The 56,744-nt window shown below is 61.3% G+C and carries 52 protein-coding genes and 2 tRNA genes; 30 read left to right on the forward strand and 24 right to left on the reverse strand.

The window, feature by feature from the left end; all coding sequences use genetic code 11:
* Positions 1-83: 83 nt before the first annotated feature.
* Together ACMHLQ_RS13300 and ACMHLQ_RS13305 are read left to right on the forward strand one after the other, a co-directional pair.
* The gene (locus ACMHLQ_RS13300) at positions 84-1,052 is read left to right on the forward strand and encodes a threonine dehydratase (RefSeq protein ID WP_415401134.1); all 969 of its coding nucleotides are present in this window, start codon (positions 84-86) and stop codon (positions 1,050-1,052) included.
* Between the two features lie 86 nt (positions 1,053-1,138).
* A complete protein-coding gene (locus ACMHLQ_RS13305; RefSeq protein ID WP_415401135.1) occupies positions 1,139-3,292 on the forward strand; it encodes an esterase-like activity of phytase family protein in 2,154 nt (717 codons plus the stop codon).
* A gap of 236 nt (positions 3,293-3,528) precedes the next feature.
* On the opposite strand, the gene ACMHLQ_RS13310 is transcribed toward ACMHLQ_RS13305, so the two are convergent.
* The 7 genes from ACMHLQ_RS13310 to ACMHLQ_RS13340 form a co-directional block, all read right to left on the reverse strand.
* Positions 3,529-3,993, reverse strand: coding sequence for an Hsp20 family protein (locus ACMHLQ_RS13310; protein WP_415401136.1), 465 nt, complete (start codon positions 3,991-3,993; stop codon positions 3,529-3,531).
* Between the two features lie 130 nt (positions 3,994-4,123).
* Positions 4,124-4,927: a trypsin-like serine peptidase gene (locus ACMHLQ_RS13315; protein WP_415401137.1), complete on the reverse strand. Its 804-nt coding sequence runs from the start codon at positions 4,925-4,927 to the stop codon at positions 4,124-4,126.
* Positions 4,924-5,706 (reverse strand): trypsin-like serine peptidase, encoded by a 783-nt coding sequence (locus ACMHLQ_RS13320; protein WP_415401138.1) that lies wholly within the window; start codon positions 5,704-5,706, stop codon positions 4,924-4,926. Before ACMHLQ_RS13320 ends, ACMHLQ_RS13315 begins: the two co-directional genes overlap by 4 nt.
* Before the next feature lie 90 nt (positions 5,707-5,796).
* Positions 5,797-7,110: a glycolate oxidase subunit GlcF gene (glcF, locus tag ACMHLQ_RS13325; protein ID WP_415401139.1), complete on the reverse strand. Its 1,314-nt coding sequence runs from the start codon at positions 7,108-7,110 to the stop codon at positions 5,797-5,799.
* Between the two features lies 1 nt (position 7,111).
* Positions 7,112-7,465, reverse strand: coding sequence for a hypothetical protein (locus ACMHLQ_RS13330; RefSeq protein WP_415401140.1), 354 nt, complete (start codon positions 7,463-7,465; stop codon positions 7,112-7,114).
* Positions 7,465-8,574 carry a glycolate oxidase subunit GlcE gene (gene glcE / locus ACMHLQ_RS13335; RefSeq protein WP_415401141.1) on the reverse strand — a complete coding sequence of 370 codons (1,110 nt, stop codon included), beginning with the start codon at positions 8,572-8,574 and terminating at the stop codon, positions 7,465-7,467. Before glcE ends, ACMHLQ_RS13330 begins: the two co-directional genes overlap by 1 nt.
* A 57-nt stretch (positions 8,575-8,631) precedes the next feature.
* Positions 8,632-10,080, reverse strand: a complete 1,449-nt coding sequence (locus tag ACMHLQ_RS13340) for an FAD-linked oxidase C-terminal domain-containing protein (protein ID WP_415401142.1) — start codon at positions 10,078-10,080, stop codon at positions 8,632-8,634.
* 85 nt (positions 10,081-10,165) lie between these two features.
* On the opposite strand from ACMHLQ_RS13340, the gene ACMHLQ_RS13345 reads away from it, so the two are divergent.
* On the forward strand, positions 10,166-10,858 hold the full coding sequence (locus ACMHLQ_RS13345) for a DUF599 domain-containing protein (RefSeq protein ID WP_415401143.1): 693 nt from the start codon (positions 10,166-10,168) through the stop codon (positions 10,856-10,858).
* Between the two features lie 43 nt (positions 10,859-10,901).
* Positions 10,902-11,252, forward strand: a complete 351-nt coding sequence (locus ACMHLQ_RS13350) for a hypothetical protein (RefSeq protein ID WP_415401144.1) — start codon at positions 10,902-10,904, stop codon at positions 11,250-11,252.
* Positions 11,253-11,312: 60 nt separating this feature from the next.
* On the opposite strand, the gene rlmH is transcribed toward ACMHLQ_RS13350, so the two are convergent.
* From rlmH to ACMHLQ_RS13365, 3 genes are all read right to left on the reverse strand, one after another.
* Positions 11,313-11,783, reverse strand: a complete 471-nt coding sequence (gene rlmH / locus ACMHLQ_RS13355) for a 23S rRNA (pseudouridine(1915)-N(3))-methyltransferase RlmH (protein WP_415401145.1) — start codon at positions 11,781-11,783, stop codon at positions 11,313-11,315.
* Between the two features lie 10 nt (positions 11,784-11,793).
* Positions 11,794-12,153 (reverse strand): ribosome silencing factor, encoded by a 360-nt coding sequence (gene rsfS / locus ACMHLQ_RS13360; RefSeq protein ID WP_415405280.1) that lies wholly within the window; start codon positions 12,151-12,153, stop codon positions 11,794-11,796.
* A 145-nt stretch (positions 12,154-12,298) separates the two neighbouring features.
* Complete coding sequence (locus ACMHLQ_RS13365) at positions 12,299-12,814, reverse strand: hypothetical protein (RefSeq protein ID WP_415401146.1); 516 nt, start codon at positions 12,812-12,814, stop codon at positions 12,299-12,301.
* Between the two features lie 77 nt (positions 12,815-12,891).
* Between ACMHLQ_RS13365 and ACMHLQ_RS13370 the strand changes: the two genes are divergently transcribed.
* Both ACMHLQ_RS13370 and ACMHLQ_RS13375 read left to right on the forward strand, forming a co-directional pair.
* Positions 12,892-13,419, forward strand: coding sequence for a hypothetical protein (locus ACMHLQ_RS13370; RefSeq protein WP_415401147.1), 528 nt, complete (start codon positions 12,892-12,894; stop codon positions 13,417-13,419).
* A complete protein-coding gene (locus tag ACMHLQ_RS13375) occupies positions 13,416-13,637 on the forward strand; it encodes a helix-turn-helix domain-containing protein (protein ID WP_415401148.1) in 222 nt (73 codons plus the stop codon). Before ACMHLQ_RS13370 ends, ACMHLQ_RS13375 begins: the two co-directional genes overlap by 4 nt.
* On the opposite strand, the gene ACMHLQ_RS13380 is transcribed toward ACMHLQ_RS13375, so the two are convergent.
* Positions 13,592-15,025 carry a mechanosensitive ion channel family protein gene (locus ACMHLQ_RS13380; protein WP_415401149.1) on the reverse strand — a complete coding sequence of 478 codons (1,434 nt, stop codon included), beginning with the start codon at positions 15,023-15,025 and terminating at the stop codon, positions 13,592-13,594. The two genes, ACMHLQ_RS13375 and ACMHLQ_RS13380, sit on opposite strands and share 46 nt — an antisense overlap.
* A gap of 161 nt (positions 15,026-15,186) precedes the next feature.
* Here ACMHLQ_RS13380 and ACMHLQ_RS13385 point away from each other — a divergent pair, with 161 nt between their 5' ends.
* From ACMHLQ_RS13385 to ACMHLQ_RS13425, 9 genes are all read left to right on the forward strand, one after another.
* Positions 15,187-15,429 (forward strand): hypothetical protein, encoded by a 243-nt coding sequence (locus tag ACMHLQ_RS13385; RefSeq protein WP_415401150.1) that lies wholly within the window; start codon positions 15,187-15,189, stop codon positions 15,427-15,429.
* A gap of 5 nt (positions 15,430-15,434) precedes the next feature.
* Positions 15,435-15,560 (forward strand): hypothetical protein, encoded by a 126-nt coding sequence (locus ACMHLQ_RS13390; RefSeq protein WP_415401151.1) that lies wholly within the window; start codon positions 15,435-15,437, stop codon positions 15,558-15,560.
* A 215-nt stretch (positions 15,561-15,775) separates the two neighbouring features.
* Positions 15,776-17,179: a 3-isopropylmalate dehydratase large subunit gene (leuC, locus tag ACMHLQ_RS13395; protein WP_415401152.1), complete on the forward strand. Its 1,404-nt coding sequence runs from the start codon at positions 15,776-15,778 to the stop codon at positions 17,177-17,179.
* Positions 17,179-17,784, forward strand: a complete 606-nt coding sequence (leuD, locus tag ACMHLQ_RS13400) for a 3-isopropylmalate dehydratase small subunit (protein WP_415401153.1) — start codon at positions 17,179-17,181, stop codon at positions 17,782-17,784. The genes leuC and leuD overlap by 1 nt, the downstream gene beginning before the upstream one ends.
* Positions 17,785-18,076: 292 nt before the next feature.
* Entirely contained in the window at positions 18,077-18,913 is an 837-nt protein-coding gene (locus tag ACMHLQ_RS13405; RefSeq protein WP_415401154.1) for a hypothetical protein, read from the forward strand.
* Positions 18,910-19,926, forward strand: a complete 1,017-nt coding sequence (locus tag ACMHLQ_RS13410; RefSeq protein WP_415405281.1) for an endonuclease/exonuclease/phosphatase family protein — start codon at positions 18,910-18,912, stop codon at positions 19,924-19,926. The genes ACMHLQ_RS13405 and ACMHLQ_RS13410 overlap by 4 nt, the downstream gene beginning before the upstream one ends.
* A 69-nt stretch (positions 19,927-19,995) precedes the next feature.
* Positions 19,996-21,099: a 3-isopropylmalate dehydrogenase gene (leuB, locus tag ACMHLQ_RS13415; RefSeq protein WP_415401155.1), complete on the forward strand. Its 1,104-nt coding sequence runs from the start codon at positions 19,996-19,998 to the stop codon at positions 21,097-21,099.
* Between the two features lie 18 nt (positions 21,100-21,117).
* Entirely contained in the window at positions 21,118-22,101 is a 984-nt protein-coding gene (locus ACMHLQ_RS13420; protein ID WP_415401156.1) for a DMT family transporter, read from the forward strand.
* Between the two features lie 17 nt (positions 22,102-22,118).
* Positions 22,119-22,195, forward strand: a tRNA-Pro gene (locus tag ACMHLQ_RS13425).
* A gap of 113 nt (positions 22,196-22,308) precedes the next feature.
* Here ACMHLQ_RS13425 and ACMHLQ_RS13430 read toward each other — a convergent pair.
* Complete coding sequence (locus ACMHLQ_RS13430) at positions 22,309-23,136, reverse strand: LysR family transcriptional regulator (protein ID WP_415401157.1); 828 nt, start codon at positions 23,134-23,136, stop codon at positions 22,309-22,311.
* Positions 23,137-23,218: 82 nt separating this feature from the next.
* Between ACMHLQ_RS13430 and ACMHLQ_RS13435 the strand changes: the two genes are divergently transcribed.
* Complete coding sequence (locus ACMHLQ_RS13435) at positions 23,219-24,205, forward strand: aldo/keto reductase (protein ID WP_415401159.1); 987 nt, start codon at positions 23,219-23,221, stop codon at positions 24,203-24,205.
* A 266-nt stretch (positions 24,206-24,471) separates the two neighbouring features.
* On the opposite strand, the gene ACMHLQ_RS13440 is transcribed toward ACMHLQ_RS13435, so the two are convergent.
* Entirely contained in the window at positions 24,472-25,152 is a 681-nt protein-coding gene (locus ACMHLQ_RS13440) for an N-acetylmuramoyl-L-alanine amidase (protein WP_415401160.1), read from the reverse strand.
* A 168-nt stretch (positions 25,153-25,320) separates the two neighbouring features.
* On the opposite strand from ACMHLQ_RS13440, the gene ACMHLQ_RS13445 reads away from it, so the two are divergent.
* From ACMHLQ_RS13445 to ACMHLQ_RS13465, 5 genes are all read left to right on the forward strand, one after another.
* A complete protein-coding gene (locus ACMHLQ_RS13445) occupies positions 25,321-26,244 on the forward strand; it encodes a hypothetical protein (RefSeq protein ID WP_415401161.1) in 924 nt (307 codons plus the stop codon).
* Between the two features lie 38 nt (positions 26,245-26,282).
* Positions 26,283-28,124: a trypsin-like serine protease gene (locus tag ACMHLQ_RS13450; protein ID WP_415401162.1), complete on the forward strand. Its 1,842-nt coding sequence runs from the start codon at positions 26,283-26,285 to the stop codon at positions 28,122-28,124.
* A gap of 16 nt (positions 28,125-28,140) precedes the next feature.
* Positions 28,141-29,193, forward strand: a complete 1,053-nt coding sequence (locus tag ACMHLQ_RS13455) for a S1 family serine peptidase (RefSeq protein WP_415401163.1) — start codon at positions 28,141-28,143, stop codon at positions 29,191-29,193.
* Between the two features lie 276 nt (positions 29,194-29,469).
* Positions 29,470-30,507 (forward strand): YcaO-like family protein, encoded by a 1,038-nt coding sequence (locus ACMHLQ_RS13460; protein WP_415401164.1) that lies wholly within the window; start codon positions 29,470-29,472, stop codon positions 30,505-30,507.
* A 67-nt stretch (positions 30,508-30,574) separates the two neighbouring features.
* Positions 30,575-32,512, forward strand: coding sequence for a BTAD domain-containing putative transcriptional regulator (locus tag ACMHLQ_RS13465; protein ID WP_415401165.1), 1,938 nt, complete (start codon positions 30,575-30,577; stop codon positions 32,510-32,512).
* 132 nt (positions 32,513-32,644) lie between these two features.
* On the opposite strand, the gene ACMHLQ_RS13470 is transcribed toward ACMHLQ_RS13465, so the two are convergent.
* Both ACMHLQ_RS13470 and ACMHLQ_RS13475 read right to left on the reverse strand, forming a co-directional pair.
* A complete protein-coding gene (locus ACMHLQ_RS13470; protein WP_415401166.1) occupies positions 32,645-33,046 on the reverse strand; it encodes a hypothetical protein in 402 nt (133 codons plus the stop codon).
* A gap of 34 nt (positions 33,047-33,080) precedes the next feature.
* Positions 33,081-34,619, reverse strand: coding sequence for a hypothetical protein (locus ACMHLQ_RS13475; RefSeq protein ID WP_415401167.1), 1,539 nt, complete (start codon positions 34,617-34,619; stop codon positions 33,081-33,083).
* Positions 34,620-35,038: 419 nt separating this feature from the next.
* On the opposite strand from ACMHLQ_RS13475, the gene ACMHLQ_RS13480 reads away from it, so the two are divergent.
* Positions 35,039-35,659, forward strand: coding sequence for a methyl-accepting chemotaxis protein (locus ACMHLQ_RS13480; protein ID WP_415401168.1), 621 nt, complete (start codon positions 35,039-35,041; stop codon positions 35,657-35,659).
* Between the two features lie 230 nt (positions 35,660-35,889).
* On the opposite strand, the gene ACMHLQ_RS13485 is transcribed toward ACMHLQ_RS13480, so the two are convergent.
* A tRNA-Arg gene (locus ACMHLQ_RS13485) sits at positions 35,890-35,966 on the reverse strand.
* A 195-nt stretch (positions 35,967-36,161) separates the two neighbouring features.
* Between ACMHLQ_RS13485 and ACMHLQ_RS13490 the strand changes: the two genes are divergently transcribed.
* From ACMHLQ_RS13490 to ACMHLQ_RS13515, 6 genes are all read left to right on the forward strand, one after another.
* Positions 36,162-37,784 (forward strand): DUF3488 domain-containing protein, encoded by a 1,623-nt coding sequence (locus tag ACMHLQ_RS13490; RefSeq protein ID WP_415401169.1) that lies wholly within the window; start codon positions 36,162-36,164, stop codon positions 37,782-37,784.
* A gap of 98 nt (positions 37,785-37,882) precedes the next feature.
* On the forward strand, positions 37,883-38,911 hold the full coding sequence (locus ACMHLQ_RS13495) for a LacI family DNA-binding transcriptional regulator (RefSeq protein WP_415401170.1): 1,029 nt from the start codon (positions 37,883-37,885) through the stop codon (positions 38,909-38,911).
* Positions 38,908-40,119, forward strand: a complete 1,212-nt coding sequence (locus ACMHLQ_RS13500; protein WP_415401171.1) for a winged helix-turn-helix domain-containing protein — start codon at positions 38,908-38,910, stop codon at positions 40,117-40,119. The genes ACMHLQ_RS13495 and ACMHLQ_RS13500 overlap by 4 nt, the downstream gene beginning before the upstream one ends.
* Before the next feature lie 45 nt (positions 40,120-40,164).
* A complete protein-coding gene (locus tag ACMHLQ_RS13505; RefSeq protein ID WP_415401172.1) occupies positions 40,165-40,911 on the forward strand; it encodes a 5-oxoprolinase subunit B family protein in 747 nt (248 codons plus the stop codon).
* Positions 40,908-41,930: a biotin-dependent carboxyltransferase family protein gene (locus ACMHLQ_RS13510; RefSeq protein ID WP_415401173.1), complete on the forward strand. Its 1,023-nt coding sequence runs from the start codon at positions 40,908-40,910 to the stop codon at positions 41,928-41,930. The genes ACMHLQ_RS13505 and ACMHLQ_RS13510 overlap by 4 nt, the downstream gene beginning before the upstream one ends.
* Positions 41,931-41,934: 4 nt before the next feature.
* On the forward strand, positions 41,935-42,702 hold the full coding sequence (locus tag ACMHLQ_RS13515; RefSeq protein WP_415401174.1) for a LamB/YcsF family protein: 768 nt from the start codon (positions 41,935-41,937) through the stop codon (positions 42,700-42,702).
* Positions 42,703-42,832: 130 nt separating this feature from the next.
* Here ACMHLQ_RS13515 and ACMHLQ_RS13520 read toward each other — a convergent pair whose 3' ends face one another.
* From ACMHLQ_RS13520 to ACMHLQ_RS13530, 3 genes are all read right to left on the reverse strand, one after another.
* Positions 42,833-44,806: a thiamine pyrophosphate-binding protein gene (locus ACMHLQ_RS13520; protein WP_415401175.1), complete on the reverse strand. Its 1,974-nt coding sequence runs from the start codon at positions 44,804-44,806 to the stop codon at positions 42,833-42,835.
* Complete coding sequence (locus tag ACMHLQ_RS13525; protein WP_415401176.1) at positions 44,803-46,413, reverse strand: glutamate synthase-related protein; 1,611 nt, start codon at positions 46,411-46,413, stop codon at positions 44,803-44,805. Before ACMHLQ_RS13525 ends, ACMHLQ_RS13520 begins: the two co-directional genes overlap by 4 nt.
* Before the next feature lie 86 nt (positions 46,414-46,499).
* The gene (locus ACMHLQ_RS13530; protein WP_415401177.1) at positions 46,500-47,066 is read right to left on the reverse strand and encodes a TetR/AcrR family transcriptional regulator; all 567 of its coding nucleotides are present in this window, start codon (positions 47,064-47,066) and stop codon (positions 46,500-46,502) included.
* Positions 47,067-47,183: 117 nt separating this feature from the next.
* On the opposite strand from ACMHLQ_RS13530, the gene ACMHLQ_RS13535 reads away from it, so the two are divergent.
* Both ACMHLQ_RS13535 and ACMHLQ_RS13540 read left to right on the forward strand, forming a co-directional pair.
* Positions 47,184-47,855 (forward strand): cupin domain-containing protein, encoded by a 672-nt coding sequence (locus ACMHLQ_RS13535; RefSeq protein ID WP_415401178.1) that lies wholly within the window; start codon positions 47,184-47,186, stop codon positions 47,853-47,855.
* Positions 47,852-48,907, forward strand: coding sequence for a flavin monoamine oxidase family protein (locus tag ACMHLQ_RS13540; protein WP_415401179.1), 1,056 nt, complete (start codon positions 47,852-47,854; stop codon positions 48,905-48,907). Before ACMHLQ_RS13535 ends, ACMHLQ_RS13540 begins: the two co-directional genes overlap by 4 nt.
* Here the strand turns inward: ACMHLQ_RS13540 and ACMHLQ_RS13545 are convergent.
* From ACMHLQ_RS13545 to ACMHLQ_RS13565, 5 genes are all read right to left on the reverse strand, one after another.
* The gene (locus ACMHLQ_RS13545; RefSeq protein ID WP_415401180.1) at positions 48,902-52,102 is read right to left on the reverse strand and encodes an efflux RND transporter permease subunit; all 3,201 of its coding nucleotides are present in this window, start codon (positions 52,100-52,102) and stop codon (positions 48,902-48,904) included. The two genes, ACMHLQ_RS13540 and ACMHLQ_RS13545, sit on opposite strands and share 6 nt — an antisense overlap.
* Positions 52,103-52,105: 3 nt before the next feature.
* A complete protein-coding gene (locus ACMHLQ_RS13550; RefSeq protein WP_415401181.1) occupies positions 52,106-53,254 on the reverse strand; it encodes an efflux RND transporter periplasmic adaptor subunit in 1,149 nt (382 codons plus the stop codon).
* Positions 53,255-53,445: 191 nt separating this feature from the next.
* On the reverse strand, positions 53,446-54,735 hold the full coding sequence (locus tag ACMHLQ_RS13555) for a nucleotide sugar dehydrogenase (protein WP_415401182.1): 1,290 nt from the start codon (positions 54,733-54,735) through the stop codon (positions 53,446-53,448).
* A gap of 113 nt (positions 54,736-54,848) precedes the next feature.
* Positions 54,849-55,715, reverse strand: coding sequence for a sugar phosphate isomerase/epimerase family protein (locus ACMHLQ_RS13560; protein WP_415401183.1), 867 nt, complete (start codon positions 55,713-55,715; stop codon positions 54,849-54,851).
* Entirely contained in the window at positions 55,712-56,623 is a 912-nt protein-coding gene (locus tag ACMHLQ_RS13565) for an NAD(P)-dependent oxidoreductase (protein WP_415401184.1), read from the reverse strand. Before ACMHLQ_RS13565 ends, ACMHLQ_RS13560 begins: the two co-directional genes overlap by 4 nt.
* Positions 56,624-56,744 lie beyond the last annotated feature (121 nt).

The following is a 56,744-nucleotide window of genomic DNA, read 5'->3' on the forward strand; positions in this document are numbered from 1 at the left end:
GTTCCGCGCGCCCGAGAAAAGCAAATCCGACCAAAGGGCTAGGGGGTGTTGACTTGACCCCGGCGCAGGCTGATGGTCGCGCAATGCTGACCCTTGATACCCTGCGCGACACCGCCGCATTCATCCATGCGCGCATGGCCCCGACGCCCCAACACCACTGGCCGCTGCTGTCCGCCGCGACGGGGGCCGAGGTGTGGGTCAAGCACGAAAACCACACGCCCACGGGGGCGTTCAAGGTGCGCGGCGCGCTGACATTCATGGACTGGCTGGTGCGCACCCACCCGGATGTGCCGGGCATTTGCACGGCCACCCGCGGCAATCACGGCCAAGGGCAGGCCTGGGCCGCAACCAGCGCCGGTCTGACCGCCAAGGTCTATGTGCCGCGCGGCAATTCGGTGGAAAAGAATGCGGCCATGCGCGCCTTTGGTGCCGAGTTGATCGAATTCGGCGATGATTTCGACACCGCGCGGCAAGAGGCCTATCGCGTGGCCGAGGCGGAGGGGCTGTTCATCGTGCCGCCCTATCACCCCGAACTGGTGCGGGGCGTTGCCACCTACGCGTATGAACTGTTCAGCGCGCAACCCGATCTGGATACGGTTTATGTGCCTATCGGCTGCGGGTCGGGCATTTGCGGGACGATCATGGCACGCGATGCGCTGGGCCTCGATACCAAGGTGGTCGGCGTGGTGTCTGATCGCGCCCAGACGGCCAAGCTGTCGGTGGAGGCCGGGCGGCTGATCGAGACAAATTCGGCGGCCACCTTTGCTGACGGAATGGCCGTGCGGGTGCCCGTGCAAGAGGCGTTCGACGTCTATTCCAAAGGGGCGGAGCGCATCATTGCCGTCAGCGATGACGACGTGGCCGAGGCGATCCGCCTGTACTTTACCGCCACGCATAACGTCGCCGAAGGGGCCGGGGCCGCCCCACTTGCGGGCCTGATGCAGGAGCGTGAGCAAATGGCAGGCCGTAAGGTCGGCGTCATCCTGTGCGGCGGCAATATCGACACCGGCTGGTTCCGCACGGTGCTGGAAGGCCAGACGCCGACCGTCTGATTTTACAAAACCGATATGAAAACGTTACGGGCGCGTTAACCAAAACGGCCACTCGGTGCGGGATGTATTTCCCGAAGGAGTGTCTGATGACCAAGCCCCTGATATGCCTGACCTCGGCCCTTGCGCTGAGTGCAGGTGCCGCCGCTGCCGAGATGAATTTCAACCGCATCGCGTCTTTCCCCGTCGTGACCAACATGGCCGAAGGCGCGGACACCAGCCGCGAAACCTCGCCCGAGATCATTGATGCGACGGCGGATGGGATGACGCTGGTCTATACCGACAGCCCGCTCGAGGTGCTGGGCCTTATCGACATCACCGACCCGGCCAACCCGGCGCCTAAGGGCATCCTTGAGGTCGGGGGTGAGCCGACATCTGTCGCCGTCATCGGCACGACCGCCTTTGTCGGGGTGAACACCTCCGAAAGCTACACGGCCCCGTCCGGCAAGATGCTGGCCATCGACACGGGCAACGGGTCGGTTCTGGCCTCCTGTGATCTGGCCGGCCAGCCCGACAGCGTGGCCAAGGCGCCCGATGGGTCGTTTGTGGCCGTCGCCATCGAGAACGAGCGGGATGAAGACCTGAATGACGGCGTGATCCCGCAACTGCCCGCTGGCAGCCTGAAAATGATCAATGTGGTCGACGGATCGCTGGACTGCGACAGCATCGCGACCGCAGACCTGACCGGGCTGGCCGAGGTCGCGCCCAGTGATCCCGAGCCTGAATATGTCTCGATCAACGCCTTGGGCGAAACGGTCGTGAGCCTTCAGGAAAACAACCACATGGTGGTCGTGGCGCGCGATGGGTCCATCGTAAGCCATTTCTCTGCCGGTGCCGTCGACCTGGTGGGCATCGATGCCACGGATGAACGCGCCGCGCTGCTCTTTACCGAAACGCAAGAGGGCCGTTTGCGCGAACCTGATGCGGTCACATGGATCGACGATCAGCACTTTGCCACCGCGAACGAGGGTGATTACCAGGGCGGCTCACGCTCCTGGACGATCTTCAACAAGGACGGCACGGTTGTGTACGAGGCGGGCACGTCGTTCGAGCGTGCGATGATCCAGATCGGCCACTATCCTGACAAGCGGTCGGACGCCAAAGGGGTCGAGCCCGAGTCGGTCACAACCGGCACCTTTGGCGGCACGCCCTACCTGTTCGTCGGGTCCGAGCGCGGGTCCATCGTCGGTGTCTATGACATCACCGACCCCGTCGCGCCTGTGCTGAAGCAAATGCTGCCTTCCGGCATCGGGCCAGAGGGCTATGTCACCATCCCCGAGCGCAACCTGCTGGTGTCTGCCAACGAATATGACGGGCTGGAGGATGGCGCGGCGCGCGCGCATGTGATGCTGTTTGAATATGCCGAGGGTGATGCGGTGTACCCGCACCTGACATCCGCAGGCATGGACACGCTCACAGGCTGGGGCGCGATCTCGGGCATAGCGGCCAAGGACAGTCTGATCTACGCCGTCTCGGACAGCTTTTACGGCTATCAGCCGCGCATCTTCGTGATCGACCCCAGCGAAACACCGGCAAGGATCGTGGACGCCATCGACGTGACCCGCGCAGGCCGCCCGGCGCAAAAGCTGGATATGGAGGGGATCGCCATTGACGGCGACGCGTTTTGGATCGCATCCGAAGGGCGCACGGACCGCGTGATCCCCCACGCGCTTTACAAAGTGGACGCTGACGGCGCGATCGAGGAAGAGATCGGTCTGCCCCCTGCACTCATGGCCGTTGAGAAACGGTTTGGTTTCGAAGGCGTGACCAAGGTGGGCGACACGTTGTGGATGGCTGTCCAACGCGAGTGGGAAGACGACCCCAAGAACCACGTCAAACTGGTGTCCTACAACATCGAGACCGAGGAATGGGGCGCTGTCCATTATCCCAAGGCGGAACCGGCAAAGGGCTGGGTGGGCCTGTCGGAAATCACGGCCTTTGGCGATCATGTCTATATCGTAGAGCGTGACAACCAGCATGGGATCGAGGCGGTGACCAAGAAGGTTTACCGGGTCCCGCTGGCCGAGATGCAGCCCTCACCGTTGGGCGGTGAACTGCCTGTGGTGCGCAAGGAGCCGGTCGCGGACCTGGTCCCGGCGCTGACGTCCACGGGTGGCTACGTGCTCGACAAGGTCGAGGGGCTGGCGATCATGGAAGACGGCACCGCCTGGATCTCGACCGACAACGATGGCGTCGACGATCATTCGGGCGAGACGATGTTCTTTTCCATTGGTCAGATGTGAACATTTTCTTGAAGTAAGAAAATGGCGCCGCCCAGTTTTTCGGGCGGCGTTTCTTGTGGCAAGCCGACCCTCCGGGGGGAGTTTATCCAGCAAAGTGAAGCGCAAAGGGTTCGCTTCTTCTTCATCTTGCCAGGAAAACTCTGGGGAGTCCGAAGGACGGGGGCAACGCCCCCTCAAAAATAAAGTGGCCCGGGGCGCGTAAGCGCTCCGGGCCTCCGTCAAGTTAAGTCTTGGGCTTAGTTGACGGCCTTGGCCTCCACCACATCGGTTTCAATTGCCTTTTGGGTGGCAATCTCGATCCGGCGCGGTTTCAGCGCCTCGGGGACTTCCTTGACCAGGTCGATATGCAGCATGCCATCGACATGGGATGCGCCTGTGACGACCACATGGTCGGCCAGGTGGAACTTGCGGTCAAAGGCCCGTGTTGCGATCCCGCGATGCAGGTAGGTCTTGCCCTCATCCTCGGCCTTCTTGGCCGATACGATCAGGCTCTTTTCCTTGACCTCGACATGCAGATCATTTTCCGAGAACCCGGCAACAGCGATCGAGATGCGATAGGCGTCGTCATCTGTCTTTTCGATATTGTAGGGCGGATAGGTGTTCGTGTTGCCTTCGGTGGCAAGCACCCGGTCCATCAGGTCGGCGATCTGGTCGAAACCAACGGTTGCGCGGTAAAGCGGTGCAAAATCATATGTACGCATTGTTATCCTCATCAGAGCGATTACGAAGCGGGCCTTCCACCATGGACAGACCCGCGGGTTGCTATGGTCGGACCCCGTCCGGGCATCCGATGTACATGATGTGGTGAGGATTTTTGCGCGTTCAAGCCCCTCAGGGTTTGACGAATTTCGCACCGATATTCGTGCGCGTGCCGCCGCCGACGGTGATGCGCCGCACATTGGCGGTGGGTGTGGCCACCTGCATGCGCATTTGCGACTTCAGCTCGGCCACCCGCTCGGGCAGCACCATGCCCACGGATCGCTTATGCCCCTCAAGCTCGATCATGCCCGAGATCACGGCCATGATCCGCCCGCGCCCGTTCTTGTGTGAAAACACGGGGCTGCCGGACGACCCGAATGTGACATCGCAGTCAAACACCATTGCATCGCCGTCCCGGCCCAGCATCTGGCATTCCTTTTGTCGCGACTGCGCGTTTGCGCGGCCCCGCCCATAGGACACGACGCTGACCGGCCCCGGCGCAATGCGGTCTTCGTGCACGTAAAACGGGGCGACCTCGTAGGTCGAGATCGGCTCGGCCAGCCGGATCAGCGCCACATCATGCGCCACGTTCACCGCATTCAGCGGGCGGGTCGGTTTGAATTTCTTGTGCGCTGCTGCGTCAGAGGCTGCGCGCACTGCCACAGCCTTCCCGTCGCGCAGGCCGGCCTGGAACCGAATGCCTTCGGTCGGCCAGAGCCGCGCTGTGCCGGGTTTGTAGAGGCAATGCGCCGCAGTCAGCACGAGGTCGGGCGCGATCAGCGTGCCCGAACAGAACGCATTGCGCCCAAAATCGATCCGCCCCACGGCCTTCCAACTGGCGGCGGCGTAATCGGTATCAAGCGTGCGTAAGGCACTGGTCTGCGCCGTGACGGACGTGGCCATGATCAGGCCGAGAAGGAAGGACAGCGCTCTCATGGTCTCAGGAACTTTGCGCCGGTGTCATTGCGTGCGCCTGCGCGGACGCGGGGCGTGATCGTGTCTTTCTGGGCCACCATTTCGGCCTGTAACTGGGCCAGGGGTGCCCCAAGGGAGGTGCCGAGCGATACGGCCTCGCCTTCGATCTCGGCCTTGGCCGACACCACGGACACGATCTGTGCCTCGCCGTCCTGCACGATGAATATCGGCGCGCCCGAGCTTCCGAAGTCAACGGTGCACGAGGTGACAAGCACGCCTTCCTGCTGTGCAAGAACGCTGCATAATTCTTGCAGCGAGGGCGCTTCGGAGCGGCCCTTGCCATAGCTGACGACACCCACCTGCGCCCCGCGACGGGGCCGTGCGGCAGTGGTGAACGGGCGGATCTTGCCGTCGCGGATCGGGTGATCCAGCTCCAGAAGCGCCAGATCGTTGCGCACCCCGTCTGAACTGACATGACCTGCATAATTGTAGTCGGGATGCACCACCGCGCGCCGCACCGATCGATAGGCCGAGGCGCGTCCATTGCGCCATCCGGCGAGGAATTCGATGTCGGAGTGGTTGATCCGCGCGCCGGTCTTTTTGTCGAACAGGCAGTGCGCCGCCGTCAGAACCATCTTGGGGGCGATCAGCGCACCTGTGCAAAATCCGGTGCCGCCGATGTTCAGCCGCCCGACGGCCTGCCATGCGCGCGCATCGTCGCCAGATGTCAGCCTGCGCAGTCGCGCATCCTGTGCAAACGCCGCCGAGGTCACAACCAGAGCCATAATCGAGAGGGCCATCCAACGACGCATAGTTAACCTGAAACCAATTCCGCGATATGTCTCGGGGTTTAGGAAGGAAACGCGGCAGAATTAGGGCACTGCGAGAATTTAGCGCAAAATTGGAACATCTCCGCCGGTGCGGTCGAGGGCAGGTGGGCGCGGCCCGCCGCTCGCCCAGTCCAGCAACTCGACCGTATGGACGACAGGCACCCCTGCGGCGGATCCGATCTGCATCATGCAGCCGATGTTCCCGGCCGCTATGATGTCGGGGTTTTTGGCCTCGAGCGTGCGCACCTTGCGCTCTTTCAACTGCTTGGAAATCTCGGGCTGCATCAGGTTGTATGTCCCGGCCGAACCGCAGCACAGGTGGCTGTCGGCGGGTTCGACCACGGTGAACCCGGCCTTTTTCAGTAGGTCCTTGGGATAGGTCTTGATCTGTTGCCCGTGTTGGAGCGAACAAGCGGCGTGATAGGCGATGGTCATGTCCTGGGGTGCGCCTTGCGGCAGGTCCAGTTTCATCAGCACTTCGCTCACGTCCATGGCAATGCCTGCCACGCGCGCGGCATCCTCGGCCAGCGGGTCATTGCGGAACATGTGCCCGTAATCTTTGACCGTGGTGCCGCAGCCCGAGGTGTTGATGACAATCGCATCCAGCCCGTCGCCATCCATTTCGCGGGCCCATGCGGTGATGTTTTTGGCCGCTGTTGCGTGGCTTTCCGACGTTTTGCCCATGTGATGGGTCAGCGCGCCGCAGCAGCCTGCACCCTCGGCCACGACCACCTCGCAGCCCAGCCGCGTCAGCAGGCGGATGGTGGCATCGTTGATATCCGTGTTCAGCGCCTTTTGCGCGCAGCCCGTCATCAACGCCACGCGCATCTTTTTCGGCGCTTCGGGCGCAAAACTTTGCGGGTCGTCATTGCGGCTGACGGGCGGGATATGATCGGGGGCCATTTCCAGCATGGCGCGCAGGCGGGCATCGGGCATCGCCCATGCAAAGGGGCGGCCGATCTTGGCCCCCAGCAGGGCCACGCGGAACCGCATCGGGTAAGGCAGGATTTTTGACAGCACCCAGCGGAGGGCGCGATCACTCAGGGGGCGCTTGTAGTTGTCCTCGATGTATTCGCGCGCGTGATCGACCAGATGCATGTAGTGCACGCCCGAGGGGCAGGTCGTCATGCAGGCCAGGCAGCTGAGGCAGCGGTCGATGTGTTTGACCACCTTGGCGTCCGGCTGCCGCTCATTCTCGAGCATGTCCTTGATCAGGTAGATGCGCCCGCGCGGGCTGTCCAGTTCGTCCCCCAACACCTGGTAGGTCGGGCAGGTGGCGGTGCAGAACCCGCAATGCACGCAGTTGCGCAGGATTTCGTTGCTGCGCGCGGTGGCGGGGTCTTTCAACTGCTCTGGGGTAAATGTCGTTTGCATATCATTTCGCCATCATTTGCGCCGTGGCGAAACCGAACCACGGCAGTGTCGTGCCCATTGCGCCCAGCGCCCGGCTCCACCGCCGGGAGGCGCGTGAGGTCAGCGTCCGGCAGGCCGCGCGGTGGACCATCACCAGGACGAGGATCCAGGCCAGCCAGATCAGTAACAGGCTGACAAAGACCGGGCCGGGGTCAGCGGCCAGGGTCAGGCTCGCCTCGTTGCGCAAGGCCAGGCTGAGGACGACCATCACGGACGCGATCAGCGCCAGCGGCCACAGCCGCCCGTCAAAGGCCGCCAGCGCCAGATAGAGCGCGGGGCCGATCACAAAGGCCATCGTGAACAGGATCAAAAGCATCAGGCGGCCATCAATCCGGGATTGAGGATGCCGCGCGGATCGAACCGGGCGCGCAAGGCAGTGCTGAGCGCGGCAACGCCGGGCGCTTCGGGTTGGAAAACGGGCACGGCGGCGCGCAGGGCCTCTGGCCCTTTCATCAGGGTGGCATGACCCGCAATCGCGCTTTGCAAAGTGGTGTGAGTTGCGGCCGCATCCCCACCGCTCTGGCCGACCCAGATCAGGCCGCCGCCCCAGTCCATCATCGCATCGCACCCGTCGGGCAGGGCGGCGATCACCGCTGGGCCGTCGCCGGGTTTGACCGACACGCGCCAGACCGCGTCCGCCCCGTGCAACGGCACCGCATCGCGCACGCGGGTCCAGTCGACACTGTCGCTGCGGGTCATCTCACCATGGCTGCGCAACAGGTCCTGCAACGCGTTTGCGCGGTAGTCCACGGAACTGGAAAAGCCTTCCAGCCGCAGCCACACGGCACCGTCGATCCACGCCGCCCCCGACACCTCGTAGGGCGATCCAAGCGCGGCACTCATCGCGGCCACGGCCTGTGCGGGCGTCAGCCCCTCTATCACCAGAGTGGTCACCGCCTCGACGCTCGGCAGCACTTTCAGGCTGACCTCGGTCAACACACCCAATGTGCCCCACGATCCGCACATCAGCTTGACCAGATCATAACCGGTCACGTTCTTCATCACGCGGCCGCCATTCTTGATGACGTTGCCCGCCCCATCGACAAAACGGACGCCAAGGGCAAAGTCACGCGCCGCACCCGCCTGAATGCGGCGCGGTCCGCTGGCATTGGTGGCGATGACGCCGCCAATGGTGCTTTGCCCGCTGGTGCCCAAAAGGCCGGTCAGGTCATAGGGTTCAAATGCAAGGCGCTGGTTTTCGGCGGCCAATGTCGCCTCGATCTCAGCCAAGGGCGTGCCCGCCTGCGCCACGATGGTCAATGCGCCGGGTTCATATAGGGTCACACCGGACAGGCCCGACACATCCAGCGTCTCACCCACAACCGGACGGCCCACGGAACGCGTCCCACCGGCCCGCACAACCAATGGGCCTTGTGCCGAGGCAACGGCCTCTGCCACCGCGTCTTCTGTCTTCACTTTGCTCATCTTCATCTTGCCCAATAAACTCCGGGGGTGAGGCCAAAGGCCGAGGGGGCTGACCCCCTATTCGGCTGCCAGTTGCACGGACCGGCGTGGTTCGGACACCGCCAGCGGAAACACTTTCGCAGGGTTCAGCAGCCACTTGGCGTCAAACACATCCTTGATCGCCATCTGCGCCTCGAGATCGGCGGGGGCGTATTGATGGGTCATCAGGTCTCGCTTTTCGATGCCCACACCGTGCTCGCCCGTCAGGCAGCCGCCCACTTCGACACAGAGCTTCAGCACTTCGGCGCCGAATTCCTCGCAAATCTCCAGATCGCCGGGCTTGTTCGCGTCATAGCAGATCAGGGGGTGCATGTTGCCGTCACCGGCATGGAACACGTTGCCCACGGGCAGGCCGTACTGTTTGGACATCTCGCCAATGCGGCGCAGAACATAGGGCAGTTCGGACACGGGGATCGTGCCGTCCAGGCACATGTAGTCGCTGACCCGGCCAATGGCGGAAAAGGCGGCCTTGCGCCCGGCCCAGATGCGCGCGCTTTCCTCGGGCGATGCGCTTTCGCGCAAGGCGACGGGGTTATGCCGTTTGGCAATCTCGGTAATCAGGGCAAGCTGGTCGTTGATCTCAGCGTCTGAACCCTCAACCTCGACAATCAGCAGGGCCTCGCACATCGGATAGTCGGCCTTGGCAAAATCCTCGCAGACCTCGATCAGCATCTTGTCCATGAACTCGATCGCGACGGGCAGCACGCCCGCCTTGATGATGTCGGCCACGCAGGCACCCGCAATTTCGGCGCTGTCAAAGCCCATGAGCACCGGGCGCGCGCCCTCGGGCTTGTGCAGGATGCGCAGGGTCGCCTCGGTCACCACACCCAACTGCCCTTCGGACCCGCAGATGACGCCGAGCAGGTCCAGCCCGCCGGAATCGAGATGCGCGCCGCCGATTTCGACCACGGTGCCGTCCATCTGCACCAGCGTGACGCCCATCAGGTTGTTGGTGGTCACCCCGTATTTCAGGCAGTGCGCGCCGCCGGAATTCATCGCGATGTTGCCCGCAATGGCGCAGGCCAGTTGGCTGGAGGGGTCGGGCGCGTAAAAGAAGCCATCCGCCTCGACCGCGCCTGTGACGCTGAGATTGGTGCGCCCGGTCTGCACGCGAATGATGCGGTTGTCATAGTCGGTCTCGAGCACGTCATTCATGCGCGCCACGCCCAGGATCACGCAATCTGCGGTCGGCAGGGCGCCCCCGGCCAGCGATGTGCCTGATCCACGGGGTACAACCGGCACGCCCTCCTGATGGCAGATGCGCAGCACGTCCGATACTTCGGCGGTTGTGGCGGGCAACACGGCGACCATGGGCGGGCAGCGATAGGCGGTGAGCGCGTCGCATTCATAGGCGCGGGTTTCCATGGGGTCGTCGATCACCGCATCGCGGGGCAGCACGTCGCGCAGGCGTTCCACCACGCGGGCCTTGCGGTCGAGGATGGTCGAATCGGGAATCGGCATTTCCATGGCGTATCTCCTTCAGGATTGGTAAAATAATATGACCAATTTGTGCGGGATGCAATCTCAAACTCTGCGGTGTAAGAGCACACCCATGACCTGGCTTGACCGCATTTCCTTTTTCACGCCCTTCGATATGGCCGCACTCGGGCTTCTTATCGCGGGATGGTTGCTGATTGGTTGGCGGATTGAGCATCCGGGGGCCAAGCACCCATCGACATCGCAGATCATGGCCGGGTTTCGCCGCGAATGGATGCGCCAGATGATCACGCGCGAACCGCGGATTTTCGATGCGCAGATTGCGACCAGCCTGCGCCAGGGCACGGCATTTTTTGCCTCAACCTCGGTCATTGCCATCGGGGGTGTGCTGGCGGTGATCGGCAACGCCGAGCGTGTGACCGGCATCGCCAATGACCTCACGCTTATGGAAACGCCCGCCTTCGTGTGGGAGGTCAAGCTGGTGATCATGGCGCTGTTCCTGACCAACGCGTTTCTGAAATTCGTCTGGGCCAACCGGTTGATGGGATATGCGTCTGTCGTCATGGCGGCCGTGCCCAATGATACGAGCGATCCCGTATGTGCGATCCGCGCCGATCAGGCGGCAGAGGTCAACATCACGGCCGCCCGGTCGTTCAACCGCGGCCTGCGTTCGGTCTATTTTGCTCTGACCATCGCTGCGTGGCTGGCCGGGCCGATCCCGCTGTTGGTGGCCACGGTGTTCACGCTCGCCGTCATCTGGCGGCGCGAGTTCGCATCCAATTCGCGCACGATCCTGCTGGGCACATAGACGTGATGGGACAGGGGCGTCGCGCTGCGCTATGCCTGACGTCATGAAATACCTGCTCCCCCTCGTGCTGGCCGCAGCACCCGCCCTTGCCGAAGAACCCGTGATCGAAAACGTTGACATCACGCGCACTGCGCCGGGTATTTATCGGTTTTCCGTCACCATCAGCCACCCCGACACGGGATGGGATCACTATGCCGACGGCTGGCGCGTGCTGGATATGGAGGGGAAAGAGTTGGGCATGCGCGTGCTGTTCCATCCGCATGTGGATGAACAGCCCTTTACCCGCAGCCTGGACGGCGTGAACATCCCTGACGGCACGCGTGAGGTGCAGGTGCAGGCCCGCGATTTGCCTGCCGGATGGAACGACGGGACGATGATCGTTCAACTGCCCTGACGGCAGGGGGGTCGGTCCCCTCGGGATTTTTCTGAAAGATATGAAGAGGGGCGGTGCGCCCTAGTTTCGGTGGTAGGGCGATCCGGCGAGGATGGATGCGGCACGGTAGAGCTGTTCGGTCAGCATCACACGCACCAGCATATGCGGCCAGACCATGGCGCCAAAGGACAGCTTGTGGTCAGCCTCGGCCCGCAAGGCCGGGTCGATCCCGTCCGCCCCGCCGATGACAAAGGCGACATCGCCGCGCCCTGCATCGCGCCACCCGGCAAGGCGCTGGGCAAAGGCGGGTGAGGGTTCAACCTTGCCCCGTTCGTCCAGACAACAGATCAGCGCGCCCTTGGGTACAGCCTTGCGCAGCAATGCGGCCTCGGCGGCCATGCCGCCGCCTTTGCGATCCTCGACCTCGATCACGGATAGCGGGCCGAGGCCCAAAGCCCGGCCCGTTCGGTCAAAACGGGTGGTGTAGTCGGAAATCAAAGCGCTCTCGGGACCGCCACGCAGGCGGCCCACAGCGCAGATGTGCACGCGCATCAGTGCAGGGTCAGTTGGCCGCGGCGGCGCTGGGCTGCCACATCTTCTCCAACTGGTAGAACTCGCGCACTTCGGGGCGGAACACGTGGACAATCACGTCGCCCGTGTCGATCAGCACCCAGTCGCCTGTTTCCTTGCCCTCGAGCCGTGCGGTGCGCCCGAACTCATCCTTGAGCCGCTGTACCAGCTTTTCCGAGATCGAGGCCACCTGACGTGACGAACGGCCCGAGCAGACGACCATGTAGTCACCAATCTCGGTCTTGCCGCGCAGATCGATCTGCACCACGTCTTCGGCTTTGTCATCGGAGAGGGAAGAAAGAACAGCCGCAAGGAGCAATTCGCTTGTGGCTTGCGTTTTGGCTGTGGCCATCATGGCCGCCGCCCCATCAGCGGTCTGGACCGCTTCTGCAGAGATTGACAGGACATCGTCCTCCTTTTCATCGCGCCGATCAGGTCCTCGGCGCCTGGACCCTTTCATCGTAACAATGCGCGCATAACATTTCAATGAAACGGGTTCACGAACATCGCGTCACACCGTCGCCTGCCTGTCCTTTCAGCGCGTCCGCGACGGAGGCCCCCGTGATCAAAGGCAGAAAGGGGCCGCCGGATTTAAGCTGTATGGCCACCGAAAACCGGTCGGTTTCGGGCATCTGATCGCCGGTCAGGCAGGGGGCGATGCCGACGCTCAGGCTGCCTTTCGTGCCGTCGGGGTCGGCCGTGTTCCATGCGCTGATCCTTGCCTGCAATGCCCGCAGTTCCGCATGAGAGGCAGGGGCGACCTGCACCACGTCCCCCACCGCCACAATGGGAAAGCTGCCCGCCAGATTGGATCCATCCCGGTGCTGCGCGCGCAGGTCCAATGTGCCGGCCTGCGGCAACAGCGCGACACTGTCGGGCAGGTCCACCCGCAGCGCGATGTCGGCAGGATCTGCCGAGAGCGGATCAATCGCTTGCATCTCAAGCAATGTGCCTGGCACGACTGTACTGCACGCGCCCAGACCGATAGAAACTGCGAGTATCACATCTTTCACAACTTTCTCCTTTAGAATCATTATTTATTGTTTTACAGTAAAAATATAAAACAAGAGAGGGAAGTAGGAAAATGCAGATGGACCAGATCGCCCGCCGCGCCCGTATTCTGGCGATGATCACTGTCGCACTGATGATTATCATACCGCTCGCCGCCATTTCCGTACTGGCGACGGGTGGTGTCGATCCCGAGACGCTGCGCACGACTTATGGGATTGCGGTGATGCCCGCCGATCCCGGTGCGGGTCCGATCCTTGTCTGGTTCGGGGTCGAGGCCGTGCGCATGGCGCTGGTCCTGTGGGTGTTGTGGAGCGTGCGTGGCTGGCTGGTGGCCTGCGCGCGGGGCGACATCTTTGCCGGGCAGACCGCGCGGCATGTCCAGCGCATCGGGTCCGGCTTGATGGCCCTCGCCGTGGCACATGTGCTGGGCAACACGATCATCATTGCCGCGCTGACGTGGAACAACCCCGCCGGTCAGCGCTCGCTCGCCATTGGGTTTGGCAGTACGGAGGTCTTGCTGCTGTTGGCCGCCGGTCTCATGACGCTGTTTGGCTGGATTCAGGCGGAGGCGGCCCGGCTATCGGCAGAAAACGAGGGTTTCGTATGAGTGTGGAGATCATCGTGCGGCTGGATGTGATGATGGCGCGGCGCAAGATCAGGGGCCGGGACCTGGCCGCGCAAATCGGGATCACCGAACAGAACCTCAGCCTGCTGAAATCCGGCAAGGTCAAGGGTGTGCGCTTTGAAACGCTTGCCCGGCTTTGCGCCGCACTTGACTGTCAGCCCGGTGACTTGCTCGAAGCGGCCTCGTCCAGCCCCGGTTGATCGCCCAGCATGCGCACCTCGCGCTGCGGGAAGGGGATCGAGATGTCGTTTTCCTTGAACGCGTCCCAGAGCGCCAGATAGACGTTGCCGCGGATGTTGGTCAGCCCTCCGGTGGGGTCTGTGATCCAGAAGCGCAGGATGTAGTCCACCGAACTGTCGCCAAAACCGACGATGTGGCAGACGGGTGGGCGGCTCGACAGCACCCGCTCGACCCCTTTGGCGGCTTCGATCGACAGACGGCGCACAAGGTGTGGATCACAGCCATAGGACGTGCCGAAATAGATATCGAGGCGCACAAATTCGTTCGAATGCGACCAGTTCACCACCTGGCTGGTGATCAGATCCTCGTTCGGGATGAGGTATTCCTTGCCATCCCGCGTCACCACGCTGGCATAGCGCGCGCCCAGCGTTTGAATCCATCCAAACGTGTCGCCCAGCGAAATCACGTCGCCCGGCTTGATCGACTTGTCGAGCAGGATGATGACGCCGGACACCAGGTTCGACACGACCTTTTGCAGACCAAAGCCAAGGCCGACACCGATGGCGCCGGACAGCACGGCCAAACCGGTCAGGTCGATGCCAAGCGCGCGCACGCCCACAAAAAAGGCGATGGCGTAGAACACGATCTGCACCACCTTGACGATCAGCACCCGCATCGAGGGCGATATATCCTCGTTTGTCTGGACCCGTGCGGATGTGGTGGTGGTGACAAAGCGCGCCAGCGCCAGTAGCACGCCGATGACCACAACCCCCTGCACCAACAACAGCAGGGAAAACCGCATGTCGCCGATGGAAAATGCGGCGGCGTGCAGGATATCGGCAGCCTCGTCCACGATCCCGAGGACATAGAGCGTCACATAGACCCAGGCCCCCACACGCACGACCCGACGCAACAGCATCGACCGGATGAGGCGGGTGGCGAACACCACCAACAGCCAGGCGGTGGCCAATGTAGCGATCAGCCCAAGCACGTAGGATCGTGAGGGCCAGGTGATTTCGCGCATCACCAGAACAACGCCCCATATCAGCATCACGAAAAAGATCGCGCGCAGCCGTTGGTGGACAACGACCAGCACACGCATGCGCCATTTGGGCCAGCCCTCACGCGTGGCCATCCATTCGCGGATCGGCGGGCCCAGCCAGCGCCGCAGCAGATGTGCCGCCACCAACAGGCCAAGAACCATAAGCAGTTGATAGGCAACCCAGGGGCGCAGCATGGACTGCGCCAGATCCTGCCCCTCGTTCAGCAGTGATTGCCCAAGGCTCAGCGCGGTATCGGCGAGGGACGCGTCGCTTTGCACCTCGACCAGCCCCGTTGCCTCGGCAGCCGAATTCAGCGCCTCGGACAGCGGGGATGTCACGCTTGTCTCGTTTGTGTGGTTGGCCATGTCTGCCCGGCTCCTGCTTTGGGTCAGTCTGGCATGGAAATCGTCAAAACAGCAAGGAAACCGCGTGTGGCGAGGGCGGTGCCAAATCACCGCATCGCCAACACATTTCGGTCCAATTCTCTGCTTAACCTAGGGTCAACCGATTGGCACAGGAACGCGTGATGACCGTAACCACCTTCGAAGACCGCCTAGCGCGGATGGCCCGTGAAGCAGTTGCGCAAGGTGCGCCGCGCTCCGCTGACCCGCCCAAGGCGCCGGGTCAGCCCCGATCCCCCATGCACAGACTGATCCCCCCGACCATCGGTGCCGTGCTGGGCGGGCTGATCGGGGTGGTGATCGAATTCTGCCTCTTGCCCGGCTCCCCCTCGGGCCCGGCACAACGCTGGGCGAGACTGTTCTGCTGATCGCGATGGCACTGGCCGCACTTGTTGTGCTGGCCGGGATGGCCGCATCCTTCATGTATCGCCGTCGCCCCGCATTCTTTGCCTTTGCCATGGCTGCATGGCTTGGCCTGCTGGTGGCGCTGCTGATCTGAGGCGGCGCGCTCTGGTCTTGCGAGACTCAAGTGGCCCGTGTATCTCCGGCAAGATGACACAGTTCTTCGACATCAAAGACCGCACGCGCCTGCGCGAGCGGTTCCATGGTGCCAGCCGTACGGTTCTGGCGCGTCTATGACGTGCTTGCGGGCCATTGACGGGCCCGCCCTTCCGACAGACCAGCCACATGACCACAAAAGGGAGAGGACCAGCCATGTCCCCCAAAACGCTTTATGATAAAATCTGGGATGCCCATGTCGCGCACGAAGCCGGCGATGGCACCTGCCTGCTTTATATCGACCGCCATCTCGTGCACGAGGTGACCAGCCCGCAAGCCTTCGAGGGGCTGCGCATGGCCGGGCGCACCGTGCATGCGCCGGACAAGACCATCGCCGTGCCGGACCACAACGTGCCCACGACGCTGGACCGCGCCAATGCCGCGACGATGACCGAAGACAGCCGCGTACAGGTCGAAGCGCTCGACAAGAACGCAAAGGATTTCGGCATTCACTACTACCCTGTGTCCGACATCCGTCAGGGCATCGTGCATATCGTTGGCCCCGAACAGGGTTGGACGCTGCCGGGCATGACGGTCGTATGTGGTGACAGCCACACGGCGACCCACGGTGCCTTTGGCGCACTGGCCCACGGCATCGGCACGTCCGAGGTGGAACACGTGCTGGCGACGCAAACGCTGATCCAGAAGAAATCCAAGAACATGAAGGTCGAGATCACGGGCAAACTGCGCCCCGGTGTCACGGCCAAGGACATCACGCTTTCCGTCATCGGCAAGACCGGGACGGCAGGCGGCACCGGCTATGTCATCGAGTATTGTGGCGAAGCGATCCGCGATCTGTCGATGGAAGGGCGCATGACCGTCTGCAACATGGCCATCGAAGGCGGCGCACGCGCAGGCCTGATCGCGCCAGACGAAAAGACGTTCGAATACTGCAAGGGTCGCCCCCACGCGCCCAAAGGCGCGCAATGGGAAGCGGCGGAAGCCTGGTGGCGCACGCTCTACTCCGATGATGATGCGCATTGGGACGAAGTGATCACCATCGCAGGCGAAGATATCGCACCGGTCGTCACATGGGGCACCTCGCCCGAAGACGTGCTGCCCATCACCGCCACCGTCCCCTCCGCCGACGACTTCGAAGGTGGCAAGGTGGGCGCGGCACAACGCTCGCTCGACTATATGGGCCTCACCCCCGGCACGCCGCTGTCCGAGATCGAGATCGACACCGTCTTTATCGGGTCCTGCACCAACGGCCGGATCGAGGATTTGCGGGCCGCCGCTGAAATCCTCAAAGGCAAGAAGGTGAAGGTCAAACGCGCCATGGTCGTGCCCGGCTCGGGCCTCGTGCGCGCGCAAGCCGAAGAAGAAGGGCTGGCCGACATCTTCAAAGAGGCCGGTTTCGAATGGCGCCTTGCGGGCTGTTCCATGTGTCTGGCGATGAACCCCGACCAGCTGACCGAAGGCGAACGCTGCGCGTCGACCTCCAACCGGAACTTCGAAGGGCGGCAGGGCTACAAGGGCCGCACGCACCTCGTCTCGCCCGGAATGGCGGCGGCGGCGGCTATCACCGGCAAACTCACCGACGTGCGGGAGATGATGTAATGGACAAGTTCAACACCCTCACCGGGATCGCGGCGCCGATGCCGCTGGTCAATATCGACACCGATATGATCATCCCCAAGCAATTCCTGAAGACGATCAAACGTTCGGGCCTTGGCGCGAACCTGTTTGACGAGATGCGCTTTGATCGCCAGGGCAACGAGATTGCCGATTTCGTGCTGAACCAGGACGCTTATCGCGAGGCGGAAATCCTCGTGGCGGGTGACAACTTTGGCTGCGGGTCCTCGCGCGAACACGCGCCGTGGGCGATCAAGGATTTTGGCATCCGCTGCGTGATCTCCACCAGCTTTGCCGACATCTTCTACAACAACTGCTTCAAGAACGGCATTCTGCCCATCGCCCTGCCCGCCGAAGCGGTCGATGTGCTGATGAAGGACGCCGAGAAGGGGGCCAACGCCCGCATGACCATCGACCTCGAGGCGCAGACCGTCACGACGTCGGATGGCGAGGTGTTCAGCTTTGAGGTGGACGCGTTCAAAAAGCACTGCCTGATGGAAGGGCTCGACGATATCGGGCTGACCATGGCCAAGGTCGACAGCATCGAAGCCTTCGAAACCCAAGCCAGCCAGGCACGCCCTTGGGTGTGATGCAGGATTAACCGTCTGCGCGCTTATCAGGCATCTCGATATGTCCCCGGCGGGCCCCAAACACAACATCTGGGACCCGCCCAAAAATCGCCTTGGAAATGATGCACAAAGGCACCACACCCTCCGTCAAAATGCCCCAGGTCCTAAGTCAAATTAACCAACAGACTTGAGAGACCGGGTCAATCAAGGCAAGAATGGGGCAGAAATGAGGCGCCCGCCTGACCCGGTGGGATCAAGTTGGAACAAGTTCGCGGCAACGTATCGCGGCTGGCCAGTTTGAAGGGATCGAGACGTGATAGCACGACTGTCAGGCGCAGCAATGCGCGGATTTTTGGTGGCATTGATGATTGCCACACCAGCACTGGTTGTACCAGGTGTGTCAATTGACTCATCTCAAGCCACTGTTTTGGTTGCCCTTTTGGCGGCTTTCCTGACATTTGTCGAATACAACTCAACCAGCCCGAGCATTGTTGAATTCCGCGACGCGGCACCGTTCAACCGCCTGCGGTTCGTGGCCCTCTTCCTCACTGTTTTCCTGCTCAGCGTGATCTGCAAGGGCAAGACGGACCCCACATTGCTGACCGGCGCACTCAGTTCGGTCGGCACAATTGTGGGCAACAGCATCGACTTCCCCTTCTCGCCGGTGCGCCTAGTCGTGCTGATGCTGCCCACCGATGCAAGTGCCGAAGTGGTGCAGTCCGTGCGCACGGCGGCGGGCCTGTCCTACCTGATTTCGCTGACAGCTATGGCGGCCTTCCTTTTCCTGGTGCGCGTGCTTGGCTGGCCCTCCCGCGCCGGTGCGTTCAACGTGTGGGTCAACCTGCCCCTGTTTGACCCGACCGCAGGCGGCGACGTGTTGCACCGTTTGAACCGCGATGCGCGTATCAACATCGCACTGGGTTTCCTGCTGCCGTTCATCATTCCGGCTGTGGTCAAGATGGCGGCTGATCTGCTAAACCCCATCTCTCTGGAAAACCCGCAAACCCTGATCTGGACAATGAGCGCATGGGCCTTCCTTCCTGCCAGCATGATCATGCGCGGCATCGCGATGCAGCGGATCGCCGAGATGATCCACGACCAGCGCAAGCGCGCCTACGCCAACGCCGAAAGCGACTTTCAAGTCGCCTGATCTGTGCGGTCATTGGGCTGCTGAGTGTCACATATGCGCAGGCAGAGACCCTGCGCATCGCCACCTACAACACCGAATTGCAGCGTGACGGGCCGGGCCTGTTGCTGCGTGACCTGGCGCGCGGTAAAGACCCGCAGATCGCCGCCGTTCTCGACGTGATTGCCGCCGCAGATGCGGACGTGCTGGCCTTGCAAGGCATCGACTATGACCTCACGGGCGAGGCCCTGTCGCGGCTTGCCGAGGCTGCGGATTATCCCGTTCACTTTGCGCTGCGCCCCAATACCGGATTGCCCACGGGCCTAGATATGGACGGTGACGGGCGTCTGGGCGGCCCGCGCGACGCGCAAGGCTATGGCCGGTTCTCGGGGCAGGGCGGTATGGCGATCCTGTCGCGCTATCCCATAGACACCACGCAGGTTCAGGACCTGTCGGGTATCCTTTGGGCCGACATTCCCGATGCAACACTGCCCGAGGTGAACGGCAACCCCTTCCCGAGTGCCGAGGCGCAGGCCGCCCAACGCCTGTCGACCACCGGGCACTGGATCGTGCCCATCCTTGGCCCGGCCGGGCCGTTCCATCTGATGACCTTTCACGCGAGCCCGCCCGTGTTCGATGGTCCCGAGGATCGCAACGGCAAACGCAATCACGATGAAATCCGGCTGTGGGAGCAGGTGATGGATGGCGCGGTTGGCACGCCGCCAGCGGGGCCTTTCGTGATCGTGGGCGATGCCAATCTGGACCCGATTGATGGGTCGGGGATCAAGCTGGCGATCCGTTCACTTCTTGATAACCCAATTTTACATAATGTGTCCCCGCGGGGACACTTTGGCACCGACACGGTCGATTGGGACGATCCGGTGCCGGGTGATCTGCGTGTGGATTACGTGCTGCCCTCGACCCATTGGGATGTGATCGACAGCGGTGTGATGTGGCCCGCGCCCGATGATCCGCTTACCGAAACGGTCGCAACGGCCAGCCGCCACCGCCTTGTGTGGGTCGACCTGTCTTATTGAGCCCGGCCTTATTGACCCTGCGCCCCCTGCGGAGTAGCGAAGCCCCAAGCATTCAAAGGAGTTTCGCACATGCCCAATCCATCGCTTTTGATCCTGCCCGGTGACGGTATCGGCCCCGAGGTGATGGACCAGGTGATCCGCGTGATCGATTGGTTCGGTGCCAAGCGTGATCTGCCCTTTGACGTGGAAACCGACCTTGTGGGCGGTGCGGCCTATGACGCGCATGGTGTGCCGCTGCATGACGCCACGATGGCCCGTGCGCTGGAAGTGGATGCGGTGCTGCTGGGGGCCGTGGGCGGCCCGAAATACGACGATCTGGATTTTAGCGTGAAACCCGAACGCGGCCTGCTGCGTTTGCGCAAGGAGATGGATCTGTTCTCCAACCTGCGCCCGGCGCAGTGCTTTGACGCACTGGCCGACTTTTCCTCGCTGAAAAAGGACATCGTCGCGGGCCTCGACATCATGATCGTGCGCGAGCTGACGAGCGGCGTCTATTTTGGTGAGCCGCGCGGCATCATCGAGGAAGGCAACGAACGCGTGGGCATCAACACCCAGCGCTACACCGAATCCGAGATTGAACGCGCGGCGCGGTCCGCCTTTGAACTGGCGATGCGCCGCAACAAGAAGGTCTGCTCGATGGAGAAGGCCAACGTGATGGAGAGCGGCATTCTCTGGCGCGAGGTCGTCACCAAGGTGGGCGAAGAGTACCCCGAGATCGAGTTGAGCCACATGTATGCCGACAACGGTGCGATGCAGCTGGTGCGCGCGCCCAAGCAGTTCGACGTGATCGTGACCGACAACCTGTTCGGCGACATCCTGTCCGACTGTGCCGCGATGCTGACCGGCTCGCTTGGCATGTTGCCCTCGGCCAGCCTGGGTGCGCCCATGGCCAATGGTCGCCCCAAGGCGATGTACGAACCGGTCCACGGCTCGGCCCCCGACATCGCGGGTCAGGGCAAGGCGAACCCGATTGCCTGCATGCTCAGCTTTGCCATGGCGCTGCGCTATTCCTTTGATCAGGGGGACGAAGCCGCACGTCTGGAAGGGGCCATCGAAAAGGTGCTGGCCGACGGGGCGCGCACCGGCGATCTGATGGGTCCCGAGGGCGGCACGCCGCTGTCGACCTCTGAGATGGGTGACGTGATCCTCGCCGCACTCGACGCCAGCCTGTAACGCCGAAAGGGTCAGCCCATGTCGCCCAATGTCAAAGGTGCAGTGCTGGCCCTCGTGGCCTTCGGGATCTTCGCGACTCACGATGTGCTGATCAAGACGTTGGGGGCAATCTATTCCCCGATCCAGATCGTGTTTTTCAGCGTTCTGCTGTCCTTCCCGCTGGCGACGATCATGATCATGCGGGATGCCAAGCCCGGGACGCTGTTGCCCGTTCATCCCTGGTGGATGGCGGTGCGCACGGTGGGTGCGGTGGTGACGGGCGTGTCGGCGTTCTTTGCGTTCACATTGCTGCCGCTGACCCAGACCTATGCCATCCTCTTTGCCACGCCGCTGCTGATCACCGTACTGTCGATCCCCATCCTGGGAGAGAAGGTGCGGCTGCCGCGTTGGCTGGCCGTGATCGTCGGCCTTGCGGGCGTTTTGGTGGTGCTGCGCCCCGGCAGCACGGATTTGACGCTGGGCCACGCTGCCGCGATCATCGCCGCCTTTGCCGGTGCGTTTGCGTCCATCGTGGTGCGCAAGATCGGGGCAGAGGAACGCACGGTTGTCCTGCTGCTTTATCCGATGGTTGCGAATTTCGCGGTCATGGGGGTCGCGTTGGCCTTTGTCTACAAACCCATGCCGATCGAGCATCTTGGCATGCTGGCCGTCATCTCGGTCATGGCGTGGGTCGCTGCGCGGTTCATCATCGCCGCCTACCAGACGGGCGAAGCGGCAATCGTCGCACCGATGCAATATTCGCAAATCCTGTGGGCGACGGGCTATGGCCTGTTGTTTTTTGACGAAACCCCGGATGTCTACACGGCCATCGGGGCGGCGATCATCATCGCCTCGGGCCTGTTCATCGTCTTCCGCGAAAGCACCAGCGGCAATTCCGAAAACACCCCGGTTCTGCGCACCCGCACCCGCGTTGGCACACCGTCAACCTTGCGTCTGAGCGGGTTGATGACGTCCGGGCGGCATCGCGACAAGGCCCTTGCCAAAGAGCGTTTGCCCGAGTAATTCGCGCGGCATCGGTTCGGAGTGTAGCTCAGCCTGGTAGAGCACTGTCTTCGGGAGGCAGGGGCCGGAGGTTCGAATCCTCTCACTCCGACCAGTTCGATTGCCCAGAATGACGGGCTATTTGGCAGAGTAGCGATTCAATGGCCAAGGTCGGGATCGTAACAACATCCGCAAACCTGGGGCGTCAAAGGTCTTGCGCGCCTCCGCTCACCCGGTTTCGCACGCGTCTTTCAGTATCGCGTAGGTGCGATCCATCACATGGCGGACTTCGGGGAGAAACCTGTCGTCGTGGTGGGATACAAGCCATTGATCGTGTTCCAAATCTTCGATCGGAGGCGACACTGGCACGAGCCGTGGCTGCGCGTTTCCGATAAAGGTGGGCAGAACGGCCCTCGCCAATCCCGCGTTCGCAAGATCAAGGGCGTTTTGCGGTGCGGTCACTTCAATGGCCGCGTCAGTGCCTGCGTTGTCCCTTAACCAGTTGGCGGAAGGCGTGTTGGACAAGACACGCGCCCATGTCGAAACACTGTCGTCCGCGGCATAGACTGCAAACCGGACCCGCCCGATTTTGCGACCAGCCAAACCAATCTCCTCGGGCCGGTGGTTGCGAATGCCAATCGCGGCCTCGCGGTGCCCGATTTTCAGAACGTTTTCGGATGAGATGAACCGCAGCCGCACCGGCATTGATCCGGTGAGTTTTCCAACAGCGCCAATCAAGACCCGTGTGACCCATGTCCCGGCCGAGATTTTCACCAGCGGCGGCGCATGTGCGAGGCTGCTTTCCGTAACGGGCAAAACACGTGCCTCGATGTTCTCGACCTTTTCCAGCAAGGCCTGCCCGTCCTCGGTCAGGTCATAGCCACGCGCTTTGCGTCGAAACAGGTCGCTCCCCAGATCGCGTTCAAGCTCGATCATGCGCCGACCCAGCGTCGGTGCACTTTTGCCGGTCTGGTCGGCTGCGGGGCCCAGCCCGCCCGCTCTGGCAACCGCCAGGAAAAGCCGCAGGTTGTCCCAGTCAAATTTACGTTCATCCATGAAACGATAGTTACATTCTGTGTTGTTGATGAAAAGACGGCAATGGCGTCCTTTTGGGGGGCGACACACGGGAGAAGCACAGATGAAGTTCCTGGACACAGAGATTTCCCCCCTTGGCATGGGGTGCTGGCCCATCGGCGGCAAGATGTATTGCGGCGAACAGTCCTTGGGCTACACCCGGTCAGATGACGATGTTTCGATCCGGACGATCCATGCCGCCCTGGATGGCGGGATCACCCTGTTTGACACCGCTGCGGCCTATGGAGCGGGGCATTCGGAACGGCTGCTGGCCAAGGCGCTGAAGGATCGGCCCGACGCCTTGATTGTCACAAAGATCGGTGTCGGAATTGACGAGGCGCGCAAGCAGCTATCGTTCGATCCATTCACTCCCGATCTGGTCGCCCCCGCCGTAGACGGGTGCCTGTCACGCCTGGAACGTGATCGCATCGACCTTTTGCTGCTTCATGTGAACGACATGCCAATTGCCGAGGCCGAAGCGGTGTTTGATGAACTGGACCGGTTGACAGACGCTGGGAAACTGCGCGCCTACGGCTGGAGCACCGATCATTCCAAAAGCGCCTCTAGCGTTGCATCCAGAGACAACTTCAAGGCGGTCGAGTACGTGATGAACGTGTTTTTCGACGCGCCCCGCATGCAGAAAGTGGTGCAAGGCGAGGGGCTGCTTTCCCTCATCCGCTCACCGCTCGCGATGGGTCTGCTGACCGGGAAGTACGATCAGAACACCGTCATGGCATCGGACGACGTGCGCGCATCCGGAGAAGTGTGGATGGAATACTACCGGGACGGCAAGGCAAACCCGGATTTCATGCGCAAACTCGATGCGGTTCGAGACTTGCTGACCTGCGATGGCCGGACACTGGTGCAAGGGGCCTTGGGTTGGCTATGGGGCCAATCTGAAACCTATGTTCCGATTCCGGGCGCCCGGACAGAAGAACAGATTGAGGGTATTGCAGGATCTCTCGCTTTCGGTGCTTTGCCGGTCGAAGTAATGAACGAAATCGAAACTCTGATCGTCCGCGATCCCCTCGAACCAGACCGCCCGAGATAACTCGAAACCGTCTTAGGAGGTTTGCCGGCCGTGTATGTGACAATGTCTGGCTGACCTGTAGGCAATCCGCAACCTTGCCTGGAAGCTGGCAGGCGCGGCGAAAGATAGGTTATCAGCCCGAAGCGTCGGGGCTGATAAACATGTATCTATCCGTTTTACGACGGTTGCCCAACTTCTGATGGCCTGACGGTTTGCCCTTTGAGGGGCGCACTTTCAGCCACCAGACTTTAGCAATCACACCTCTTATGGGTCCGCGCGACGCGGGCTTATGTGATCATGCAACAATCGTCTTGGCTGCCACCCGCAGTAAGCTGGCTCATCGGAGTGGCTGAAGCGATCTTGGGGTGCGCTTTGGGCACGGGGCCGTTCAGCACCGCCTTGCTGAAATCGTCCCACGGGAAATGCGTGCCCGGATCAGTCCGACGGGTCGGGTCCACCATGGCATGGGAAAACACATGCTTCAGATTGGGATATTTGGCCCAGCAATAGCGCACAATTTCTGCCGTTGCCGCGACCTGCCAATCTGAAAAAGAGTCCGTTGGCACCTGTTGATTGACCACTTCGATGCCAACGGTCCAATGGTTGATAAAGCGGTTCCCGCTCCAGAGCATTGGGTGGCTTTGGCTGTTGCGCACATGCCATGCAGCGCGTCGTTCTGGCGCGCAGGCCCAGACGAAATCGCCGTGCTGGGCTTCGTTCTCGTCAGGGATCAGCCAGTGCCAGCTTGCCTTGTGCGCTTTCATGACCGACATGGCTCCGGACGATGAACCGCCAGCAGTGGCATGAATGACGACACCGCGCACGCCGAGCAGGGAATCGTAGCGGCGGCTCGACGTCGAGTCGGCCCAGTGATCTTCGACGCCAGGATACCATTCCTCTTTGATGCCAAACGGCCGGGGGCGCCCGCTGGCGGGTAAATCGAAGTGATACTTGGTGGGTGTGCCCATGTCGTTTCCTTTCAAATCAAACGCATGAACGGCCTAGCGCATCGCGCGTGATCGAAGCGTGATCCCCCGGCCATTGTTTGCCGGCCATGCGATCACGCTGGGATAACGGTCGCCCTGCAATGGTGCCCTCATACATCGCTGGATTGCGCACATTTGAGGGTACGGAAAATGGGTATTTCAACACACGCGGCAACTTTTCTTGCTGCAACCGCCTTGGCTTCACTTGTCACATCTTGTGGGTACGATCGTCGAAGTTTCACCGAGCTTTCAGTCGACCCGGTGGAAAAAGACCAGGTGGTTGCCGCCGTACGTTATCTCAGCGCATGTCCGACGGATTTTCCGACGAGCATTGCGCAAATCACCCCGCCCGAAGCACAAAATGTCGACCCGAATGACACCATCGGACCGCGCATTGCCATTCCCACCGTCGCTGTCGCGGCTGACGCTGCCGTCGAACTGATCGGGATCGGCCTGAAACGTGCAAGTGAGAGGCTGAACGGTACATTTCTGGCGACCGGCGTGCACCTTGGCGGAGAGGAAAAGGCCAAAGATGCAAATGGTGCTTCTCTGAGCGTCGATGACGGTTGCGTGGTTGTCTATCAGGGTGTGGCTGGCGAAACGGTTCGTGACACTGCGGGCGACGGTCTGAGCAAGCAGGTCCTGAGCGCGCTCAAGCTGTCGGGACAACCCGCATTCTATCTGGAACTCAAGAGCAAAACCTCGACCCCGCAGAACCGCGTTCTTGCGGTGAACCACATTCAATACGCGGCCACCTCGGCGTTGCGGACGGGGTCCGGGCGTAAAACCGTGACCGTTGCTTTGGGCTTTGGCGGGACCGGGAAAACTGCGAACGATCCCGAGGAAGGAAAGGAGATTTACCTTATCAACCTCGGTCAACTGGAAGTGGGCAGCACATATGGCGGAACGCTCGGTCAGACAGTGGCTGCGCCTAGAAAGGCTGGGGAGTATTTCAACATGGTGGCAAAGGTCACCGAAAGCGAAGATCCCTCGGTGGCGTTGGTCGCGCTGACCACGGCGTTTGACAAAAACAAGGACGACTTGGCTACGGCTCTCGCGGAAGCCTTGAAGTGATGGGTTCCTTTGCACCCCTCAGCATGGCGGCTTGCGCCATGTTGCTTTCGCCTTCTGCACTGGCCGAGGGTCAGTTTGTGCCAAATGACTCGTTGATCGCACAGGTCAAAGACTACACGGCACTTGGCGCGATGTCGCTGAAGGCCGAGCTTGGCGTCTATATGGATGTCTCTATCGAAGCCGCCCAGTCGCTCGATCATGCAGCGTTGGCCGGATATGCCGCGCACTCCGGGGATATGCAGGATTTCTGGAATGTCGCGACCGCAGACGACCCGTCTGCCTTTGACGCGTTGTCGCGCTTGGCCCAGTCACAGAAATGGCATTTCGAGGCCAAGGGCATTGATGGTCTGACAGATGTGCATGGTGTCAGCAATCTGGCCAAATATGCGTCTGATTACGGCGCGACATCAGTTACTTTGACAGGCACAGCCCAACGCGCGGCGGACATTGCTGCCCTGTCGGTGGCCTATGGGCTATCGCCCCTTGATGTGCGCATCAGCGCCCCCGAAGACTGGGCCGCCCGTAACACCGAAACGGGGCTTGCCGTCTATCGGAACGCGCTGCGCCAGCAGCCTCACATTTTGGACAACCCGCCGCCTGGCCAACACTTGGTGGCCCTGCCCATCGAGGTTCACGGGCACCCGGTTTTGACCTATGCGCCCGAGCCATGGCAATTCGGCCCTGGCGAGCAAACGGATGTGGCCGACACGTTCGAAACGTGGCTTGCCGCGACAACGAACCCGTCGGTCGGGGACGCCACCTACATATGGCCCGACCATCAAGGCGTCGGAGGATCAAGGAACGGGGCGATCCCGGATAGTTGGATCAAGTCGGTGAATGGCCCGAGCCTTTCCAGACCGAACAATTCCGGCTCAGACGGCGGCCTGGTAAGCACTCCGCACTTTGTCGGCAGCAGCTTTCCCCGCGAATGGTACGAAGGCAGAGCGGGAGAGCGCACCCCCGTGAAAACCGAGGTGCCCTGCAACGTGAGCGCCCCGGAGTCTCAACCCTGTTTCAACGCGGCGGTCTCACTGCACCGCAACGGAGGGGTCGTGCATTGCTCGGGTGCTTTGGTCGGTGCGCAATGGGTGCTGAGTGCTGCGCATTGCGCCTGCGATGCAAGGGGCCTTTTTGCATCCGTGGGTGTGACGACGCCAGATCGCAGAGGCGATATTCCCAACTATACGGCTACTGTCGGTTTGACTGGCAAAGCCTGCCTGTTCGGGCAGTCAGGCGATGCGTGTGGCAACAGCTATGCCCAATCCTCGAACAGTTTTTGCAATTCACAGGCCAATCTCAATGCACTGATTGCGCAAGGCACGGCTTCTGCCGAAGACCGTTTGAACCACTATGCACAGCGCGACCTTGTGTTGTTCGAATTGCAGGAACCGCTGCAACAAACCATTCAGATTTCCTTTGATGGCAGCACTGTTGTTCACGCGCCGAGTATCGCGGAAATCGCACACCCGGAATGGCTGACGTCTCAGAGGCTGCTGGTTGTGGCGGGGTATGGCCGCAACGATCGGCAGTCACGCGGAGGAGACAAGTCGATTGCCCCCATGACCACGCTGGATTTCGATTGCCGCACCCCGGGGCACTGCGTCACGGGACAGGAATTCGTCGCCAGTGACCCGTTCGAGATGATCGACAGTTGCTACGGGGACAGTGGGGCTGGCCTGTACGGCATTTTGCCAAAGCTTCAACTGTTCGGGATCGTGTCGCGCGGAACGTCCGGTGCGTGCGGCGCGGGCGGCATCAACACAACTGTAGCGCACGATCAGGTCGCCAACTGGATCAAGGCCAATGTGCCCGACGCCAAGTTCGGTCGTCCTCGGGCGGACATCATTTCCCAGCTTTCCAACGCAACCGATACGAACTGACCAAAGGAGTTTTATTATGCCTATTCATTTTGACCTTTCGCACCCTTTGAAACGGGCCATTTCCATTTCACTGCTGGCCGTTTTGCCCGCTTCGGTCGCGGTGGGGGACGAACTGCGCAACAGCAGCGACCAGAATGCGACCCGGGCCGCAGAAATCAGCGCGATCCAAAACCAAACGACACATGCCATGCGTACTGCACCCGCTGCACAAGCCGCCAAGTCGGATGCGCGCGTTATCGGAGGGCAGGACGCCAGTGCCCCCGGTCAATGGGAATTCACGGTGAACCTGACCTTGCGCGGAAACTACCGCTGCGGCGGCGTGCTGGTTTCGCCGGATATCCGTGGGTCAGGCACGGCGCGCCATGTTCATTCCTGGCGCGCGGGGTCACAGCTCGATCTTTGGGTGCTGACCGCGGCGCACTGTCTTTTTGACAGAGACAACGTGCCCATCACCAAAGATGAGATCGAGATCAAAAGCGGGGTTCTCGACCTGAATGACACGAACCGCATGGAATTCGATGTCATCGAAACCATCCCGCACGCTGGCTATAAGCCTTTGGAAAACTTTGTGAACGACATTGCGCTTTTGCGCGTCGAAGCGACGTCGCCACTGCCGGCACCAAAAGCAAATCCGCGGTCCATCAAACTGCCAAATTTTCGCGATTTCCAAACGCTGTATAGACCCTCTGTTCGGTTTCAGGTGAACGGCTGGGGCAACACCAGTGATAGCATGGGTGACTCTACGACGAGTTATCTTCAGACCGCCGACATCCCCTATATTGATCAGGTGACATGTTCACAGAACTACCAAGTCCACTTCGGCGGACTCCCTGCCGGATCATTCTGTGCAGGCTGGTTGGAAGGTGGCATCGACAGCTGCGCTGGAGATAGCGGCGGCCCGATTTTCTTTCCAGGAAGCGTGGGGGCATCGCCGTACTCCAACGAACCGATTTTGACCGGTCTGGTGAGCTGGGGCCGTGGCTGCGCGCTTCCCGGCTATCCTGGCGTCTACACCAACGTCTTCAGCTTCTTGTCGTGGATCGAGAAGAACGTGGTGACCGTGAATTAAAACAAAGCACTTTTTAGCACCTAAGACGGGGCCAGTTTTTTGCTGGCCCCATTTTCGATTACTTTATGTTGAGATCAAATCGGGCAAACCATGCGAAAGTGCAGCCAGGGTAGCGACGTATCCAGGAAAGAAGGCAGCAAAGGGACTGTGCAAAATGGCGCTTTTTGAAAGCCCCGATACGTGTTGAGAGGACTGCGGGAATTTGAGCCGTCTTCATCGACTGCATTCGCATCCATTTGCGCCACACTTGATCTGCGTCCCTGGTGTGCCGACATTTTGCACACGCTCGACTATCTGTTTTACGGACAGTGCAAGGACGCCCCCAATCTGATTTTCGCAGGTGGTCTGACCGAGAATGGTACGCCTGTTTCTGGCGCTGGTCAGACGCTTGCATCTGCATTTACGCGCCTTTGCGGCGAGGCGGGTGAACAACGCGCTGTACGCAATTGCGACCTGACGCCCTTTCCGGGTGGTAATCGTTTGGACGGTGCCGCGGCACATGGCCCGGAGACGGCATGTGTTCTCGCATCATACCTTCCCGACGGCGTCCCGATCGGTGTCCCACGGGTAAAGATACGCGACGAAGGCTCACGAACCCCTGCGCCTTCGGAGGGACTGGGGGCCGGACCGGACTATGTTTCCGCAGCGCTTCACGGTGCGCTGGAACTTGTCGAGCGGCGGGTCGTCAAAGCCTGGTGGCGCGGAACCCTGCATGCGCGGCACCTGCACGCAAGCGCAACGCAACAAATGGTTCGCGATACCCTCGGGCACCCGCGAACCAGACACACACACATCCTGGTGCTGACATCTTGTGAAACGTTCTGCGCGATCGTCGCCGTTTCATTCCTAGCGACTGGCAAGGGGTTTTGCTTTGGGGCAGCCGCGCGCTCTACCATGCATCAAGCTGTTCAGGCTGCGCTTAGAGAATTGGCGCAGGCCGAGGTTGGTTTGGCGCTGAGCCAAATGAAATTGCGAGAATACGGGCCCAGTAAACTCCTGCCTGGGGAATTGGCTGATCTCGCTCTGGCAACCGAGGTTGATGAGGAGATTTTCCTGCGCGACTTGACGTCTGGTTCCTGTTCCAACTGTTTTGAAGATACCGAACCTTCTTCACCATCCAGAAATCGCCTTTTGGAATTGGCTGATTTGCTGTCGGGTTTGGTTATTTGCGATCTTGGCTCTCCGTTGGATGGTCTGCATGTGTGCAAGGCGTTTTTGCTATCAGATGTGCATGAATGGCCATTTCCCAACAACGTTTTATTGAAACGCAAAAGCGAATACTTGACGACCTACGGTGGCATGGAATTGTATTGAGATACCTGCCGAGGGGGGAACGGTGGTATCTGAAAGATCAGAATATGATGAGCATCCGACGTTGCACGTGTCACTGTTGGACCAGCTTGATGTGCATGTTGACGATCAGCGCATCCATATCCCCAAAGCCAAGGCCAAAGCGGTTCTGGCCCTGATCGCGACATCACCGTCGTTGCGCACCACGCGCGAAGTGTTGCGCGGTACGCTTTGGCCCAACTCGGACGAAGCGGCGGCGCAAACCAGCCTGCGCAATGCGCTTTGGGCACTCAACCGTGCCTTTGAAACTGCAGGTTTTGCTGGTCTGAAAGCGGATCGCCGCGATGTGTGGTTGGAACCTGGGGTGTTTTCAAATGATCTGGATATGCTCTTGTCGCGCTGCAAATCCGGCAAGCTTCCCAAAAGCCTGACCTCAAATCCGAAGGCAATTGAAAACACTCTGAGCGACCTTGTCGGCCTGTCGGATTTGATGGACCAGCGCATTCACGATCATTCTGAAATGGTGCGCAAATCCATCAGGCTGGAACTCTATGCCTATTTGAAAAAGGCGGGATCCGCGCGCAAGCGGCTTCCGGTCTTGCAGTTCATACATGCGCTCGATCCATTGGATGAGGGCGTCAACCGCGATCTGATCACCTGTTATGAGGAGGACGGCCAAACGGCCAATGCGCTGGCAACCTACCAGTCTCTTTGGAACCTTCTGGACGAAGAGTACGGCGAAGAGCCATCGCGCAAGACTCAAAACTTGATCGTTATGATAAAGCAGCGGTCATTCGAACCTACTGACGCCAACCACCGCCCAAAGATCGTGTTGCAAGATACGCGCGTGGATCATCTGGATACCGATAACCAGAAGGTGGCCGTTGCAACCCGTGACCGGCTAAAGGCCAGCCTTGCCCGGTTTCGGGAATGGCAGATCATCGACAGAACGATGATCTACGACGATGCGATGTACAAGATCGTCAAGGGCCCGCAGGCCTATTCACTTGAGCTGAGCGCCAACAGCGCCTCTGACGGGGTCGAGTGCCAGACTGTTCTTAGCCATCTGCAAACCGGCGAGTTGCTTTGGTCAGAGACGTTCACCGACCCTTACATCAGCATCCAAGGCAATCAGCCCGATATTGTTCGGCGCTTTGCTGTTGCGCTCAATGTCCACCTTTCGACGCTTCGCCTTGAGACGCCGAAAAACGGTCTGACGCATCGCGATCAGTATAACCGGTGGTTGGAGGCTCAGAACCTGATCTTGCAATTCAAACCGGACGGATGGCGCAAAGCTGAAAAGCTTCTGGATACCCTGATCGAAGACCATCCGAATTTCAGCCGTGGCTATTCAAGCCGGGCGTCGATTGAGAATATGCGCCACATTTCGTTTCCGGGTCTCTACAGCTCTGCCCAATTGCATGAAAAGGCCCTGCGCCTTGCGACGCGCTCTATCGAGTTGGACCCCATGGACAGTCGAGGGCAGCTTGCCATGGGGTGGAGCAGCGCGATGTCGCGACAGTTCGAAAAGGCGGAATTGGCCTTTGATCTGGCCTTTCAATACAATGAGAATGACCCTTGGACGATTTCGTCATCTGCCGTTGGCCTGGCCTTTTGCGATCACACGGACGCGGCCAACAAGCTGGTGGAATTGATGCACAGCATCGGCTTTGTTCTTCAACCGTCCCACTGGTCCTACATTGCCGCGACAAAGTTCCTTTCAGGTGATTTCAGAGGCTGCATCACTGCATCGGAAAAAGCCGAGGAAATCTCTCATGATGTGCCCGCCTGGCACGCTGCGGCATTGGCGCATGAAGGCGACCTCGAACACGCGCGCGCGGTGGCGCAGCAATTCATGAAAACCGTTCGAAAAAACTGGGTAGCTGCCAGCCCCGCCAGCCCCGGCGAAGTGACGCGGTGGCTTGTGAACGGCTTTCCTATCCGGAACAGGGAAAGCTGGTTGGCACTGCGCGATGGGCTGCGCTTGGCAGGGCTTGAAGTGCCGGAATTGGTGCGCACAAGCCCCTGACGCCGACACGCGGCATTGCCGTTCGCTGGGGCGATCAACGGGGTTGGCGTCAGAAAGGGGCAAGACCAGGTCCTGCCCCTAGGGCTCCGACAGGGGGAGAAACCTTTCGAAGCCAAGTGCATTTGCCGTCGCTCAGACGCACTTTCTCATGGCGTAGTCGGCGATCCGCGCGAAGCGGAATTCTTCCTCGAGGCCGGTTTGAACTTCCATGTCCACCACCGTTTTGTTCATCAACCCGTAGAACTGTGGCGCCGAGTACTGTGACGGCAGTTGAAGCGAGAAGTCGCGGTAATGCGGCATGATAAGGCTGACGACATCGCTGGCCGGCAACATGCACACAGCGATGCGTTGATCTTCGCTGGTATGCCCGCGCACGCTGAGCAAGTGCCCCGCCTGATCAATGAGTTCCTTGATCGTCTGCGGTGGTTTGGCCGGGTTTGACGGGTTTGCCCACGTTTCCATGAGCTTACCAAAGGCAATGAAGGAATCCTTTTCGTCGTTGAACTCGATTACAATGTTTTCTGGGGCAGCCATAATTATCCTTTCAAGTTGGTTGCTGGTTTTGAACTCATATAAATCGCATCATCATCATCATCATCATCATCGGCATCGAATTGATCGTGGCGTTGAAGGTTATCTGCTCCAACTTTGCGGCCGCTTTTTCGATCGGATTGGACCCTTCGGACCCAAAGACGCGGCGCATTTCATGCGCGATGATGAAAGACCCAAGCGGACCGATTGTGCGTCCTTCGTCTCCCAGTACCTGAGCTTCGCACAGAAGGTACAAGGTCAAAGGCGGGTCGGAGTACAACACCCGCTCGGGGTCGGCTTGCATAATCTGGGGCCCTTCCCCGTCTTGGAGGATACCTTCGAGCGCAATTTTCATCACATCTTGGACGTCGAGCTTTTTCATCTCGGCTTGGACCAGACCTTTCAAATCACCTGGGAACGTGTCGATCTTGGTCAGTAGATCGTTCACGCTCATCAAGGCGCCGGATCTTTCGCGCAACAGATCGCGAAACAATGTGCCATCGGTCCCTGCCTTTGGGCCGCCTTCGAAATCAGGGCTCATGCCAGCGGTCGGGGTCAGCATCCCCCGGGCCAGTTCTAGTCCGAACCGCTGGGCCCAGTTAAAGTTGTCTGGTGCAGCAGCGTCTGTTTTCAGAAAGAACAAGTCCCAGTCGACTTCCCAGTCATCGCGGATCGGGGTCAGCATCGGATTACCTTGAGAGGAATGATCCAGAAGCTTGGTCAAACTGATCGGCGCGAGTTCATCATTCAACACGTACTTCCCGCGCACCATGGAATGTGCAATTCGGCACGCCCCAAACGCGAATTCCAGTGCGACCGAGCCGTGCTCAATCCCGTGATTTTTTAGCTTCGCGAACGCCTCTCCCCTTTCGTAGATTGCAGGGTGGAGGATCTTCTCAAGCAAGTCGTCGCGTATGATACGGCGGTAAATCTGTACCGTCGCAACACGCGCGATGTTCCCCGCTTTCGCGGCATCGCCTGGCAGCTTTTCCAAAGCCGTCTCTGCCAATCTATTGTAAAGTTTGTGAAACTTGACGGTCAGCTGAGCAAGGATGACATTGTCATCGTTGCGCACATCTGGGATCAGCGCTTCGTCCAAGACGGGGCAGCCATGGTTGCCCTTTGGGGCGCCACCGTAATATGCGCGGGCAAAATCTCCGTCCTTGATGGTGTGGGACTTTTTTCCCGTGGCTCTGAATTCTCCGACACGCAGCAGCTCGGTGCGTTCACGCGTGTTTCTTTCGCCTTTGACCTGATACGCCATCGGGCAACCGATCGGGCCTCCCCCGAACACGGTTTCAAGCTCAAGCCCAATCCGCCGCAAATTGACGGGCCAAATCGGATCATCGGCGCCCCCTTGCGGGGCGTTCGAGGTCTGTGTGAGATCATGGCCAACAAGCTGGAACAAATAGGTATAGCCGGCAGGAACACCGCGCTTTCCCGAAGCATCCGGCGTGTTCAGGTGGATCGGCCGTTGGCGATTCACGGTTTTGGCCAGACATGCAAGGAAATGCGGAGAGAACTGAGAGGTGCGTCCAGTACCGCCCGCAAAGTGGTGGAATTCACCCTGGTTCAAGGTTTTCAGCCCTGGGTACCCGTGGGATCGGGGTCCAATCTCCGCAGGATCCGTACTTCGTTTGGCACGCAACCGCCTTGTTTTTTCAATTATGTTTTCACTTTGCACATGCAAATTCAGTTTGCGGTGTGACATGTTTTCCCCCAGTAGATGCCCTCAGTCTGACCGGCGAACACGATCCGAACAAGTGTGCCGGAATTCATCAAATAGATTCGTAAGATACTGAAAAGGTTTGCATATACGGCGCCGACGTCGAGATGGCGACAATTCGATTTACAAAATTAACGGAAGCTTAACGCTTTCGGAGCCTGATATGTGGCCGATGTGAAAAACCGTTGGCGGCAAATCCGCGTAGGTTTTGAAACGCCGAAGCGGAGACGGCATCCGTCGGTGCGGCGCTATCGTCGATGCGTGAGCGCATGAGTGCCAGCACTGCAGTACTGGCCCGCATCGACAATATTGCGAAAGTCGCCGTGCATGTCGCCGAGTCCAGCGATGAAATTGCGCGCCAGACAAATCTTCTTGCGCTCAATGCTGCTGTCGAGGCGGCGCATGCGGGCGAAATGGCCAAAGGGTTTGCCGTCATTGCAGCCGAGGTTCGACAATTGGCACAACAGTCTGCAACTTCGGCCGTAGATGTGAGCGAACTTATCGAGCAGTGCCAGGCGGCCGTCGCCTATGCTGTCGAGGCGTCTTCTACCGCAGATCAATCGATGGCGGCTGTCGACCAAAGCATAGCGGATGTTGGCGTCATCGTAAGTGCGATCGAGGATGCCGGGCGGCTCGATGCCAAGGCTGCATCAACGCTTCAAGACCCGGCACATGAACTGGACGAGGCCATCGCCCAGAACGCAGAGACCGCCGCATCGCTCCGCGGAACGGTAGTCGACCCGCAGCGGTCGGTTTTGTCAGTGAACACCGCTGTGGCGCGTTTCGTGTTGCCGGAGCACGGGGTTGTCGCGAGCTCTGAACGCTGGGTTGACAGCGCGGCGGATGACATCGTGCCGTTCACCGGCGCGTCACTGGCACAGGCCAATTGATCCAACAATCCTCGTTACCGATTGCGATACTTTACCAAGAGATCGGAGGGTCGACTTTAGGCAGCTGCTTCTGTTTCTTCCGTGTGGATTTTGGCTTCAGGGCACTGAGAAATCCTATGACTGAAGAAAGACGGCATCCAGGTGTTCCGCACCATTCACGATTTCCGCAGCGCTTGCCACAAACCCTCACCTACTTGTACACAAACGATGCCTCTTACAGGTCACAGTTTTGGCGACCCCGGCAGGATTCGAACCTGCAACCTGCCCCTTAGGAGGGGGCTGCTCTATCCAGTTGAGCCACGGGGCCGCTTGGTCTTGGCGTACTGCCTTCAACGCCATTTGTCACCGTCTTGTGTGACGGAGCGGGTGGTGGCGTGGCCTGAGTGCCAACCTTGCCGCCATATGCGCCGGTCGACGGCCAAGGATTTGATGGATTTTGAGGGCACTTCGCGGTACTGCGCTGCAAACAACTTAGAACAGACAGTTACCGGGCAGCGGCACTTTGAACGACACTCCAGGCACCTCCAGCGCGGCGAAGGCCGTGGTCGACAACATCTTTTTCCAATGCGCGGTTTTCCTGTCCCTCTTTTTCTTTCGCCGACCGGATCAGTTCCTGCAGCCCGGCATGTGGGACGAAGACGGTGAGCAGATCATCGTGAACCTCGAAAATGCGGGCATCCTGGGCCTGTTCGAGCCGGTCAACGGATACCTGATCCTGTCCTCCACCATCGTGAATTTCCTGTCGTCGCGATTGTCGTTCGAGCTGTATCCGGCCTTGTCCGCCGCTCTCTCGATCCTTGTGACGTTTGTACTGATCAAGCGCCTTGCGGCACTTTTTGACCGCCCGTTCGGGTTTTATCTGTTCCTCGCTGTCTTCCTGTTGTTCCCGACAGACCCCGAGGTGCTTGGTGTGGGCCTCTATACGTTCTGGATTTTCAACTTGTTCGCGGCCTGCGTCTTTTACGTGCTGATTGTGCGCCCTGATGCGCGCCTGCCTTTGGCTGATGTCGTATTGCTGATGGTCGCGATGGTGTCGGGGCCGTTCGGGCCGGTGTGTTTTGCCGTTTGGGCCCTGATCCAGTTTCCGCGTTTTGACCGACGCCTCTGGGTTGTCGCCACGATGCTTGCGGCCTGTTGTGCGGTGCAGACGTTCGTGTTTCTCAGCACCGAGCAGGCGGATTCCGCAGGCAGTGTCGGCTATGTTCTCGACAACACGTTGGTCATTCTCAAGACGTTCTTCGGGGATATGGCGCTGATCATCCTGCCGTTGCTGGTGGTGGCCGGGGTGATCAACACAGGGGTGCGCGCCTCGGTCTATGTGATCATTCTCATCGCCTTTTCCATGTTCATTGCCGCCTATCGCCTCGGGGATATCGGGCTGATCCATCGGTTCGGGGATGGGCCGAGGTACTTCCTCTTTCCCTACACGCTGATGATCCTGTGGGGGCTGAGCGGCCTTTGGTTGCGTACCGCGCGGCGTGTCGATGGGATCACGGCCTGGGTTGCGGCCAGCATCATCGGCCTCTTGATCCTGTCGAGCCTGCCTGACATGCGCCGCTATCATGCCTATGTCGACTGGCGGGCCGAGGTGGATGATTGTCGGTACGCCGTGGTCGAGGAGCATATTCTGGTCCTCTATGACGGGACGCTGACCGAGCCGTGGGTGTCGGAGCTGAGCAATCAGCAATGCCAACGTCTGGTCAATGCCTCGTTGATCCCGTTGCCCTCGCGACCAAATTGCCTGCCCTCTGATCCGCGCGAGGATCGGTATTACGACCATTGTTCGGGCGATGCGCTGCCGCAGCCTGCGCGTGCCGCGCGCGTTGTGGAACGGGATGGGTTTGTGCCGGGTGTGGACGGTTTCACCTCGGCAGAGGCGACGGGGCAGGAGGCGTGGCTTGGGCTTGCGCTGGCGGACTCGCCCCTTGTGGCCTACCGGACTGGCCCAGATGCGACGGGGCAGTTCGTCGAGTTTCTGGCAGGCGACGGCGCGGTCACGCGTGTGCCGTTGCATCCGTCCGAGGCATGGCGCTACCTGTCAGCTCCGGCGGAGTATGCAACCATGCGTTTCGTGGATGCAGGCCGTGACGCAGGCCAATGGACGGCTGTGTTCGTCACGCCCTAGGACCAAGGTGCAGATATGACGCCCATTGCCCGCCAGACACTTGAATCATCGACATGAATGGCGGTACTCAGAATACACCCAACTGAGTGGAACGCCCATTGACTGACCGCCCCGCCCGCCCGCTGACCCTGCGCGACGTGTCTGCCGCATCCGGGGTGTCCGAAATGACTGTGAGCCGGGTTCTGCGCAACCGTGGTGACGTGTCTGAAAACACCCGCCAAAAGGTGCTGCAAGCGGCCAAGGACCTTGGTTATGTGCCCAACCAGATCGCCGGATCGCTGGCCTCGCAACAGGTCAACCTTGTTGCGGTCATCATCCCGTCGCTCAGCAACATGGTGTTTCCCGAAGTGCTGACCGGCATCAATCAGGTGCTCGAGGATACGCCCCTTCAGCCCGTGTTCGGTGTCACCGACTACATGCGCGACAAGGAAGAGCGGGTCTTGTACGAGATGCTGTCCTGGCGCCCCTCGGGCGTGATCATCGCGGGCCTGGAACATTCGGATGCGGCCCGTGCGATGCTGGAAAACGCGGGCATCCCGGTGGTCGAGATCATGGACACCGACGGCAATCCTGTCGACAACATGGTCGGCATTTCGCACCGCCAGGCGGGGCTTGATATGGCGCGCGCGATCCTGAAACAGGGCTATTCGCGCATCGGCTTCATGGGCACCTCGATGCCGCGCGACCACCGTGCGCGCAAGCGGTTCGAAGGGTTGACCGAGGGGTTGGCCAAGGCCGGTGTCGAGATCGAGGCGCGTGACTTTTACGAGGGCGGATCGGCCCTTGCCAAGGGGCGCGAAATGACCAAGACCATGCTCGAGGCGAACCCCGACCTCGATTTCCTGTATTATTCCAATGACATGATCGGTGCCGGTGGATTGCTGTACCTGTTGGACGAAGGCATAGACGTGCCGGGCCAGATCGGTCTCGCCGGGTTCAATGGGGTTGAATTGCTGCAAGGTCTGCCGCGCCAGTTGGCGACAACCGATGCCTGCCGGCTCGAGATCGGGCGCGCGGCGGCCAACATCATCCTCGAACGCAGCGCCGGTGACAGTGAGCCCAAGCACATCACGCTCACGCCCAAGATTTCCTATGGGGACACACTGCGCCGCAACTTGCGACCGTGACCCAGTTCACCCTGACGAACACGGCGGCGCGGCGGGTCTTTCTGGACCGCCACGCGCTGTCGGAAACGCCGCAGGGGGATGCGCGCGGTGATGCATTGCTGTCGTTGATCGAGCGGTTGGGGTTTGTTCAGCTCGACAGCATCAATACGGTCGCGCGCGCCCACGACCTGATCCTGTTTTCGCGCAAACCGCGCTATCGGCCCAAGGCGCTCAAGCTGCTCTATGAACGCGACCGGGCGCTGTTCGAACACTGGACGCATGATGCCGCCGTGATCCCGATACGGTTTTACCCGTATTGGCACCTGCGCCGTGAACGCGACGCCGCCCGCCTGCGCGACCGCTGGTCCGAATGGCGCCGCGAGGGGTTCGAGGCCAAGTTTCAGCCCGTTCTGGACCGCATACGCGATCACGGCCCTTGCTGTTCGGGCGATGTGGGCGAGGATGAAAAGCGCGGGTCGGGCGGCTGGTGGGATTGGCACCCATCCAAGACCGCGCTCGAATATCTGTGGCGCAGCGGTGCCTTGCAGGTGGTTCGCCGCGAGGGGTTCCAGAAGTACTATGACCTGACCGAGCGGGTTCTGGACCGCACGACCGTTGGCAATGCGCCGGATGTCGTCGAAAGCATCGACTGGTGCTGCCGCGAGGCGCTGGATCGTTTGGGCTTTGCCACCCATGGCGAGTTGGCGGCGTTCTGGGATCACATCTCGCCCGCCGAGGCGAAAGAGTGGTGCGTGCAGGCGCTGGAACAGGGCCGCATCATCCAGATCGGTGTGACCGGTGTGGATGGCACCGTGCGCCCGGCCTATGCATGGCCCGACTTGCCCGACGATCCGGCACTGGACGTTGCGCCCACGTCGCGCTTGCGCGTGCTCAGCCCCTTTGATCCGGCCTTGCGCGACCGCAAGCGAGCTGAGCGGTTGTTTGGCTTTGCCTACAGGATCGAGATTTTCGTGCCCGAGCCCAAGCGCACCTATGGCTATTACGTGTTTCCCCTCATGGAAGGGGATCGGCTGGTGGGTCGCATCGACATGAAGGCGTTTCGCGCGGACGACACATTGCGCGTGCGCGCGCTGTGGCCCGAGCGTGGTGTGCGTTGGGGCAAGGGGCGACAACGTGCGCTTGAAGTCGAACTGGACCGGGTGCTGCGCTTGGCAGGCGTGTCGCAACTGGCCTTCGAAGATGGCTGGATGCGCGCACCCGTTTCCTGAAATCCGGTCATTGCGCGCCGTACCAAAGACGATAGGGTCTGCCCCATGCAAGATGCGCCCTTTACCCCCATTGTCCGGTCTGTTGGCCTGAATGGTTTGCTGGTCACCTTTGGCGACCGCGCCACGGATGCGGCCAACCGCGCCGCCATCGCGTTTCGCAGTGCTGTCGATGCCAAAGGCTGGCCGGAAGTGGGGGAGAACAGCAGTACGCTGGTCTCTGCCTTCTTCCGGGTGGATCTGTCCGAGCATGGGTTTGATCACATGCGTGACCGGCTTGAAGAGGTGTTGGCGACACAGGATTGGGGCAATGCGGCCCTGCCGACAGGCCGTGCATTATGGACTATCCCGGCGGTGTTTGGCGGCGCGCGCGCGCCGCAATTTGCCGAGGCCGCAGAGGCGGCGAACCTGTCCGAGGATGTCGCACTGGCGCAACTGACGGGCACGCGGTTGCGCGTGCTGACCTTGGGCTTTGCCCCTGGCCAGCCCTATCTGGGCACACTTGGCGCTGACTGGGACATCCCACGGCAGGTGGGCCTGACCCCCAACGTGCCTGCGGGCGCGCTGGTGGCGGCGGTCCGGCAGATTTGCATCTTTGCCAAGGATACGCCGACCGGCTGGCGGCATGTTGGTCAATCGGCCTTTGCCTGTTTTCGCCCTGGCGGCGTGACGCCCTTTCCACTGGCGCCTGGGGACGAGGTGCAGTTCGCCAGCGTTTCAGCCAAGGAGCTCGCGCAGATCGAGGCGCATAACGATGACGGCGCGGGCGGCGCTGTGCGGGAGGTTCTGGAATGAGAGGGCTGATTGTACATCAGGTCGGCCCCGGCGTGGCGGTGCAGGATCTGGGGCGGCCCGGCTATCTGGCGATGGGCCTCACGCGGGGCGGTGCCGCAGATGTGCGCGCCGTGCATGAGGGGGCCGCGCTGCTGAAACAGTCGACCGCCTGTGCAGTGCTCGAAATGGTCGGAACCGGCGGGACGTTCGAGGCAAGCGAAGACATGCGCATCGCCCTGACAGGGGCGACGATGACAGCGTCCATTGATGGCGACGCCGTAGCGTGGAACGCCAGCCATGCGCTGCCCAAGGGCGGCATGCTGACCATCGGGCCCACGCGGTCCGGCACATATGGCTATCTGCATGTCGGTGGCGGGATCGAAACAGAGGTCGCGCTGGGCTCACGCGCAACGCATCAATCTTGCGGGCTTGGCGCCTTGGTTGCGGCGGGTCAGACCTTGCCCGTCGGTGTGGATCGGCGCAGCGAAGTAGGGATGACCTTGCCTGCGGACGCGCGATTTGACGGGGGCACGGTGCGGATTGTGCCGAGCATGCAAACCGAAGATTTTGACCCTGCGATCCGAAAGCGGTTCGAAGACACCGCTTTTCGCCGCGACCCGCGTGCCAACCGGCAGGGCGTGCGGATGGACAGCGATGGCGCAGGGTTTGCCAACCCCAAGGCGCTCAGTATCGTCAGCGAGGTGATTGTGCCCGGTGACATCCAGATCACGGGCGACGGGACGCCGTTCGTGTTGATGGCTGAAAGCCAGACAACCGGGGGCTATCCGCGCATCGGCACCGTGCTGCCTTGCGATCTGCCGCGCGTGGCGCAGGCGCCTGCCGGGGCGGTTATCCAGTTCCAGTTCCTCAGCCTTGAGGACGGTGCCGCCCAGCAGGCGCGCGCCAGCGCCGAGTGGGACAAGCTGGGCGCTATGGTCACGCCACTGGTGCGCGACCCGGCGACGATGCAGGATCTGTTGAGCTATCAATTGGTGGGCGGGGCGGTGTCTGCCCTGCACTCTCCCCTGGACGAAGGATAAGGACATGCAAGTCGATCTGAACGCGGATATGGGCGAAAGTTTTGGCCCCTGGAAGATGGGCGACGATGCTGCCCTGTTGAAAACAGTGACCTCGGCCAACATTGCCTGTGGCGCCCATGCGGGCGACCCTGATGTGATGGCGACCACCATGGGAATTGCGCTTGAGCAGGGCGTGGGGATCGGATCGCATCCGGGCTTTCCCGACATTCAGGGGTTCGGGCGGCGGCGCATCCAGATGCCCATCGGATCGCTGCAGAATTCCATCCGCTGTCAGGTCGGTGCAACCCTTGGGATGGCAGCCGCGCTAGGGGCCGAGGTGCGCCATATCAAGCTGCACGGCGCGCTGGGCAACATGACGTCAGAGGATGAAGAGATGGCGCGCGCCTGTTACGAGGCCGCCCTGTCGGCGCATCCAGGCGCCATCGTGATGGTGCTGGCCGCCACGGCGCAAGAGCGCGCGGCGCGCAGCCTCGGCGCGCGCTATGCCTGCGAGATTTTCGCGGATCGCGCCTATAACGAGGATGCCACGCTGGTGGATCGCCGCCTGCCGGGCGCCGTGATCCATGATGCGGAACTGGCGGGCCAGCGCATGGTCGAGATGGTCAAGGCGCAGGCGATCATCACCGACAGTGGCACGCGGATCGAAACGCCCATCGACAGCATCTGCTGTCATGGGGACACGCCCGAAGCCGTGCAGATTGCTGCCTCGGTCCGCCGCACGCTTGAGGCGGAGGGGATCACCGTCACGACCTTTGAGGGGCGGACGGGCTAGGGCGGAGGACACCTCCGCCTTACGTAAGGCGCATCTTGATGCGCAATCCACCGGCTGAAGCTGTGCGCGGGACAGGCGGACGACACGTCCGCCTTACTTTTTCGTAAGGTGCATCTTGATGCACCCCGGGTCAGACGAGTTCAGCATCCGTCATGATTTCAACGAGCGCGGGCCCATCCACATCCAGCGCCTTTTGCAGGGCCGCTTCGACATCGCCGGAATACACCACCTTTTCCCCGTGCGCGCCGCAGATCTTGGCAAAAGCGGCAAAGGACGGGTTGTGCAGGTTGGTTTCCCAAACGGGCCACTCACCCGATTTCTGTTCCTTGGAAATCTTGCCCAGCTCGCCGTTGTGCAAAAGCACATGGGTGATGTCCATGCCGTACTTCACGGCTGTGGTCAGCTCCATCGGGTATTGGCCGAACCCGCCATCGCCCGAGATCGAGATCACCTTGCGCCCTTTCAGCCATTCGAAATCTTGTGTTGCGGCCCAGGCCCCCATGGCGGCAGGAAACCCGAACCCGATGGAGCCCAGATAGCCCGACATCAACACGCGCTGCCCCTTGGTTTCGAAGTAGCGCCCGAAGGAATAGGTGTTGTTGCCCACGTCCACCGCGATAATCGCGTCTGCGGGGGCCACCCGCGACAGCGCCTCGAATATCGCGACAGAGTGGATGCCCTTGGCGGTTTCTTCAGCCCGTCGGGTTTGCTTTTCGTCCCGCCAGATCGCCCACCGCTCGGCCAGTTCGCTGATCTGATCCGGGGCGTCTGACGGGCGCGCCACCTCCGGCGCAATGGCCGCGCAGAAGGCCCCGATTTCTGACCAGATGGGCAGGGTGACCGGGTGGAACTTGCCCAACTGCATACGTTCATAGTCGACCTGGATGATGGGTTTCGATTTCTCGATCCCTGTGTGGTTCGAGAAGGACGTGCCCAGCGTCAGGATCAGGTCGGCTTCGTTCATGAACCAGCTGGCAATCGGTGTGCCAGAGCGGCCCAGCACGCCCGCAGCGTTGGGATGGCTGTCGGCGATCAGCCCTTTGCCCTTGAACGTGGTCAGCACCGGCGCGCCGAGGGTCTCGGCCAGCGCGGTGATCGCGCCCATATGGTCCCACGCGCCGTGCCCGACCACGAGGATGGGTCGCTTGGCCCCATTCAGCATCTGCACTGCGTCCGCCACATCCGCATCCGACGGTTTGACCACAGCCCGCCCCATGCGCCCATCGGGCGTGCTGGCAGGTGCGTCGGACGGGTTGGTCTGCATGTCATCCGGAAAGATCAGATGCGCCACGTCGCTTTCCACAAGCGCGTTTTTCATCGCCAGCGACACGAGTTCGGAGTGGTTGGAGGTGGACAGCACCGTCTGGCTGAACCGGCTCACCGCATCAAATGCCGATGCGAGGTCGATGTCCTGGAATGCGCCGGGGCCAAAGACCTGCGTTTGCACCTGCCCGGTCAGGGCCAGCACCGGCGCGCGGTCGACCTTGGCATCCCAGAGGCCCGTCAGCAGGTTCGTGGCCCCGGGGCCTGCGATGGTAAGGCAGGCGGCAGGCTTACCCGTCAGCTTGCCATAAGCCGAGGCAGCAAAAGCGGCCGCCCCCTCGTGGCGGATGCCCACATACCTCATCTCTCCCGCCTCGACCCGCATGCGGATCGCGTCAGCCAGCCCGAGGTTGGAATGCCCGACCATGCCGAAGACATGCTTGATCCCCCAGTTCACCATGCTTTCGGCCATCTGATCGGATACGGTGCGTTCATGCGGCGGCTCGGGTTCCAACCCGACAAAGATCTCGTCGCCGTCGATCCTGACGGGATAAATCTCTTGCCCCGTATCTTCGTGCCCGCCCGGGGGTTTGCCTGTCAGCGGGTCGAAATCCCAGCCGTGCCATGGGCAGCGGATCCAGCATTTGCCGCCTTCGCCGCGTTCGATCGATCCTTCGCCAAGGGGGCCGCGCTGGTGCGGGCAGTGGTTGTTCATCGCTGCCCACTGCCCGTCGAAGTGGGACAGGCAGATGGATGTCGTGCGCGCAGTCACGGTTTTCACCCGCCCTTCGGGCAGGTCGCTTGTGTGCCCTACGCTGATCCAGTCGAGTTGATCGGTCATGCAAGTCCTCCGAATGGGACGCCCGAGATGTCGGACATGTCTTTCTTCCAGGTGGTGAGGTCGTCGATGTTGAACTTGCCCAAATGGTCGTGGCCACAGGCGCGGGCCATCACTTGCATCAGTTCGGTGCTTGCCTCGAAAAAGTTGGCGAGTTGCCGGGCGGATTTTTCAATGATCAGCCGGTTCACCAGATGCGGTTTCTGGCTGGCGATGCCCACCGGGCAGTTGTTGGTATGGCAGGCGCGCATGGCGATGCACCCGATGGCCTGCATGGCCGAGTTCGACAGCGCAATGGCATCTGCCCCAAGGGCCAGTGCCTTGATGAAATCGGCAGGTTTGCGCAAACCACCTGTGATGACCAGGCTGACATCCCCGCGTTCCAGCCGGTCTAGATGCGCGCGGGCGCGGGCCAGCGCCGGGATCGTGGGCACCGAGATGTTGTCGCGGAAGATGATCGGGGCCGCCCCTGTGCCCCCGCCACGTCCGTCGAGGATGATGTAGTCGACCCCGACAGCCAGCGCGGCATCGATATCCTTTTCGATGTGTTGGGCGGACAGTTTGTACCCGATGGGAATGCCGCCAGTGCGGTCGCGCACCTCGTCCGCGAAATCCTTGATCTGTGCAGGATCGGTCCAGTCCGGAAAGCGGGCGGGGGAAATTGCGTCTTCGCCCTCGTTTAGCCCGCGCACCTCGGCAATCTTGCCGTGCACCTTGTTGCCGGGTAGGTGGCCACCCGTGCCCGTCTTGGCCCCTTGGCCCCCTTTGAAATGAAAGGCCTGCACCTTGTCGAGCTTGTCCCAGCTGAACCCGAACCGGGCCGAGGCAAGTTCGTAGAAGTAACGCGAATTGGCTTCCTGTTCTTCGGGCAGCATGCCGCCTTCGCCCGAGCAGATGCCCGTGCCGGCCAGCTCCGCGCCGCGCGCCAGCGCCACCTTCGCCGGTTCCGACAGCGCGCCGTAGGACATGTCAGACACAAAAAGCGGGATATCGAGCCTTAGCGGTTTCTGCGCGTTGGGCCCGATGATCACCTCGGTGCCAACAGTTGCATCATCCAGCAACGGAGGCTTGTGCAATTGGGCCGTTAGCAACTGGATATCGTCCCAATCCGGCAGCGTTTGGCGCGGCACACCCATCGCATCGACTGTGCCGTGATGTCCGGTTTTCGACAGGCCATCGCGGGCATAGCGCTGGATCAGCCCGGCATAGGGTTCTTCCTCGGTCCCGTGCGAGGTGTCGGCATAGAGGCCGAGATAGCTGTCGCGGTTGAAGGGTTGTGGGTTGGCATGGCCCCAGGCGTTGACCTCATCCGCATCGACGCAGACGTCATCGCCTTCAACCCAGCTCTTGAACTTGGGCAGCGCCTCGTCATTGGCGTATTCGGACACACCACTGTCGAGCCTGTAATCCCAGTCATGCAACCCGCAGATCAGGTTGTCGCCGCGCACGAACCCGTCGGACATGAGGGCGCCACGGTGCAGGCAACGGCCATAGAATACGGAAATGTCATCATCGAATCTGACCACAACAAGGTCGACTTCGCCCACGAGGGCATATGCGGGGCTACGATCCGGCAGATCAGATAGCTGCGCTACTACTTCTTTGTTCATTCAAGCGTCCCAAGGTCAGTTCCTCGGTCAGCCTTGCACAGGAGCGCCTTAAAATCACATCACAATTGCCGGGCGGGGCTTGAGACTCAGATCGCGCGGGCCCGCAGCGTGTCGATCGCCGCCTCGAACCGGGTGGGGTCGGTCGCGGCACGTGCCATGATCTGGGCGCCTTCGACCTGGGCAAGCGCGGCCTGTGCCTCGGCCTTGGGATCGGTGACCGCGCGGATCGAACCGTCGCTGAGCGCAAGGCGGAACACGGTTTCGAGCCACTGTGCGACATCGCGGTGAAAGCGGGCGAGTTCGGACTTGGTCGCCTCGGGCAGGGCGCCTTGGGTCACGGACAGGGCCACGCACAGGCACAGGCTGCGCCCGCCATCCAGCGCGTCTCGGTAGAGGTCGAGAAAGGCCAGCAGTCGGGCCGAGGCAGAGGTGTCGCGGGCCGTGATCTGCGCCAGCCGGTCCAAAAACACGTGTCGATAGCGCCCGATCAGCGCCAGCGACAGATCGCCTTTGGTTGGGTAGTGGTAGTGGATCGATGCCTTTCGGATGCCCACGCTGTCCGCCAGATCGGCATAGCTGAACCCGTCAAAGCCATAGCCGCGGGCCATCGTGTCGGCCGTATTTAACACATCTGTCTTGGTATCTACGGGCATTTGCCTACCTTTTGGTAAGTATCATTTCGTTCAGCTTACATGAGAGGTAGAAGTCATGTCTTGCATTTTCAATCTATTTATCTACCTAATGGTAGGCAAGCGTAATGGAGGCCCTCGATGGAACTGAATGCGGATTTCACCCAAACCGTTCGCGTGGCGGATGCGGACAATCCTTGGCGCGCCTCGCCCAGTGCGGGTGTCGAGCGCAAGATGCTGGATCGTATCGGCGACGAGGTGGCCCGCGCCACGACCATCGTTCGGTTTGCCCCCGGCAGCGCCTTTGCCCCGCACACCCATGACGGGGGCGAGGAATACATTGTGCTCGAAGGTGTCTTTCAGGATGAAGCGGGCGATTTCCCCGTCGGCACCTATGTGCGCAATCCGCCGACCTCGCGCCACACACCTCGTTCGGAGCCGGGGGCGACCATCTTTGTCAAACTGTGGCAATTTGACTCGGATGACCGCCAGCATGTGCGGATTGACATGAATACCGTTGCAACAACCCCGGATGCCGCCCGTGCCGGGGTCGAGACAGCGACGCTGTTTCAGGACGCCCATGAACATGTGGCGCTGGAAGTATGGGGTGGTGATACCGCGCATCCGCTGGACACGGCGGACGGTGTGGAGATCCTTGTGCTTGAGGGTCAGCTTTACCACGCGGGCAGCGTGATGGGGCCGCGCGATTGGCTCCGCCTGGCCCCCGGGGGTCTTGTTGATCTGGCGGCCGGGCCGGAGGGCGCGCGGTTGTGGGTCAAGACGGGGCATCTGGGCCGCATGGTCGCCGGGTGAAACGCGCCCTTGTGATTGGGGCGGGGCTGGCCGGGTTGATGGCCGCCCGTCGTCTGCATGAAGGCGGGCATGCGGTCACGGTGCTGGAGGCGCGGGACCGTGTTGGCGGGCGCGCGCTGAGCCTGCCGGTTGGTGATGGCGGCATTGATCTGGGTCCCGCGTGGATCTGGCCCGCCTATCAGCCCGCTGTCACCGGCCTGCTGGCCGCGTTGGGCATGACGACCCTGCCGCAATTCGAAGAGGGTGACTTCATCTACGAAACTGCAGGCCAGACCCAACGCGGTGCCTTTCCGCGCCGCTACAGTGATGCCGCGCGCATCCGTGGCGGTGTGCAGGCATTGGCCGAGCGCATGGCGGCAGACCTGCCCCACGACACAGTGCAATTCGGGCAGGTGGTCACGGCCATTGATCTGACAGGCACGCCTCGGGTCACAACCCAATCGGGCACGGTGTGGGACGCGGATGTGGTGATCTGTGCTGTGCCCGGCCCCATTGCAGCCGGGTTCGATATGTCGCCACCCTGGCCCAAGGACCTCAAGCAGGCTTTTACCCGCTGGCCCACATGGATGGCGGCCCATGCGAAGGTTATCGCGCTGTATGATCGTGCATTCTGGCGGGATGCGGGCCTGTCGGGTGGGGCCGTCAGCCAGCGCGGGCCGCTGGTCGAGATTGCGGATCAAAGCGACCCTGACATAGGGCTTTTTGGTCTGTTCGGCTTTGTGGGTGTGCCGGTGGAACAGCGACAGGATCGCGCGGCGCTGTTGGCTGCTGCTCAAGGACAATTGGTGCGCCTGTTCGGGCCCGAGGCTGCAGCGCCCCGTCGGTTGGAATTGCAAGATTGGGCGGATGAGCGGTTTACAACGACGCAAAGTGACCGCGTGCCGCCCCAAGGTCATCCGCCATACGGTGCCCCGGAGTTGTCGCGCCCTGTAGCTGGGCGTCTGTTCTTCGCAGGTGCCGAAGTGTCGCCCAGCCACGGCGGGCTGATCGAGGGTGCGATCGAAAGCGGTGCGCGCGCGGCGACCCAAGCCGCCGCTGCGCTGGTGTCATGAGGCGACGCTGCCCGGTTCGGACGCTTGCCCACGGGTGCTGCCCACGCCCAGCTTGTCCGCGATCCAGTCAAAGGTGACGTAGAAGATCGGGGTGAACAGCAGGCCAAACACCGTCACGCCGAGCATGCCCGAGAAGACGGCGGTGCCCAGTGATTGCCGCATCTCTGACCCGGCGCCAGTCGCGATCACCAGCGGGATCACCCCGAGGATGAAGGCGAGCGAGGTCATGAGGATGGGCCGCAGACGCAGGCGCGACGCCTCGACCGCGGCATCGACACGCGACAGCCCACGCGCCTTGGCCTGAATCGCAAATTCGACGATCAGGATCGCGTTTTTCGAGGCCAATCCGACAAGCACGACAAAGCCGATCTGCACGAGGATGTTGTTGTCGAAGCCGCGCAGCAACACGCCCGTGATCCCGGCCAGCAGACACATGGGCACGATCAGGATCACCGCAAAGGGCAAGAACCAGCTTTCGTAGGTGGCCGACAGCAGCAGGTAGACGAAGACGACCGCGAGAATAAAGGCGTAGACTGCCGTATTGCCCGCCAGCTTTTCCTGCAGCGCAAGTTCCGTCCATTCAAAGCCGAAGCCATCGGGCAGGGTGTTGTCCAGCAAGGCCTCCATCCGCTCGATCGCTTGGCCTGTGGAGGTGCCGGGCAGGGTCGCCCCCTGGATCGACGCGGCAGGATACAGGTTATAGCGCGCCACGCGGTAGGCGCCGGTCTGCTGTTCCAACGTCGCGACCGACCCGATGGGCACCATGGATCCGTTGTCGGACCGGGTGCGCAGATCAAGGATGTCCTCGGGGCTGTTGCGATATTCGCCATCCGCCTGCGCCGTCACGCGGAACGTGCGACCGAGGAAGTTGAAATCGTTCACGAAGGCCGAGCCGAGATAGACCTGCAACGCATCAAACACACGTTCCGGCGGCACGCCCAGTTCCTCGGCCCGAACACGGTCGATGTCGGCATAGATGCTGGGGGTCGAGGTGTTGAACAGAGAGAACATGCCTGTCAGCCCCTCAACCTGGTAGGCGGCGCCGACCGTGGCCCATACCGTCTCTTCCAGCGCGGGCAGGCCGCGACCACGGCGGTCTTGCACATAGAGGTTCCAACCGCCGCCGTTGCCGATGCCCTGAATGGGTGGCGGGGCAATGACAAAAGCGTTCGCCTCGGGGAATTGGGACAGGCGGCCAAAGGCCTCGCCGATCAGCCGGTCGTTGGTGAGGCCTGCGGGAATCCGTTCCTCGAACGACTCCGTCACGACAAAGATCGCTCCGGAGTTGGGCGCGTTGGTAAAGGTCGCCCCATCCAGCCCGGCAAAGGCGACGGTGTCAGACACCCCCTCCATCTCAAGGAAGGTTTCGCTGATTTCGCGGATCACGGTATCCGTGCGGGTCAGCGAGGCACCTGAGGGCAGTTGAACGACGGCGATCAGGTACCCCTGATCCTGTTCCGGGATGAAGCCCGAAGGCGCGCGCTGAAACTGGTAGCCAGCGAGGATCATGAGGCCCACATAGGCGGCCAGTGCCAGCACCGTGACCTTCAGCATCTGGCGGATCAGCCAGGCATAGCCGTTGGCGAGCCGCTCAAACCCCCAATTGAAGCCGTCCGCAGCCTTGCGCACCGGCCAACTGGCGGCATGGATCATGGCGCCGATGGTGCCACGTTTGGTGTTCTCATCATCCTTGGGGCGCAGCAGCAGGACCGACAGGGCGGGGGACAGTGTCAGCGACATGAACACCGAAATCGCAGTGGCGGCGGCAATTGTCACCGCAAACTGGCGCATGAATTGGCCCGTGATCCCCTCGATAAAGGCGACGGGCACAAAGATCGCAATCAGCACAAGGCCATTGGCGATCAGCGCGCCGGACACTTCGGTCATGGTCTGCATGGCTGCCTCGCGCTTGGGCATGCCTTCCTCGATGTAGCGTTCGACGTTTTCCACCACAATGATGGCGTCATCGACCACGATACCGATAGCCAGTACCAGCCCGAACAGCGTCAGGTTGTTGAGCGAAAAGCCAAAGGCGGACATGACAAAGAACGTGCCCACCAGGGACACCGGGATCGCCAGAATGGGGATGATGGAGGCCCGCAGGCTTTGCAGAAAGATCACGATCACGAGGATGACGAGCAACACCGCCTCTTCAATCGTGGTGAACACGGCCTCGACCGATTGTTCGATGTATTCCGTGGGGTTGTAGACGACGTCGAATTCCATGCCCGGCGGGAAGTCTGCGGCGACCTCCTCCATCAGGGCTATGACCTCTTCCGCCGTGGCCAGCGCGTTCGAGCCGGGGCGCTGAAAGATGCCGATGGGCAGGGCGGTGTTTTCGTTGAGATAGCCGTTGACCGAATAGTCCTGCGCGCCCAGTTCCACCCGCGCGATGTCGCGCACCCTCACCTTGCGACCCTGTGGGCCTGCGGTGATCACGATGTTTTCGAACTGCGCGGGATCGACAAGCCGCCCTTGCGTTTGCACGTTCAACTGAAAGGCCGCCTGATCCTCGATCGGCAACTGGTTGATCGAGCCCGAGGCGACCTGCACGTTGTTGGCTTGCAGCGCCGCGACCACCTCGCCCGCTGTCAGACCGCGCGCGGCGATCTGGTCGGGGTCGAGCCAGATGCGCATGGAATAGGCGCGTTCGCCAAACACGGTTGCCTGGCCCACACCGTCGATCCGCAATAGTTGGTCCACGATCTGCGTGCGCGCATAGTTCGATATGTAAAGCTGGTCGCGGCTGCCATCCGGGGACAGCAAATGCACGACCATCATCAGCGAGGGCGAGTTCTGCTGTGTCTGCACACCCAGCCGCCGCACTGTTTCCGGCAGGCGCGGTTCGGCGATGGAGACACGGTTTTGCACAAGCACCTGCGCCTCGTCCACATCCGTGCCCAACTCGAACGTGATGGTCAGCGCCATGCGTCCGTCGCCGGTGGATTGCGAGAGCATGTAAAGCATCCCCTCGACCCCGTTGATTTCCTGTTCCAACGGGGTGGCGACCGTGTCGGCCACTGTTTCGGCCGAGGCACCGGGATAAGAGGCGGTGACCTGGATGGTGGGCGGTGCAACCTCGGGATAGGCGGCGACGGGCAGGCGGGTGTAGCTGACGGCACCGATCAGTGCGACGAGGATCGACAGGACCGCCGCAAAGACCGGGCGGTCGACAAAGAAATGCGCGAATTTCATGGGTTACCCCTTACCCTCGAAGGACAGGGGCTGTTCCTCGGGTGTGGCAGGTGCGCCGGGGCGGACGCGCTGCACGCCGGAAATGACGACGCGGTCATCCGCTTCGAGCCCTGCGCGGATCACGCGGAACCCGCGCCAGATGGCCCCACGGGTCACCACCCGCTGTTCCACCACGTTGTCCGGGCCCACGACATAAACGGTCGAGCGTGACTGGTCGGCCACAATCGCCTCGTCCGGGATCATCAGCGCCTCGTAGGGCGCAGAGGCAAGCAACCGCGCGCGTCCAAAGACACCGGGCTGCAGGAACCCGTTTTGATTGTCGAACTGGGCACGGCCAAGGATCGTCCCCGAATTGGGGTCAAGCCGGTTGTCGACAAAGTCCATCTTGCCGCCCCGGTCCCAGGTATCCTCGTCCAGCAGCTGGACAAAGATCGGGTTGGCATTGGTGCGCGAGGATGGCCGCTCGCCGCTATCATTCAGGCGGGCATATTTCAGGAACTCGGCCTCGGAAGCGGTAAAGACGAATTCGATGGGGTGGATGGACACGATGTTGGACAGTTCGGTGGCCCCGGATGGCCCACCGATCACCAGTGCACCCATATCCACATCCGCCGAAGATATGCGCCCGGTGATGGGCGCACGCACGCGGGTATAGCCAAGGTCAAGTTCGGCAATGGCAAGGTCGGCTTCGGCCAGTGCGAGGTTGGCCAATGCCTGTTGATACTGCGCGCGCGCCTGATCCTGATCGCTGACGCGGCCTACATTGCGTTCGACCAGTTCGGTGGCGCGGTTGAACTCGACTTCGGCCAGTTGCAGCCCGGCCTCGGCGGACTGCACTTGCGCTTCGGCCTGGGCCTTGGCCAGTTCAAACGGGCGCGGGTCGATGGTGAACAACAGGTCTCCGGCCTCGACGATCTGGCCGTCGTTGAAATGGGTGTCCTGCAGGTATCCCGACACGCGGGCCTGCAAGGTCACGGATTGGCGTGCCTGGAACCGACCTGTGTATTCGTCCCAATCTGTGATTTCATCTTTCAATGGCTTGGCGACAATGACGGCGGGCGGTTCGTTGCCCTGTGCATGGGCCCCTTGGGGCGAAAGTGCTGCGCACAGCGCGACAACGAGGGCATAACGGGTCAGTGTCAGGAAAGGCATTGCGGTATCCTTGGCGTCTGAATTCTGTTGTTTCCAAACCCGCAACTGGCGCGCCTGCCCCGCAAAGAGGGGACATTTCACGACATGGTCGGGGCTGCGCACCACGCAACGATAGCGTATTCTCGCGAAGTTTCTCGAACTTTTTGGTAAAGATCGTGCGACAGCGCCGAATTGGCGAGGTCGTGCCGAGCCTACAATCGCAAATCGCTATGTTTTTGATCAAACACGGCTTTCATGTCGAACAACACACCGTTTGACGCCAACTGTGCCTTCAAGGGCGCTGCACCCTGGGCGACAAAGTCGTCATGCGCCACGGCGAGGATGACGGCGTCATAGTCCCCTTTTGCCTCGGGCATTTGGGCCAGCATATCCAGCCCGTAGACCTCGTGCACCTCGCCCGCATCAGCCCAGGGATCGTGCAAATCAACGCTCAGCCCATAGCTCGCCAATTCCCCCAGCATGTCGATCACCTTGGTGTTTCGGATGTCGGCGCAGTTCTGCTTGAAAGTGATGCCCAGAAGCAAAACGCGACCCCCATGCACGCGCGCCTCTTTCTGGATCATCTTCTTGATCAGCAGGGACACAGCGTGGCGGGCCATGCCGTCGTTGATCTCGCGCGCCATGCGGATGATGTCTGGGATGTGGCCCGCCGTGATCGACTTGTCGATCAGGTAGTAGGGATCGACCCCGATACAGTGTCCGCCGACCAGGCCGGGTGTATAGCGGTGAAAGTTCCATTTGGTCGCCGCCGCATCCAGCACCGCGTTCGTGTCGAGCCCCAGGTGGGAAAAGATGATCGACAGCTCGTTGATAAGGGCGATGGACACGTCCCGTTGGGTGTTCTCGATCACTTTGGAGGCTTCGGCCACGCGGATGCTGTCGGCCTTGAACGTGCCAGCCGTGATGATCGTGCCATAAAGCGCGTCGATCAGTGTCGCCGCCTCGGGTGTGGAGCCGGAGGTGACTTTGCAGATCTTGGTCAGCGGGCGATCCTTGTCGCCGGGGTTGATCCGCTCGGGGCTGTAGCCGGCGTAGAAGTCCACGTTCAGGCGCAGGCCCGACATCTGTTCGACCAGCGGCAGGCAGTCTTCCTCGGTGGCGCCGGGATAGACCGTGCTTTCGTAAACAATGATGTCACCGGGTTTGACGATCTCCCCGACACTGCGCGAGGCGGCGAGCAGGGGGCCGAGGTTGGGTTGGCGGTGGTTGTCGATGGGCGTGGGCACGGCGACGATATAGACATTGCAATCGGCAATGTCGGCCAGCGTGCTGGTATAGGTCAGGTGGGGGGCCGCGCCCAGGTCGTCGATCTCGCCTGTGCTGTCGGTGCCTGATTGCAGCTCTGCAATACGCGCGGCGTTCAGGTCAAAACCGACCGTGGGCCGCTTGGCCCCGAAGGCAACGGCCAGCGGCAAGCCCACATAGCCCAGCCCGATCACGGCCACGCGCATATCATCAAGGGTGGGAAGCGGAGCGGTCATGGCGGGGCACCTTTGCATTGCGTTCGTTCTGCCTAACCCCGTGGGCAAGCAGGCGCAATATGAGGGCGCGCGGCCCAACCCCAAGGGGCAGGCCGCACACGTTGCCGCGAGGGTCAGTCGCCAAAGATCGCCTTGAACCGGTCGATGCAGGCGCGAAACCCGGCCTCGAAATCGCCATTGCCGGGGTGATAGACGCTTTCAAAGGACACCACGCCGTCATAGCCATCGCGCCGCATCGCATCCGCCATGGGCTGAAACAGCGGACCTAGCTGGCCCTGTCCCATTTCGCGCACTTCCAGCGTGGCGCGGGGTGTGTCGACCTGCACGTCCTTGATGTGAACATGGCCAAGGTAGCCGTCTTTGACCTCCTCATACCCGTCGGGATAGGCCAGTTCGTGGCACCAGCAGTTGTTGCCGGGGTCCCACAGCACCTTCAGCGCATCTTTGGCGTCCAGCTCATCAATCAGCTTGCGCGCCGTGTAGTTGGAATTGACCATGGTGCCGTTGCCTGTCTCGACCACCAGCGTCACCCCCTCGGCCCGCGCCAATTCTACCGCAGGCGCGACCATCGGGGCCATGGTGTCCCATGCGCCGTGGGCCACGTTCCACTTCTCGGCACCGCCCGAACCCCAGAGGATCTGCTCCTTTTTCTGGGTCATGATGCGCACCAGAGGGCTGCCCACGACATGCGCCATCTCGATCACGCGCTTGAGGGCATCCATATGCTGGGTGTGCAGTGCATCGCCGGGCCGGTTTTGCGTTGTTGTCCCGGCAAAGATGTGGCGGCTGAGGCAGGACACAGGCTTGCCCCGGTCCCGCAACAGCGCATCGATGTCCGCGATCTGCTGGGCTGTGTGATCGCCCACTTCGGTGTCGCCAACGAATTGTAGCTCGGCATAGTCGAGGCCGAATTCGTCCATCACATCAACGGCATGGGCCAGATCGCGGCTGATCCCATCGCAGATAACGCCCAGCTTCATCGTGTCGCCTTGGCCGCGTCGCGGTGCAGTTCCGCACCCACGATCTCTTCCATCACGCGGGTTGCGACCCAGTTGTCGCCATCCGGATAGCGGGTGCGCCCGGCGTGGAAAATCTGCATCGCGGCGGCGGCGGTGTGCAGGGGCACGCCCATTTCCTCGCCCAATGCCATCGCGATGGTGAGGTCCTTGTGCATTGTGTTGATGTGGCTGCCTGTGCCCTCGAACTGGCGGTCGATGATCTTTTGCAAGGCGTTGTTGGTGATGCCCGACCCGGCGGACGAGGTCGAGAATACGTCGAGGATCACCTGCCCCGGCACACCCGCCTTGGCGGCCAGCGCCGCTGCCTCGAACGTCGCGGAAAAGATCGAACCGATGAGCGATTGCAAACACGCCTTGACCGTCTGCCCGTCGCCGCCCGCGGTGCCCACGCGGTGGATGTTGGCCGACACCGCCTCCATCGCGCCCTGCGCCTTGTCCATCGCCGCGTCTGTGCCTGCCGCCATCATGGTCAGCGTACCACCCTGCGCTCCGGGGAAACCGCCCGACACGGGGCTGTCGATCAATTCGATCCCTGACCCGTCCAGCCCGGCCGCAATCGCGCGCGCCTCGGCCGGTTTGATGGTGGCGGTCAGCACGATCACCCCGCCTTTGGGCATATGAGCGGCCAGACCGTCATCGCCTAGAATGACGCCATGGGCCTGCGACCCTTGCATCACCATGACAAAGACGATGTCGGCCTTGGCAGCGATATCAGCGACAGACGTTGCCGTATGCCCACCCATATCCTCAAACGCCTTGATGCGCGCGGGCATCAGGTCGAGGCCCCATGTTTCAAATCCGTTTGCGATGAGGTTCTTGGCAATCCCGCTGCCCATATCACCCAATCCGATTACACCAACTGACGGCATCAGCTGCTCCTTTTCGTGTTTCGTTTTTCCGGGTGGGGTTTCACGTCATGCGCTGACGCCGCACAGGTCCAGTAGACACCCCCTGCGCTATCGCGACGCGCAGCTTGGCGCATGGTGTTTA

The sequence above is a fragment of the Tateyamaria algicola genome, from assembly GCF_047715485.1.
Classification (GTDB): domain Bacteria; phylum Pseudomonadota; class Alphaproteobacteria; order Rhodobacterales; family Rhodobacteraceae; genus Tateyamaria.

What these genes read in the sequence shown, in the direction of transcription:
- ACMHLQ_RS13300 (WP_415401134.1), top strand. Translation starts at nt 84, where the DNA reads ATGCTGACCCTTGATACCCTGCGCGACACCGCCGCATTCATCCATGCG.
- ACMHLQ_RS13305 (WP_415401135.1), top strand. Translation starts at nt 1,139, where the DNA reads ATGACCAAGCCCCTGATATGCCTGACCTCGGCCCTTGCGCTGAGTGCA.
- ACMHLQ_RS13310 (WP_415401136.1), bottom strand. Translation starts at nt 3,993, where the DNA reads ATGCGTACATATGATTTTGCACCGCTTTACCGCGCAACCGTTGGTTTC.
- ACMHLQ_RS13315 (WP_415401137.1), bottom strand. Translation starts at nt 4,927, where the DNA reads ATGAGAGCGCTGTCCTTCCTTCTCGGCCTGATCATGGCCACGTCCGTC.
- ACMHLQ_RS13320 (WP_415401138.1), bottom strand. Translation starts at nt 5,706, where the DNA reads ATGGCCCTCTCGATTATGGCTCTGGTTGTGACCTCGGCGGCGTTTGCA.
- glcF (WP_415401139.1), bottom strand. Translation starts at nt 7,110, where the DNA reads ATGCAAACGACATTTACCCCAGAGCAGTTGAAAGACCCCGCCACCGCG.
- ACMHLQ_RS13330 (WP_415401140.1), bottom strand. Translation starts at nt 7,465, where the DNA reads ATGCTTTTGATCCTGTTCACGATGGCCTTTGTGATCGGCCCCGCGCTC.
- glcE (WP_415401141.1), bottom strand. Translation starts at nt 8,574, where the DNA reads ATGAGCAAAGTGAAGACAGAAGACGCGGTGGCAGAGGCCGTTGCCTCG.
- ACMHLQ_RS13340 (WP_415401142.1), bottom strand. Translation starts at nt 10,080, where the DNA reads ATGGAAATGCCGATTCCCGATTCGACCATCCTCGACCGCAAGGCCCGC.
- ACMHLQ_RS13345 (WP_415401143.1), top strand. Translation starts at nt 10,166, where the DNA reads ATGACCTGGCTTGACCGCATTTCCTTTTTCACGCCCTTCGATATGGCC.
- ACMHLQ_RS13350 (WP_415401144.1), top strand. Translation starts at nt 10,902, where the DNA reads ATGAAATACCTGCTCCCCCTCGTGCTGGCCGCAGCACCCGCCCTTGCC.
- rlmH (WP_415401145.1), bottom strand. Translation starts at nt 11,783, where the DNA reads ATGCGCGTGCACATCTGCGCTGTGGGCCGCCTGCGTGGCGGTCCCGAG.
- rsfS (WP_415405280.1), bottom strand. Translation starts at nt 12,153, where the DNA reads ATGGCCACAGCCAAAACGCAAGCCACAAGCGAATTGCTCCTTGCGGCT.
- ACMHLQ_RS13370 (WP_415401147.1), top strand. Translation starts at nt 12,892, where the DNA reads ATGGACCAGATCGCCCGCCGCGCCCGTATTCTGGCGATGATCACTGTC.
- ACMHLQ_RS13375 (WP_415401148.1), top strand. Translation starts at nt 13,416, where the DNA reads ATGAGTGTGGAGATCATCGTGCGGCTGGATGTGATGATGGCGCGGCGC.
- ACMHLQ_RS13380 (WP_415401149.1), bottom strand. Translation starts at nt 15,025, where the DNA reads ATGGCCAACCACACAAACGAGACAAGCGTGACATCCCCGCTGTCCGAG.
- ACMHLQ_RS13385 (WP_415401150.1), top strand. Translation starts at nt 15,187, where the DNA reads ATGACCGTAACCACCTTCGAAGACCGCCTAGCGCGGATGGCCCGTGAA.
- ACMHLQ_RS13390 (WP_415401151.1), top strand. Translation starts at nt 15,435, where the DNA reads ATGGCACTGGCCGCACTTGTTGTGCTGGCCGGGATGGCCGCATCCTTC.
- leuC (WP_415401152.1), top strand. Translation starts at nt 15,776, where the DNA reads ATGTCCCCCAAAACGCTTTATGATAAAATCTGGGATGCCCATGTCGCG.
- leuD (WP_415401153.1), top strand. Translation starts at nt 17,179, where the DNA reads ATGGACAAGTTCAACACCCTCACCGGGATCGCGGCGCCGATGCCGCTG.
- leuB (WP_415401155.1), top strand. Translation starts at nt 19,996, where the DNA reads ATGCCCAATCCATCGCTTTTGATCCTGCCCGGTGACGGTATCGGCCCC.
- ACMHLQ_RS13420 (WP_415401156.1), top strand. Translation starts at nt 21,118, where the DNA reads ATGTCGCCCAATGTCAAAGGTGCAGTGCTGGCCCTCGTGGCCTTCGGG.
- ACMHLQ_RS13430 (WP_415401157.1), bottom strand. Translation starts at nt 23,136, where the DNA reads ATGGATGAACGTAAATTTGACTGGGACAACCTGCGGCTTTTCCTGGCG.
- ACMHLQ_RS13435 (WP_415401159.1), top strand. Translation starts at nt 23,219, where the DNA reads ATGAAGTTCCTGGACACAGAGATTTCCCCCCTTGGCATGGGGTGCTGG.
- ACMHLQ_RS13440 (WP_415401160.1), bottom strand. Translation starts at nt 25,152, where the DNA reads ATGGGCACACCCACCAAGTATCACTTCGATTTACCCGCCAGCGGGCGC.
- ACMHLQ_RS13445 (WP_415401161.1), top strand. Translation starts at nt 25,321, where the DNA reads ATGGGTATTTCAACACACGCGGCAACTTTTCTTGCTGCAACCGCCTTG.
- ACMHLQ_RS13450 (WP_415401162.1), top strand. Translation starts at nt 26,283, where the DNA reads ATGTTGCTTTCGCCTTCTGCACTGGCCGAGGGTCAGTTTGTGCCAAAT.
- ACMHLQ_RS13455 (WP_415401163.1), top strand. Translation starts at nt 28,141, where the DNA reads ATGCCTATTCATTTTGACCTTTCGCACCCTTTGAAACGGGCCATTTCC.
- ACMHLQ_RS13470 (WP_415401166.1), bottom strand. Translation starts at nt 33,046, where the DNA reads ATGGCTGCCCCAGAAAACATTGTAATCGAGTTCAACGACGAAAAGGAT.
- ACMHLQ_RS13480 (WP_415401168.1), top strand. Translation starts at nt 35,039, where the DNA reads ATGAGTGCCAGCACTGCAGTACTGGCCCGCATCGACAATATTGCGAAA.
- ACMHLQ_RS13505 (WP_415401172.1), top strand. Translation starts at nt 40,165, where the DNA reads ATGCAAGATGCGCCCTTTACCCCCATTGTCCGGTCTGTTGGCCTGAAT.
- ACMHLQ_RS13510 (WP_415401173.1), top strand. Translation starts at nt 40,908, where the DNA reads ATGAGAGGGCTGATTGTACATCAGGTCGGCCCCGGCGTGGCGGTGCAG.
- ACMHLQ_RS13515 (WP_415401174.1), top strand. Translation starts at nt 41,935, where the DNA reads ATGCAAGTCGATCTGAACGCGGATATGGGCGAAAGTTTTGGCCCCTGG.
- ACMHLQ_RS13520 (WP_415401175.1), bottom strand. Translation starts at nt 44,806, where the DNA reads ATGACCGATCAACTCGACTGGATCAGCGTAGGGCACACAAGCGACCTG.
- ACMHLQ_RS13525 (WP_415401176.1), bottom strand. Translation starts at nt 46,413, where the DNA reads ATGAACAAAGAAGTAGTAGCGCAGCTATCTGATCTGCCGGATCGTAGC.
- ACMHLQ_RS13530 (WP_415401177.1), bottom strand. Translation starts at nt 47,066, where the DNA reads ATGCCCGTAGATACCAAGACAGATGTGTTAAATACGGCCGACACGATG.
- ACMHLQ_RS13535 (WP_415401178.1), top strand. Translation starts at nt 47,184, where the DNA reads ATGGAACTGAATGCGGATTTCACCCAAACCGTTCGCGTGGCGGATGCG.
- ACMHLQ_RS13545 (WP_415401180.1), bottom strand. Translation starts at nt 52,102, where the DNA reads ATGAAATTCGCGCATTTCTTTGTCGACCGCCCGGTCTTTGCGGCGGTC.
- ACMHLQ_RS13550 (WP_415401181.1), bottom strand. Translation starts at nt 53,254, where the DNA reads ATGCCTTTCCTGACACTGACCCGTTATGCCCTCGTTGTCGCGCTGTGC.
- ACMHLQ_RS13555 (WP_415401182.1), bottom strand. Translation starts at nt 54,735, where the DNA reads ATGACCGCTCCGCTTCCCACCCTTGATGATATGCGCGTGGCCGTGATC.
- ACMHLQ_RS13560 (WP_415401183.1), bottom strand. Translation starts at nt 55,715, where the DNA reads ATGAAGCTGGGCGTTATCTGCGATGGGATCAGCCGCGATCTGGCCCAT.
- ACMHLQ_RS13565 (WP_415401184.1), bottom strand. Translation starts at nt 56,623, where the DNA reads ATGCCGTCAGTTGGTGTAATCGGATTGGGTGATATGGGCAGCGGGATT.